Source organism: Glycomyces niveus (genome assembly GCF_017592475.1).
Taxonomy (GTDB): domain Bacteria; phylum Actinomycetota; class Actinomycetes; order Mycobacteriales; family Micromonosporaceae; genus Glycomyces; species Glycomyces niveus.
Genome location: NZ_JAGFNP010000004.1, coordinates 226,794 through 284,464, shown reverse-complemented (window position 1 = coordinate 284,464; position 57,671 = coordinate 226,794). Strand labels below are relative to the sequence as shown.

The 57,671-nt window shown below is 70.1% G+C and carries 40 protein-coding genes (2 of these 40 cut by a window edge); 28 read left to right on the top strand and 12 right to left on the bottom strand.

Annotated elements, in window-relative coordinates; all coding sequences use genetic code 11:
- Positions 1 to 1,147, bottom strand: partial view of an ROK family transcriptional regulator gene (locus J5V16_RS09685; protein WP_208495946.1) — the 5' portion only. It extends 167 nt beyond the left edge of the window; only the first 1,147 of its 1,314 coding nucleotides appear in the window; the start codon lies at positions 1,145 to 1,147; the stop codon falls past the left edge of the window.
- Positions 1,148 to 1,342: 195 nt separating this feature from the next.
- On the opposite strand from J5V16_RS09685, the gene J5V16_RS09680 reads away from it, so the two are divergent.
- Positions 1,343 to 2,842 (top strand): cellulase family glycosylhydrolase, encoded by a 1,500-nt coding sequence (locus tag J5V16_RS09680; RefSeq protein WP_208495945.1) that lies wholly within the window; start codon positions 1,343 to 1,345, stop codon positions 2,840 to 2,842.
- A 154-nt stretch (positions 2,843 to 2,996) separates the two neighbouring features.
- On the opposite strand, the gene J5V16_RS09675 is transcribed toward J5V16_RS09680, so the two are convergent.
- A complete protein-coding gene (locus J5V16_RS09675; protein WP_208495943.1) occupies positions 2,997 to 4,001 on the bottom strand; it encodes a hypothetical protein in 1,005 nt (334 codons plus the stop codon).
- A gap of 93 nt (positions 4,002 to 4,094) precedes the next feature.
- Positions 4,095 to 5,972 carry an ATP-binding cassette domain-containing protein gene (locus tag J5V16_RS25445; RefSeq protein ID WP_208495941.1) on the bottom strand — a complete coding sequence of 626 codons (1,878 nt, stop codon included), beginning with the start codon at positions 5,970 to 5,972 and terminating at the stop codon, positions 4,095 to 4,097.
- Between the two features lie 371 nt (positions 5,973 to 6,343).
- Here J5V16_RS25445 and J5V16_RS09665 point away from each other — a divergent pair, with 371 nt between their 5' ends.
- The 3 genes from J5V16_RS09665 to J5V16_RS09655 all read left to right on the top strand — a co-directional run bounded on the left by J5V16_RS09665 (position 6,344) and on the right by J5V16_RS09655 (position 9,168).
- Positions 6,344 to 7,015 carry a hypothetical protein gene (locus J5V16_RS09665; RefSeq protein ID WP_208495939.1) on the top strand — a complete coding sequence of 224 codons (672 nt, stop codon included), beginning with the start codon at positions 6,344 to 6,346 and terminating at the stop codon, positions 7,013 to 7,015.
- 184 nt (positions 7,016 to 7,199) lie between these two features.
- Positions 7,200 to 8,417: a PP2C family protein-serine/threonine phosphatase gene (locus J5V16_RS09660; RefSeq protein WP_208495938.1), complete on the top strand. Its 1,218-nt coding sequence runs from the start codon at positions 7,200 to 7,202 to the stop codon at positions 8,415 to 8,417.
- Positions 8,418 to 8,592: 175 nt separating this feature from the next.
- A complete protein-coding gene (locus J5V16_RS09655) occupies positions 8,593 to 9,168 on the top strand; it encodes a DUF4352 domain-containing protein (protein ID WP_208495937.1) in 576 nt (191 codons plus the stop codon).
- A 49-nt stretch (positions 9,169 to 9,217) separates the two neighbouring features.
- On the opposite strand, the gene J5V16_RS09650 is transcribed toward J5V16_RS09655, so the two are convergent.
- The 6 genes from J5V16_RS09650 to J5V16_RS09625 all read right to left on the bottom strand — a co-directional run bounded on the left by J5V16_RS09650 (position 9,218) and on the right by J5V16_RS09625 (position 15,037).
- A complete protein-coding gene (locus J5V16_RS09650; RefSeq protein WP_208495935.1) occupies positions 9,218 to 11,932 on the bottom strand; it encodes a S8 family serine peptidase in 2,715 nt (904 codons plus the stop codon).
- 404 nt (positions 11,933 to 12,336) lie between these two features.
- A complete protein-coding gene (locus J5V16_RS09645) occupies positions 12,337 to 12,891 on the bottom strand; it encodes a hypothetical protein (RefSeq protein ID WP_208495932.1) in 555 nt (184 codons plus the stop codon).
- A gap of 11 nt (positions 12,892 to 12,902) precedes the next feature.
- Positions 12,903 to 13,658 carry a DNA/RNA non-specific endonuclease gene (locus J5V16_RS09640; protein ID WP_208495930.1) on the bottom strand — a complete coding sequence of 252 codons (756 nt, stop codon included), beginning with the start codon at positions 13,656 to 13,658 and terminating at the stop codon, positions 12,903 to 12,905.
- Between the two features lie 5 nt (positions 13,659 to 13,663).
- Positions 13,664 to 14,353 (bottom strand): WXG100 family type VII secretion target, encoded by a 690-nt coding sequence (locus J5V16_RS09635; protein ID WP_208495928.1) that lies wholly within the window; start codon positions 14,351 to 14,353, stop codon positions 13,664 to 13,666.
- On the bottom strand, positions 14,350 to 14,667 hold the full coding sequence (locus tag J5V16_RS09630) for a type VII secretion target (protein WP_208495926.1): 318 nt from the start codon (positions 14,665 to 14,667) through the stop codon (positions 14,350 to 14,352). Before J5V16_RS09630 ends, J5V16_RS09635 begins: the two co-directional genes overlap by 4 nt.
- 1 nt (position 14,668) lies before the next feature.
- Entirely contained in the window at positions 14,669 to 15,037 is a 369-nt protein-coding gene (locus tag J5V16_RS09625) for a YbaB/EbfC family nucleoid-associated protein (protein ID WP_208495924.1), read from the bottom strand.
- Positions 15,038 to 15,278: 241 nt separating this feature from the next.
- On the opposite strand from J5V16_RS09625, the gene J5V16_RS09620 reads away from it, so the two are divergent.
- The 7 genes from J5V16_RS09620 to J5V16_RS09590 all read left to right on the top strand — a co-directional run bounded on the left by J5V16_RS09620 (position 15,279) and on the right by J5V16_RS09590 (position 21,667).
- A complete protein-coding gene (locus tag J5V16_RS09620; RefSeq protein ID WP_208495922.1) occupies positions 15,279 to 15,779 on the top strand; it encodes a hypothetical protein in 501 nt (166 codons plus the stop codon).
- A gap of 236 nt (positions 15,780 to 16,015) precedes the next feature.
- Positions 16,016 to 16,429 (top strand): hypothetical protein, encoded by a 414-nt coding sequence (locus J5V16_RS09615; RefSeq protein ID WP_208495920.1) that lies wholly within the window; start codon positions 16,016 to 16,018, stop codon positions 16,427 to 16,429.
- 195 nt (positions 16,430 to 16,624) lie between these two features.
- On the top strand, positions 16,625 to 18,058 hold the full coding sequence (locus J5V16_RS09610; protein WP_208495918.1) for an MFS transporter: 1,434 nt from the start codon (positions 16,625 to 16,627) through the stop codon (positions 18,056 to 18,058).
- A 180-nt stretch (positions 18,059 to 18,238) separates the two neighbouring features.
- Positions 18,239 to 19,234, top strand: a complete 996-nt coding sequence (locus J5V16_RS09605) for an NADP-dependent oxidoreductase (RefSeq protein ID WP_208495916.1) — start codon at positions 18,239 to 18,241, stop codon at positions 19,232 to 19,234.
- Between the two features lie 45 nt (positions 19,235 to 19,279).
- On the top strand, positions 19,280 to 20,137 hold the full coding sequence (locus J5V16_RS09600; protein WP_408612398.1) for an alpha/beta fold hydrolase: 858 nt from the start codon (positions 19,280 to 19,282) through the stop codon (positions 20,135 to 20,137).
- 195 nt (positions 20,138 to 20,332) lie between these two features.
- Positions 20,333 to 20,935: a TetR/AcrR family transcriptional regulator gene (locus tag J5V16_RS09595; protein ID WP_208495912.1), complete on the top strand. Its 603-nt coding sequence runs from the start codon at positions 20,333 to 20,335 to the stop codon at positions 20,933 to 20,935.
- 141 nt (positions 20,936 to 21,076) lie between these two features.
- Complete coding sequence (locus J5V16_RS09590; protein ID WP_208495910.1) at positions 21,077 to 21,667, top strand: maleylpyruvate isomerase family mycothiol-dependent enzyme; 591 nt, start codon at positions 21,077 to 21,079, stop codon at positions 21,665 to 21,667.
- 132 nt (positions 21,668 to 21,799) lie between these two features.
- On the opposite strand, the gene J5V16_RS09585 is transcribed toward J5V16_RS09590, so the two are convergent.
- Positions 21,800 to 22,951, bottom strand: a complete 1,152-nt coding sequence (locus tag J5V16_RS09585) for a sensor histidine kinase (RefSeq protein WP_208495908.1) — start codon at positions 22,949 to 22,951, stop codon at positions 21,800 to 21,802.
- Positions 22,948 to 23,622, bottom strand: coding sequence for a response regulator (locus J5V16_RS09580; protein WP_208495906.1), 675 nt, complete (start codon positions 23,620 to 23,622; stop codon positions 22,948 to 22,950). The genes J5V16_RS09585 and J5V16_RS09580 overlap by 4 nt, the downstream gene beginning before the upstream one ends.
- A 227-nt stretch (positions 23,623 to 23,849) precedes the next feature.
- Between J5V16_RS09580 and J5V16_RS09575 the strand changes: the two genes are divergently transcribed.
- The 5 genes from J5V16_RS09575 to J5V16_RS09555 all read left to right on the top strand — a co-directional run bounded on the left by J5V16_RS09575 (position 23,850) and on the right by J5V16_RS09555 (position 37,548).
- Complete coding sequence (locus tag J5V16_RS09575) at positions 23,850 to 25,157, top strand: heparan-alpha-glucosaminide N-acetyltransferase domain-containing protein (protein ID WP_208495904.1); 1,308 nt, start codon at positions 23,850 to 23,852, stop codon at positions 25,155 to 25,157.
- A gap of 92 nt (positions 25,158 to 25,249) precedes the next feature.
- The gene (locus J5V16_RS09570; protein ID WP_208495902.1) at positions 25,250 to 25,789 is read left to right on the top strand and encodes a GNAT family N-acetyltransferase; all 540 of its coding nucleotides are present in this window, start codon (positions 25,250 to 25,252) and stop codon (positions 25,787 to 25,789) included.
- Positions 25,790 to 25,911: 122 nt separating this feature from the next.
- Entirely contained in the window at positions 25,912 to 27,231 is a 1,320-nt protein-coding gene (locus J5V16_RS09565) for a DUF418 domain-containing protein (RefSeq protein ID WP_208495900.1), read from the top strand.
- A 223-nt stretch (positions 27,232 to 27,454) separates the two neighbouring features.
- Positions 27,455 to 36,835, top strand: coding sequence for a ricin-type beta-trefoil lectin domain protein (locus tag J5V16_RS24985; RefSeq protein WP_208495898.1), 9,381 nt, complete (start codon positions 27,455 to 27,457; stop codon positions 36,833 to 36,835).
- A gap of 80 nt (positions 36,836 to 36,915) precedes the next feature.
- On the top strand, positions 36,916 to 37,548 hold the full coding sequence (locus tag J5V16_RS09555; RefSeq protein ID WP_208495896.1) for a DUF11 domain-containing protein: 633 nt from the start codon (positions 36,916 to 36,918) through the stop codon (positions 37,546 to 37,548).
- A 120-nt stretch (positions 37,549 to 37,668) separates the two neighbouring features.
- Here J5V16_RS09555 and J5V16_RS09550 read toward each other — a convergent pair whose 3' ends face one another.
- A complete protein-coding gene (locus J5V16_RS09550; protein ID WP_208495894.1) occupies positions 37,669 to 38,847 on the bottom strand; it encodes a S8 family peptidase in 1,179 nt (392 codons plus the stop codon).
- 433 nt (positions 38,848 to 39,280) lie between these two features.
- On the opposite strand from J5V16_RS09550, the gene J5V16_RS25440 reads away from it, so the two are divergent.
- The 12 genes from J5V16_RS25440 to J5V16_RS09490 form a co-directional block, all read left to right on the top strand.
- A complete protein-coding gene (locus J5V16_RS25440) occupies positions 39,281 to 39,898 on the top strand; it encodes a helix-turn-helix transcriptional regulator (protein ID WP_307792910.1) in 618 nt (205 codons plus the stop codon).
- 186 nt (positions 39,899 to 40,084) lie between these two features.
- The gene (locus J5V16_RS09540; protein ID WP_208495892.1) at positions 40,085 to 41,305 is read left to right on the top strand and encodes a glycosyltransferase; all 1,221 of its coding nucleotides are present in this window, start codon (positions 40,085 to 40,087) and stop codon (positions 41,303 to 41,305) included.
- A gap of 137 nt (positions 41,306 to 41,442) precedes the next feature.
- Positions 41,443 to 42,462: a LacI family DNA-binding transcriptional regulator gene (locus J5V16_RS09535; protein WP_208495890.1), complete on the top strand. Its 1,020-nt coding sequence runs from the start codon at positions 41,443 to 41,445 to the stop codon at positions 42,460 to 42,462.
- Positions 42,459 to 43,997 (top strand): sugar ABC transporter ATP-binding protein, encoded by a 1,539-nt coding sequence (locus tag J5V16_RS09530; RefSeq protein WP_208495888.1) that lies wholly within the window; start codon positions 42,459 to 42,461, stop codon positions 43,995 to 43,997. The genes J5V16_RS09535 and J5V16_RS09530 overlap by 4 nt, the downstream gene beginning before the upstream one ends.
- 166 nt (positions 43,998 to 44,163) lie before the next feature.
- Complete coding sequence (locus tag J5V16_RS09525) at positions 44,164 to 45,150, top strand: ABC transporter substrate-binding protein (protein WP_208495887.1); 987 nt, start codon at positions 44,164 to 44,166, stop codon at positions 45,148 to 45,150.
- 98 nt (positions 45,151 to 45,248) lie between these two features.
- Positions 45,249 to 46,814, top strand: coding sequence for a sugar ABC transporter ATP-binding protein (locus tag J5V16_RS09520; protein WP_208495886.1), 1,566 nt, complete (start codon positions 45,249 to 45,251; stop codon positions 46,812 to 46,814).
- Positions 46,811 to 47,878, top strand: coding sequence for an ABC transporter permease (locus J5V16_RS09515; RefSeq protein ID WP_208495885.1), 1,068 nt, complete (start codon positions 46,811 to 46,813; stop codon positions 47,876 to 47,878). Before J5V16_RS09520 ends, J5V16_RS09515 begins: the two co-directional genes overlap by 4 nt.
- A complete protein-coding gene (locus tag J5V16_RS09510) occupies positions 47,875 to 48,912 on the top strand; it encodes an ABC transporter permease subunit (RefSeq protein WP_208495883.1) in 1,038 nt (345 codons plus the stop codon). The genes J5V16_RS09515 and J5V16_RS09510 overlap by 4 nt, the downstream gene beginning before the upstream one ends.
- Before the next feature lie 95 nt (positions 48,913 to 49,007).
- Entirely contained in the window at positions 49,008 to 51,893 is a 2,886-nt protein-coding gene (locus tag J5V16_RS09505) for an immunoglobulin-like domain-containing protein (RefSeq protein WP_208495881.1), read from the top strand.
- 121 nt (positions 51,894 to 52,014) lie between these two features.
- On the top strand, positions 52,015 to 56,358 hold the full coding sequence (locus tag J5V16_RS09500) for a family 43 glycosylhydrolase (protein WP_208495879.1): 4,344 nt from the start codon (positions 52,015 to 52,017) through the stop codon (positions 56,356 to 56,358).
- A 157-nt stretch (positions 56,359 to 56,515) separates the two neighbouring features.
- Positions 56,516 to 57,121 carry a hypothetical protein gene (locus J5V16_RS09495; protein WP_208495877.1) on the top strand — a complete coding sequence of 202 codons (606 nt, stop codon included), beginning with the start codon at positions 56,516 to 56,518 and terminating at the stop codon, positions 57,119 to 57,121.
- A 61-nt stretch (positions 57,122 to 57,182) separates the two neighbouring features.
- Positions 57,183 to 57,671, top strand: partial view of a WxL protein peptidoglycan domain-containing protein gene (locus J5V16_RS09490; RefSeq protein WP_208495875.1) — the 5' portion only. The gene runs 564 nt beyond the window's last position; only the first 489 of its 1,053 coding nucleotides appear in the window; the start codon lies at positions 57,183 to 57,185; the stop codon falls past the right edge of the window.

Here is a 57,671-nt window from a genome sequence, read left to right as displayed (position 1 = left end):
CGTCGGGGCCGTTGACCGACGGCATCACCCGCACCGGGTGCGTCCGCCAGGTGACGGTGCGGCGGTCCACTTCCTCCTGGATCACGGTCTGGTAGATGGAGCCTGCTACCGCGAAGCTTGGACCGGCCAGGACGATCGCGTCCACATCGAACAGCATCGTCATGGTGACGGCGGCGGCACCGAGGTAGCGGGCCGACCGCTCGATGAGGCGACGGGCGGCCGGATCGCCGGCGTTGGCTGCAGCCGCGATCCGCGCGAACTCGGTGAGGAAGTCGGCGGTGTCGGGGTCGGGCGCCAGTCGCTCGGCCAGCGCGGGCGTGGCCGCGGCCTGCCGGACCAGGGCTGACGGGCCGGCGTAGTTCTCCAGGCAGCCGACGTTGCCGCACGGGCACTGGTCGCCGTTGACGTCGATCGACATATGGCCGAGTTCGACGCTGTTGGAGGAGCTGCCCCGGTACACCTCGCCGGCGACCACGATCCCGCCGCCGATCCCGCTGGCCATGTAGATGCAGCCGTAGGTGCTTCGTCGGTCGACCGCGCCCAACCAGTATTCGCCGATCGCGGCGGCCGCGGCATCGTTGTCGAGCAGCACGGGCAGGTCGAGGCTCTGCGCGAGTCGCTCCGCGACCGGGTATTCGAGCCATGGCTCGGAAGGCTGCGGGCTCAACAGCACCCCCGCGCGGCGGTCCTGCGGGCCGTAGCTGACCAGCCCGACCCCCAGCACCCGGTCGCGGTCGACGGCAGCCGTGGCCAGCAGGGCGTCCACCTGCGAGGCGATCATCGGCAGCGCCTGGTCCGGCGGCATCGACGCCACACCGTGGAACGAAGTCCGGGCCACCGGCCGTCCGGCCAAGTCGACGATGACGACGACGCAGGCGTTGCGCTCCATCTGGACTCCCACGCTGTACCGGGCCCGGGGATCGAGCTGTACCAGCGTGCGCGGCTTGCCGCCGGTCGGCGCACCTCGCCCGACCTCGACGACCAATCCGTCGTCGATGAGCTCCCGCACGAGCTCGGAGATCGTGGCTCCGGTGAAACCCGTCGCTGCGGCGAGCTCCACCCGGCTGATCGTGCGGGCCGCGCGGATGGCGTCCAGGATCAGGCCCCTGGTCCTGGATTTGTTCGTCCACGTCGGGCTGAGCGCCACGTGCGCCTCCTTCGATGTCCTTTGTCAGGCTGCCTTACTCACCCGCCTGCTTGCCCGTTCGTCCATTTCGCCCGATCGGCCGCACGATGATCACCAAGCATAGGTCCATCTAAATTCTTGACTTTCTTAGGGTGCCTAACTAAGGTGAGAACGGAAGCGCTCCCATACCTCCCTCACGAAAATCAAGGAGCTTAGATGCGACATCGTCAAACACTGTTGGTCGCCGGCGCCGCCGGCGCACTGGTACTGGGCGGCTTGGCAACCACCCTTCCCGCCTCGGCGGCCACTTCGGGCTGCGAGGTCACCTATACCGTGCAGAGCGAGTGGCCGGGCGGGTTCCGCGCCGACTTGGAAGTCACCAACCTCGGCGACGCGATGTCCGACTGGACATTGACCTTCGACTTCCCGAATGCCGGCCAGCAGGTCACCCAGGGCTGGAGCGCCGTCTGGACCCAATCCGGCGCCGGCGTCTCCGCCGCCAGCATGAGCTGGAACGGGTCACTGGACACCGACGCCTCCACCTCGCTCGGGTTCGTCGGCACCTGGCGCGACGCCAACCCCGAACCGGCGTCCTTCGCGCTCAACGGCACGCCCTGCACCGGCTCGACGACACCTACCGGGGGCCCGACCACCACCCCCAGCGAGGACCCGACCACCACCCCGCCGGACGGTCCGGCGCCGCAACTCAGCGTCTCCGGCAACCAGATCGTCACCGAGGAGGGCGAGCCGTACCGGCTGCTGGGTGTGGACCGGTCCTCCGCTGAGTTCGCGTGCGTGCAGGGCAAGGGCCTGTTCGACTCCGGCCCGGTCGACCAGGCCTCCGTCGACGCCATGAAGTCCTGGAACATCCACGCCGTGCGCCTCCCGCTCAACGAGGAGTGCTGGCTCGGCCTCAACGGCTCACCCAGCGGCGCCGCCTACCAGGAAGGCATCAAGGACTACGTCGACCTCCTGGTCGCCAACGGCATCAACGTCATCCTCGACCTGCACTGGACCTGGGGCGCCTACACCACAGGACCGGACTGGCATTGCACCGATGTGCACGCCACCTGCCAGAAGCCGATGCCCGACGCGCAGTACGCCCCGCAGTTCTGGGCCGGCGTCGCCGACACCTTCAAGGGCAACGACGCCGTCGTCTTCGACCTGTTCAACGAACCGTATCCGGATATGGCCAGCAACTGGGACAAGACGTTGGGCTGGCAGTGCCTGCGCGACGGCGGCACCTGCGCCGGCATCGGGTACGAGGTGGCCGGCATGCAGGACCTCGTCGACGCGGTCCGCGACACCGGCGCCACGAACATTCTCATGGTCGGCGGACTCGAGTGGACCAACGACATGCGGGAATGGCTGGCCTACATGCCGAACGACCCGCTGGACAACATCGCCGCGTCCTGGCATTCGTACAGCTTCAACCGGTGCGTGACCGAGTCCTGTTGGGACGCCGAGATCGCCCCGCTGATGCAGGAGGTGCCGGTCGTGCTCGGCGAGTTCGGCCAGGACGACTGCGGGTTCGACTACATGCAGGGGCTGGTGGACTGGGCCGACGCGAACGGCATGAACTACCTGGCGTGGACCTGGAACCCGTGGGGCTGCACCGGTGGCGCGGTCCTCATCAAGGACTGGTCCGGCACTCCGGAGCCCGGTGTCGGCGAAGGCTACCGGAACCACCTGCTCACCCAGAGCCCCTACCTGTGACCCGATGAGACGCTTGGGCCGTGTTTGCGGCTGAGAAGGCCTCCTGTTGAGTTCCGTTGTGCTACAGCGGAACTCAACAGGAGAGCTGCGATTCCGCCATCTCACCTGAGTTGTTCGGCTGGGGCACAACATCAACCAAAGGGGGCGGGGTCGTTCAGGCATCTCCGGCGACTTCGATGTAGGTGATCGCGGTCCGGTACGGGGCGCGTCTCCACTCGCCGGCGATGCGGTCAGTCCGAATCAGGTCCCAGGCTTCCGCCAGCGCAGCGGCGGCCTCCGTCGGCCGATGCTGCTTCCAAAGCGCCGACCCTAGTTCGTAGGTGGCCTCGTGGAACAGCAGGTAGAGGTCCTCGCTGTGCTCGTATGCGCGGCGGTGGCGGAGACGGTCCAGGCATTCGCGCAAGACCGTCTCCGCCTTGCGAGGCTGCGCCGTCGCGAGATAGCACTTGGCAAGCTGCAACCGTTCATGCGAGAGCATGAACAGTTCGTCCTCCCGCAAGTCCGCGCCGTAGCGCACCTTGTCCGCCGCGAGCACTTCCTCCAGCATGGGCAGCGCCTTCACGACCTCGCCGTGACGGTCGAAGAGTCGGAGTGCTGCAGCACGCGTGAAAGCGATCTGGAGGGCGGGGTCGAGCCCGACCCGCTTGCCTTCGTTCACCACCCGCACGCAGTTCTTGACCGCCGAGAAGTACTGGCCCCCATCGAGGAACAGGTCGGCAAGATTCATGATCGCCAAGATGTACCGGTGCCCGGGCTCGGCCTGGCTCTGCAACATCTTGTGTTCTTCGATGGCCCGCTGGAGTTTCCGGGAAGTGCGCTTCGAGGAGCCGGAGTAGGTCGACCACTGGACCGTCCGCAACCGCTCCACCAAGGCGTGATCAGGGCCGTGCGTCTCGCAGACCTGGTGGACGGTGACGCCTATGGTCTCTTTCACCGTCACCGAGTTCGGCCGCGCGAGTTCATGGATTTCAAGGAATCGGGCCCGGGCCTCGCCGAACAGCGGGTCGAGCCGCGAGACGCCCGCATGCAGGTCCCGTACCGCCGCCTTGGCCGCCTTGAACCGCTGCCCCGGCCGCATGGACGCCCCGCGGTCCTCATCCTCGGCCAGGAACGCCTGCAGCCGCTGCTGCCGCGCCCTGTACTCATCCCGGTCCCGCATCGCTATCCCTCCAGCATGTCTCGACGTCGGGAACGGTACCCACGATGCCCCGGGAGGGGTCCCTGCATATACCGGCTGCTGTCCCGTCGGCAGTCACTCGGTCGCGTACGAGCGGGCTTGGAGGCCCCACAGCTCCGCGTACGCCCCGCCAGCGGCGACGAGGTCGGTGTGCGGCCCGAGTTCGATCAGTTTGCCCTCCTCGAGTACCGCGATCTGGTCGGCGTGCACGACCCCTTGGAGCCGATGAGAGATCAGCACCGTCGCGGCCCGTCCCGCGCGGGCGCGCAGCGTGTCGAACAGGGCGGCTTCGGCGCGTGCGTCGAGCGCAGCCGAAGGTTCGTCGGCGACCAGAAGGCCGTCGTAGTCGCGGTACAGGCCGCGAGCGGACGAGAGCCGCTGCCATTGCCCGCCGGAAAGGTCCGTGCCGCTGCGGTACTCCGCGTCGAGGAGCTGGTTCCAGCCGTGCTCGAACCCTTCGATCAGGTCGAGCGCTCCTGCGTCCCGAGCGGCCGCCACCAGGCGGTCCCGATCGGCGGGCGCGTGCGAGCGGCCCAGGCGCACTGAGAGTTCCGCGGTGAACGGCCACCGCTGGACCTGCTGCGCGATCACGGCCACGTGGCAGCGCCACCGGGCCGGGTCGATCAGTGCGATATCGACGCCGTCCCAGAGGATCTGCCCGCTCGTGGGCGTGTACAGGCCCGATAGGAGCTTGGCGACGGTCGTCTTCCCCGAGCCGTTCTCGCCCACGAGCGCGGTCGTCTCGCCGCGCCGGATCGCCAGCGAGACACCGGTGACGGCGTCGGCGTCCTTTCCCGGGTAGCGGAACGACACGTCGACGAGTTCGATCACTTCCGGGACCGGGAGCGGATCCTGCTCCGTTGCCGAAAGTGCGGTGAGATGCGGTTGCGCGGCGATGCGTTCGGCGGCGATCGCGTCGAACTCGTGCCGATCGGCGGCGTACAGGCCGTCCTCGTAGACGGTGTTGACCGCGATCAGGAGATTCGACATGGCGACCGACCCTTGCCCGAGTGCGACCACGGCGGCCGCTGCGACCGCGAGCGGCACTGTACCGGTCGCGAGCAGCCACAGCAGGACCCCGTAGACGGCCGCGACCGCTGCCCCTGAGATGACCTGCCCGACCGCGCGAGTGACCGTCTGCGAGCGGATGACCTCGAAGTCCGCCTGCGTCTCCGCGTCGACCATGGCCTGATGCTGTCCGCGCAGCCACGGACCGGCTTCGTGGTAGCGCAGGTCGTCGGCGGTCCATCGATTGTCCATGAGGAACTCGACCATCCACAGCCGACGCCGGCGCGACACCCGGGAGCGGTTGGACACGTACATCAGCCGCGCCGACCGGACCGCCGCCCAACCTGTCGGCAGCGCGGCCGCGAACAGCATCGGGATCAGGACCGGTTCGATCACCGCGAGCGCGACCGCCACCGCGGCGACGGTGACGGCGGCGGTCACCAGGTCGACGACATCGCCGACCAGGTCGACCACCGCCCGTGAACCGCGGTCCTTGGCGGCCTTGAGCCGGTCGGCGAACGCGTCGTCGTCGAACGCCGCACGCGGCACGTCCGTGATCAGCTGGTAGAACTCGCGCTCGGTCCGGTTGAGCACCAGCGGGTTCAGGCGCTGCTGCGCGAACCCGGCGCCGATGCCGAGCCCCGCGCGGGCGGCGGTCGCAGCCGCGAGGAGCACCAGCGACGGTGACGCCGCCAGCACCCGCTCCCACGTGGGCGGGGCCGCGAACAGCGTCCCGGTCACATCCGAGACCGCGAGCAGCGCGGTCGTCGTCGCGACACCGGCCACGACATTGAGCCCGACCGCGGTGGCCGTCCACGCCGGCGACGCCGCCCAGGCGGTCGCGAACGCCTGCCGAAGCAGACTCGGGAGCTTGCGCGCCATCCGCCAGAACGACGCCGTCTCGGCATCTTCCGCATGCCGGTACCAGGCGATGTCCTCGAGCACCGGCAGATCCCGCTCGCCTGTCGCTGATGCCTTCCGCTGCCGTGGAATTCGGATCCGCCACCACTTCCGCGCCATGTGCCGCGTCCTCCTGTTGTTCGGCCCCAAGCGGGCAGCATGGCAGGCCGGACCGACAATCGGGGACGTCAATTCCGGTACAGGGCAGCGGAAACGCCTGTCGGGTTACCGACACGATGAAGTCGCGCTGCTCACCGGAGAACGGGAGGTCCGGGAGAACGACCTGGCCGCACTCATCCAAACCAATAGGACGCGTATAGCTGGAACTGCGGTTTTAGTGAGTTTCCGGGAAATTCGCGCCGGTTCGACCTAGCCTCAGGAGGTCGTTTTCCTACTTCGGAGGGTCTGCAGAGCAGATGACCATCATCACCAAGAAGCAGCAGCGGGCGAGGACTGCCCGCCGTGTGACGGCCGCCGTGGCCGCGGGCGCGGTCGTGGGCCTGGCCGTCACGGGAGTCGCCGTGGCAGCCAAGCGCACCGAACGGGTCCTGCCCAAACTGCCGGCGCCAGGCGCGACCATCGACGCCGAGCTGATGTCGAAGGGCATCGAACTGTCCGTCGCGGGCGAGCGGATCCGCACCGGCCCCCTCCAGGGCCGCGCCGTCTTCGAGATCGAGGAGCACGCGGGCGGCCGGGCCGCGGTGCGCACCAGGATCAAGGAGTTCCGCCTCGCGGCCTCCGACAACCGCGGCGAAGTCACCGTCACGGTCGAGCCGCGCCCGATCGCCGGGCAGGAGCCCTCGGTGCTGGAGCGCGCCGCCGCCGAGTCGCTCCGCTTCCAGCACACGCTGCGGATGGCATGCGTCATCACCATCGCCGACCCGCGGGCGTTCGGGCTGCGCGGCGATGTCGACAAGCCGCTGAAGCTGAAAGCAACGATCCCGGTCGAGCTTTCCGGGAAGCCGCTCGGTTTCCCCGACGACCGCGCCCGATACGGGCTCAAGCACAAGACCGCTCTTTCGGTAGTCAAGGGAACGCACCGCGAAGCGTCCCTGCTGCGGTTCCCGCTGAAGATCCAGCAGTTCTAGCAGCAGCGGTGGTGCTGCCGAGCGCAAGACCAGCAGCACCACCGCCGTCCCTCTCCCGCCGAGGCGCGCTCCACCGTGCAGGGTTTCCGGTGCGACTGCGCACGTCAGCGGGGTAGCGTGACGGTAGAGGTTCAAGTTCATGGATATGACGCACGAGGTGCCACCGCAGCCGGGGAAGGCTGCCATGGATTACGCCGCATTGTTCGCGGCGACGCCGAGCCCGTACCTGGTGCTGGGTTCGGACCTGGTGATCGTGGAGGTCAACCAGGCGTACCTGGCGGCCACCAACCGTACCCGCGAGGACCTGATCGGGCGGCACATCTTCGACGCCTTCCCTTCGAACCCGGACGACCCCGAGGCCGACGGCGTGCAGAACCTGAACGCATCGCTGCATCGCGTCCTCATCTCACGGGAGCCCGACACGATGGCCCTGCAGAAGTACGACATCCCCGTCATGGGCCGACCCGGTGCGTTCGAGGAGCGCTGGTGGTCGCCGATCAACACACCGCTCCTGGCCCCGGATGGGACGGTCCAGTGGATCATCCACCGAGTGGAGGACGTCACCGCGTTCATCCGGGCCCACTCTCCCGACAGGCGGACCTCGGTCGAGCGGGAGGCCCTGGAGGCCGAGCTGTACGCGCGGGCCCGCGAGCTGCAACGCGTCAATGAGGAGCTGCGCCTGGCCAACAAACGCGAGCGCCAGGTCGCCCTCACCCTCCAAGAGGCCATGCTGCAATCACCGGACCTGCGCCACCACACCGACGTCGCGGTGCGATACCTGCCCGCCACGGGGCCGCTGAACGTGGGCGGGGACTGGTACGACGTGGTCGACCTCAGCGACGGCTGCTTCGCGGCAGCCGTCGGCGACGTCGTGGGCCACGGCCTCGAGGCCGCCGCCGTCATGGGCATGCTGCGCAGCGCGCTCAGTGCCGCCATTCGCGCCGTGGAGCGGCCCGCCCAGGCGCTCGAGGTGGTGGGCCTGTACTCCCGCTCGGTCGACGAGGCATTGAACAGCACCGCCGTCAAGGTGATGGTCGATCCCCGCAGCAACCTGATCACCTACAGCAATGCCGGGCATCTGCCACCGGTCCTGCTGCGTCCGAACGGTGAATGCGAGCTGCTGAACCAGGCCGTCGACCCCCCGCTGGGCGCCCTCCCCCTGCACGTCCCCCGCTCACAAGCCGGGCACGCCTATGCCCCCGGCGACACGCTCGTGCTCTACAGCGACGGGTTGATCGAACGGCGCGGCGAGGACATCGACGTCGGCATCGAGCGCCTCATCACCTTGCTGGGGCGTCACGGCACCGACGCTCCCGAGCGCCTGGCCGACGCCGTGCTGGCCGAACTCGGCGTGGAAGGCGGCGCACCCGACGACATCGCCTTGGTCATCATCCGGCTATGACCGCTCAGCGCAGCGGCTTGGAGTACCGCTCGAGCATGACCCCCACCGTTGGCGTCAAGACCGACTGACGACGCGCCTCAGCGGTCTCATGCACCCGGTCGCATCGGGACCGGTCCCGACTCGGGCGATCTACGATTCCCGTCTTCCGCCGAACCGAGGCCAAAGAGGGGCCGCCATGCGATACCACGTCCTGTCGATCCCGCTGGTCGCATTGCTGCTCGCGGCATGCGGCTCCAAGGGTGCGGAAACGCCTTCGGAGCCTTCGGCCTCTCTCTCGGCGTCCGCTGAGGCCACCGAGGCCACCGAGGCCGAGAGCACGGCGCCCCCCGAGCCTGCCTCCGTGTTGCCGGTCGGGATGGACTCAGCCCTCGGCATTTCGTACTCCGATGCGGGTGGGGGAGCGGACTTGGAGTTCAACTTCGCGGTGACCGAGGTCGAAGCCGTCACCGAGGGCAGGTCCGATTTCGTGGTGTTCACCGTCGGCGTCGAGGTCGTCAAGGGCGAGATGACGTTCATGTTCGGCTTTTGGGCCGAGCCGGCGCTGGCACCGGCCCTGATCGACTCCGACGGCATCGAGTACCAGACCTCCATCCAGCCGGTCGGCACCATGCTCGATGGCACTGTTCCCGAAGGAGAGTCCATAGCGGGGCACATCGCGTTCGAAGCCCCGCCGAACGTCGCCGACTCAGGCACCTTCCAGCTTGAGATCCCCTCTCCTGAAGGTTCGGACCTCCTCCACTGGACCTACTGAAAGGGGCCCGCGCCGCGGTGCGGCGCGAGCCCCATGCCCGTCATTCAGGTCAGGCGTCGGCCTCCAGTTCGAAATCGGCGCCGATGACGGCGTCGGCCTCCACTTCCGCTTCGGCGGTGCCTGTGGTCCAGCCGTCAAGGGCCGCTTCCAGGTTCGCCGATCCGGCGGCGGTGAAGAGGACGTAGGCGCCGTCCGCTCCGGTCACGGCGGCGTTGCCGGTGGCGGGGTCGGTGACCACCGCGCCTTCGATCGGGTCGCCGGTGGCGGCGTCGGTGACGTTGCCGCGCACGAGGCCGCCTTCGAGCTCGCCGCAGCCGATGCGGACGTTGTCGACCATCCACCAGTAGGCCCACGTGTCGTGGTCGTCGAAGTGGAACTTCAGCTGCACGGCGGTCTGGTCGGCCCAGGCGGCGAGGTCGACCGCTTCGACCGTGGCCTCCAGGTCCTCATTGGTGTACCAGACCTGCTCCCAGGTCTCGCCGCCGTCGACGGAGAGGAGCACCTCCGCTTCGGAGCCGATGCCGTCGTCCACGAAGAAGCTCGCGAACGACAGGGTCGGGTCGTCGGCGGCGCTCAGGTCGAACACCGGCGTGACGAGGTCGGTGTCGACATGGTGCTCCGGGTCGGCCGCGTCGGAGTTCGCCTCCGCGAAGCCGCCCGAGCCCGGCGTCATGTTGCCGTACCCGAACGGGTCGTCGAAGACCCAGCCGGTGGTCTCGCCGCGGTCCACGACCTCCCAGTCCGCGGGGAGCCCCAGCGAATCGAAGGTCTCGTCGAGCACGTCGGATCCGTAGCCGGGCGCCAGGCACCCGGGCAGGACGGGCACTTCGACCAGGCCCGCTTCGGCCGGATCGACCTGGATCACTTCGTACCCGGGGTAGGCGGTCTCGACGGTGAGCGGCCAGTCGCCCTCGGCCGGGACCTCCATGCTGAACGCGCCGGTGTACGGGTCGGTGCGGGCGACGACCTCGTCGCCCGCGGTCGACACGGACGCGTCGAGCGCCCATCCGTGCCCGCCGCCGTCCACGACCGTGCCCTCGACGACCTGCGTCGCCTCCTTCTGGAGCTCGGCGTCGAAGACGGCCTCACCGTTGTTCTTGATGCGCACGGAGCCGGTGACGGTGCCGTAGAGGAACTTCGAGACCGTCACGTGGTAGCGCCCGGCCGGGATGCGCGCGAACTCGTAGGCGCCGTCGGCGCCGGTCGTGGCCTCGCGGACGACCGCGCCCTCGAACACGAGCCGGGCGCCCGCGACCGGCTCGCCGTCCTGGTCCGTGACCGCGCCGGAGAGCGCCCCGAACTTGCCCGCGGGGGCTTCGTCGACGGCGTCCTCGACGTTGACGCGGCCGTGCCCGTAGACGTTGTTGGCCTCCTTGTCGCCGGTGCACTGGTCGTCCGCCGTGTCGACGGCCGTGCCGGTCAGCGTCTCGTAGACCGCCTCGTAATCGCCTTCGAGCGTCGGCGAGGCCGACATGAGCAGGGCGATCGTGCCCACCACGTGCGGTGCGGCCATCGAGGTCCCGTCGCCGAGGCCGTACTCGTCGCCCGGGAGCGCCGAGCGCACGGCCACGCCCGGGGCCGAGAGGTCCGGCTTCAGGACGCCGTTGAGGCCGTGGCCGCGTGAGGAGAACTCGGCGATCTCGTGGTTCTCGTCGTAAGCGCCCACGGCGATCACGTTCTCGTACACCCCGGGGGTGCTCATGGTCAGGCACGCCGGGCCGTTGTTGCCCGCGGCGAAGACCGGGATGATGCCCGAGGCGTGCCACAGGTCGACGACCTCGGCGTAGATCGGGTCGTAGCCCGGGATCGTCGAGCCCCAGGAGTTGTTGACCACGTGCGGGGCCTTCAGCGGGTCGGGGTTGCGGCCCTCGGAGTCGGTGGGCGCGGCGAGCCACTGCCCGGCCAGGATCAGCGTCTCGATGTCGGGGCAGCAGCCGTTGACGGCGATCCACTCCGCGCCGGGCGCGACGCCGATCCCTTCGGAGCCGACCATGGTGCCCATCGTGTGGGTGCCGTGGCCGTCGTCGTCGCACGGCGCGTCGCCCGGGCAGACGTCCTGGATGTCGTAGAAGTTGTAGTCGTGCGTGAAGGTCCCGTCGCCGTTGTTGCCGCGGTACTGGCCCACGAGCGCCGGGTGGTCGTACTGCACGCCGGAGTCGATGCTGGCCACGACGATGCCCTCGCCGGTGAAGCCCTGCTCCCAGACATCGGGCGCGCCCACGTCCTCGACGCCCCATTCGACGGCGGCCTGCTGGACCGCGTCCCACGTCTGGAAGTCGTTCTCGGGCTTGTCGTCCGGAGCGATCGGCTCGATCATCGAGTAGTCGGGGGCGGCCACGACCGCCTCGACCTCGTCGAACGCGACCAGTTCGGCGAGCAGGTCGGCGTCGCCCACCACCTTGACGGTGGAAGCGCCCCAATAGGACTCGTATTCGACGCCGGACTTCTCGAGGGCCGCGATCACGTCGGCCTGCGATTGCTCCGCGTACTCCTTGGCGGCCTCGACGGCCGCGGTTCCCTTGGCCTCCTTGGTGTCCGCTGCGAGCGCGGTGCTGTAGTCGGGCGACCCGGCGAAGAGGAGCCACAGCTCCGCGTCGCCCTTGTCGTCGATCTGCTCGAGCAGTTCGGGGGCGACCTTCTCCTCGATGAGGATCTCGGTCTCGGATGTTTGGGCCGCGGCGCCGGAGGCGACCGCGGCCGGGACGAGCGCGCCGGCGAAGGCGGCGGCGAGGATGCGGCGTGAACGCCGCTGTGCAAATGTCACGAACTCTCCTTGTTGGGGGTGGCCCCGCGGCGCCGGCCGCGAGACCGGGGGTGGTCTCCGAGAGGAATGAAATTGGTGACTATGGACAGATTCGCTGGGGTAGCTCCACATTGGCGACCCTGAAATCGGTACGCCCCGAAGGACCGGGACGGTTGCATGCGTCACGATTTAGGCACACCGAGATCCGGCGGCGGTCCGCTCGAGGGCATGAGAAAACCCTGGGCCGCAACGCGGTCCAGGGTCGGTAAGGCCAGGTGAGGGCTGTCAGAGCCCGCTGATGTCGCTTCCGGCGTGGAGCCGGAAACTCGGTGCGGTGTCGTGTTCGGCTAGATCGATGCGGCGGCGGGCACCAGCCCCAGGCCCCGCCGCATCGGGGCGACGTCTCGCGGTGGCGAAGGCGGTGGCTACTCCGGTGCGGGAGTGAAGGTGTGCTGCTCTGTCTCCGAAAGGAAGTAGAGGTGCCTGGAGGTGATCTGGCCGCGGAGGAGGCCCAGCAGGAAGCTCGTGACCGGGCCCGAGTGGAATTCCCAGCTGCCGTCGCGCGCGACGTCGAGTGCGAGTCGCCACGAGGCGGGGTCCTGGCCGGGTTTCGCGACCCAGTACATGTAGTAGCCCAGGGTCGAGTAACCCCAGAGGACCGGCTCGACGCCCGGCTCGTTGAACACGGCCGGTTTCGAGATGAACTCGGGCGGGCCGTCGAGCTCGGTCTCCCAGATCTCGGCGAGACCGGCGCGGCGCTCCCGGTGGACGCCGATCTGGTCGTAGTCGGAGTCCGGGTGCCCTGGTGCCAGTAGTACGACGTCGGTGCCGATGTCACCCGGTCCGAATGCGTTGACCAGCGCCCGGAAGTCGGCGGGGATGTTCGCGCCGATCGCGGCACTCGCGGCTTCCCAGTTGAAGGGAGGGCCGCTGTACGCGGGCGCGCCCAGGAGGTCGCGGAGGTCGTCGATGTCGGTCATGCCCTGCCTTCCTAGGGTTTCTTGTTGTCGATGGTCACGACGTCGACCTTATTACCCTTGGGGTGCTCCAGTTGGATCGGATTCCCGTTGGAGTCGGTCAGGGTGATGGTGACGCTCTCCGGGATGTAGTTCGGGGTGCCGTCTGCGTTGTCCGGCGGGTAGTTCGGCGTGACGGAGTACGTGACGTCTTCGTTCGGGTTGGCCTTCATGTAGTCCCGGACCTGGTTTTCGACACCGAGCATGGTCGGCGAGTTCACCGGCCGGTAGAGGGGTGTGAAGTTCCGCGCGTCGAAGTTCGAGCCGCCGAACTGCGCGCCGAGGAGGTGGCCCTTGTTCATCTTGCCGACCATCCCGGGAGGGATGTCCTTGGCCCTGGTCGGGTCGGTTTCCTGCCGCATGTCTTCGCGCACTTGCCAGTTCATGGTGATGCTCATGCCGGTGGCGCGCCCGTGCTTGTCGAGGTCGCCGTACTGGGGCTGGTGTTTCGGGTCCTGCTGCGACCAGTCGTTGTCGTTGTCGTTGGTCTTGCGGTCGCGTGGTGTGGTGCTGCCGGTGCGCACCTCCCGCACCCGGCCGGCGTGGAACTGCCCGCCGGAGTATTCGAGGATGCCGGTGACGGTGCGCTGTCCGCCGGTGGCGGTCGGGTCGACGACCTGGAAGTCGCCCTGATTCGGGTTGCTGGGGTTGGAGCCGGAGTTGGAGTGGCGGACGAGCAGGGCGGCCGAGAGCACGAGAAGCCCGAGGGTCTGTCGTATGAAGCGTCGCATGTGGATCAGACCCCCAGGAGCGCTTTGAGCGCCATCAGCGAGTCGAAGAGGTCGGTGATCACCCCGTGGATCCGGCCCGTCCACTTCAGGATGAGCGCGGGGATCTTCGCGAGGACCAGCGGCGGGAACACGAGCTCGATGAGGATGCTGATGGCCTGCCCGACGGCTTCGGCGATCATGTCCCGCACGAGTTCCCGGGTGACCGCAACGAGAGTCCCCGCCCCTTGCGTCGCCGCGGCCATCGCCGCAGCGGCTCCGGCCAGCGCGGCGGTCCCGGCGACGTTCGCGTCCATGGTCGTGAGGTAGCCGTCCTTCGCATCGCCGACCCACTCGCTCGAGAGCTCGCGTGCGAACCCGTCGAGCTCGGTTGCGAGCGTGTTGAACCGCTCTGCCATGTTCGACCAGGTCTGCGCGTGCGCGGCGACGAGATCCGGTTTGCCGGTGAGCTTGTCGAGCACTTCCGTGAGGGGTTCGAAATGCTCGATCAGGAACGACGCCGCGGTGGAGAAGAGATAGCCGACCGGGTCGAGGGCGGCTCCCGCCACTTCGAGACCGGCGCCGACGATGGAGAGGCTGCCCTGGACCCAGTTGCCTTCGGAGAACTGTTGGGCGAGGTCGTAGCCGGTCTCCATGGCGGAGATGCCTTTGAAGGGCTGTGTCGGGTCGGGTGCCGGGGAGGCGACGAGATCGCTCATTCCAGGCTCTCCCCGAGTGCTTCGAAGTCCAGTGCCGCGTCGTCGTCGGCACTCTCGTAGCTGTTGGCGGTTCCCGTGATCGCTCCGGACAGGAGCTCCATGTTCTCCTGCCCGTAACGGACCATCTCGTCGAAAGCCTGGTGGCGGTCTTCCAGAATGGCTGGGATCCACTCGCACAGCAGCCCGTATGCCTCGTCGTCTTGGGAGATCGCCTGGGAGGCCGACAGGATCGAATCGAATTCGGAGGTGAAACCAGAGAAGCGGGCGGCCAGTTGGCGCAGCTGGTCGGGGTCGACCTGGAACCCTTCACCCATCTCAGTTCTCCTCGGAGCGGCCGGAACCGGCGTTCTCGACGAGAGCTCTCGTGGTCGGCGAGTCGGCCCCGAAGTGGCGCGAGGCGACTTCCTGGGTCTTCTGTGCGGCCAGGGCCTTCGCGGCTGTGAGGGCTTCCTTGATCTGGCGGGCGGTGACGTCTGGGGCTTGGCGCTGCACCCGAGTGGAGAGGGTGAGGTCTTTGAGGTTCCCCGAGGAGTCGACGATGACGGTGACGACCCCGTTCGGATCGGTATACGTGGCCTCGACCGCTGCGAGCTCGGTGTTGGCCGCCTGCAGGTTTTCGGCGTGGGCCACCATCCGGTCCCGCCACTCGTCCAGCTGCCGCCGCGCGTCCTCGATGTCCGGCATGGGATTCGCCTCCGTCCCCTTCGTGTTCGCTCAACCGAGAGTAAGTGACTGATGCTCGCATTTGAGTACTGGCTCGCGCACCAGAAGCGCTGCGGCAGACTGGAATGCAGGATCAGGGCTCGAGGAGCGGCCGATCCAGAACGCGCTCGTCAGGCCGTTCCGCGTGGGCCGGGACCCCTCCCGGGCCCGCCGGGCTACAAAGACGGCACCGGCACCGTGCCGTTCAGCCCGAGGAGTTCTGATGAGCCGCAACTTGATCGCCCTTCCCGCCGCAGTCGTCGCCGTCCTGGCTGTGACCGGCTGCGGCAGCGGCGAACCCGCTGAGGAGGCTTCGACCTCCGAACCGGTCGCGACCACCGAAGCGCCCAGCCCCACGGAGGAGCCCTCGCCGACTGAGGAGCTTTCGCCGACCGAGGAGGCCCGACCGATCGACGACACCCCGCTTGAAGCGGCCGATGGCACCGACCTCGACGCCTGCTTCGACGGCACTTGTGAAGTGGTCGTGGAGGCCGGGACGGGCATCGGGTTCGACGACAAGTTCGACGTCGGCACCGTGCAGGTCACCGCGATCACCGATGACGGCGTCACGTTGGTCCTCAGAGACGGCATGAGCAGCACGTCCTTCGGCGTCGGGGGCGGCGGCGCCTCGGGCGGGGCCGATGGGACCGAGCTGCTCGCATACACCCTCATGTCGGTCTCCGGGGACACCGCGATCATCGCGTTCTACCCTGAGGCGCGCTAGCGCAGCGGATCTGTGGTGGTGAGACGGCCGCGTAAGGAGCGCGAGCGCGGCGCGACCACGGTCGTCGACATACGCGAGTCGCGGGCGTGTCCGGGAAAATCCGGCATTGCAGGCAACCCTAGGCCCGGGCCGCTGCGTATTTGGTTGAGCGCTCGGTCCAAATCCATTGGGGCCGAACGCGTTCGCCGCCTTCGCCCGACTTGGATCGCGGCACGACCATCAGAAAGGCATCCTCCATGCGCAACCGCTTCGCGGCGCTCCTCGTCGCACTCGCCATCCCCCTCTTCGCCGTCCTAGGGCTCGCCACGCCGGCGCTCGCCGCGTACGAGCAGGACTGGACGACCAACGTCACCTGGTACGAAGACAGCTCCAGGGAGTGCGTCGAGAACCGCTATGTGTCCGGCTGCGTCCAGCCGTACGGCGACTACATCTGGCTCAAGAACAACGGCTCGGCCAACTACGTCGTGAAGATCACCTGGTGGGACCTCGACGGCGACCGCGAGGGCTACTGCACCAACAACTTCGCCCCATCGGCCGGGTGGACGGTGTGCAACAAGGACTTCCCGGAGGGCCACCGGATCGCCTGGTACGTCGTGTACCACGCCGACGGCCAGTGGTGGTCCGGCTCGACCCAGACCACGACGGTCTAGTCACGGTGGGCGGGGCCGCGCAGCGGCCCCGCCCAGCACACCCGGCTCAGGTCGTCCGCAATCTGGGGCAGGCGGGTGCGGCCATGCCTGCTTGACCTTCTCGACTCAGCACCACCGATGAATTCCGGGCGTACGGTCGGTCATAGGTGGTGAGACGGTTCGATGGGAACCGGATCTGTCGAGAGGACCACCGCGATGACCGAGTCGACCCCGCAGCGGCCCGTGACGGGACGGGACGTGCCCGAGGACGGGTTCCGGACGTTCCTCCAGGTGCTGGTGAACACCGCGATCGCCAATGTGACGACCAGTTTCCTGTGGTTCGCGCTGACGTTCTGGATCTACGTCGAGACGCGCAATGTGATCGCCACGGGCGTCATCGGCGCGTCGTACATGCTCTTCCTGTCGCTGTTCGGCATGTTCTTCGGGACCCTGGTCGACCGGTTCCGCAAGAAGGCCGTGATGGTGTGGGCGACCCTCGCCGCGCTCGCGGTCTTCGTCCTCGACGCGGCGTTCTTCTTCGCGATCGGCGAGGACGGCATCAAGGACCTCGGGCTCCCCTGGTTCTGGGTCTTCGCCGTCGTGATGCTGGCCGGCTCGGTCGTGGAGCAGCTGCGGGGCATCGCGCTGTCGACCACCGTCACGCTGCTGGTGCCCGAGGAGCGCCACGCGAACGCCAACGGCATGGTCGGCACCGTCCAAGGCGTCGCGATGCTGGTGACGAGCGTGTTCAGCGGTCTGTCGGTCGGATTCCTGGGCATGGGGTGGACGCTCGTGATCGGCATCGGCGCGCTCGCGCTGACCCTCGTCCACCTGGTGCCGCTGCGCATTCCCGAGGAGCGGCCCTCCGGATCGGAGACGAGCGAGGCTTGGGTGGACGTCCGCGGCGGTTGGCTCGCGGTGCGGGCCGTGCCTGGCCTGCTCGCGCTCGTGCTGTTCACCACGCTCAACAACCTCTTCGGCGGAGTCGCCATGGCCGTTATGGACCCGTACGGCATCGACATGTTCGGTGTGGAGGGCTGGGGCATCTGGTTCGCGGTGGCCTCAACGGGATTCATCGCCGGCGGCGCGATCGTCGCGAAGCGGGGCATCGGCAAGAACCCGATCCGCACGATCCTGATCGTCGTCATCGTCCTCGGTGCGGCGGGCGCGATTTCCACCGTCCGGGAGTGGGCCTGGCTGTACATCGCCGGCGTCTGGCTGTTCATGGCGCTCATGCCCGCGGCCGAGGCCGCCGAGCAGACCGTCATCCAGCGCGTCGTCCCGTTCGAGAAGCAGGGCCGCGTCTTTGGATTCGCGGTCACCTTCGAGGCCGCCGCCGCGCCGGTCACCGCGCTGGTGATCGCCCCGGTCGCCGAACTGCTGGTCATCCCGTACATGGAGACGGATGCCGGTCAGCGGCAGTGGGAGTGGCTGCTCGGCACCGGCGACAGCCGGGGCATCGCCTTGATCCTCCTCATCGGCGGCGTCGCCACGGCCGCGTTCGGCTGCATCGCGCTGCTCACTCCGCAGTACCGCCAGCTCAGCGAGAGCTACCGGGCGGCGAAGGCCACCGTGCCCACCGCGACCGCCACGGCCACCGAAGCGGATGCGGCGGACGGGACCGGAGACCGCGAGCATCTGGAGGTCTAGCACGACAGCTGTTTTTCTTGCAGCTGCTCAGTGCCTTGAGGGGCGGCCGGCCCCTTCGACGTGTCCGGGAGTGATGTGGTCCTCAGCGACCTCGCTTGACAAAATTACTGAGTCGAGTCATTATTGAGTCAATTCAGATTGAGTCGGCGGGGCGCGGCCTCGGAGTAGGAGCAAGGTGTCATGAAGGCGTTCGTGGTCGGGGGGTACAAGGACCCGCTGGAGTTCGCGGCGGTGGCCGAGCCGGTCGTAGCCGAGCGGGAGGTGCTCGTCGAGGTGGAGGCCGCCGGGCTGAATCCGCTCGACGAGAAGATCCGCAGGGGCGAGTTTCGGCAGATCCTGCCGTACAAGCCGCCGTTCGTCCTCGGCCACGATCTTGCCGGCACCGTTGTCGCGGTCGGCTCGAAGGTCCGCGGGTTCCAGCCCGGTGACGAGGTGTACGCCCGGGCCGCCGATCACCGGATCGGCGCCTTCGCCGAACGGATCGCGGTTGCCGAGGCCGATCTGGCGCGCAAGCCCACCTCGGTCAGCATGGGCGAAGCGGCCTCGCTGCCGCTGGTCGCGCTGACGGCCTGGCAGGCCCTCGTCGAGCGGGGCCGTCTGCGGGCCGGGCAGCAGGTCCTCATCCACGCCGGGGCCGGAGGGGTCGGGTCGATCGCGATCCAGCTCGCCAAGCACCTCGGTGCCACCGTAGCCACCACTGCGAGCGCCCCGAACGCCGAGTTCGTGCGCGAGCTGGGCGCCGACGTCGTCGTCGACTACCGCACGCAGGATTTCGAGCAGGCGCTCGGCGGGGTCGATCTGGTGCTGGACAGCCTCGGCGGGGCCAACCTCGAGAAGTCCCTGCGCATCCTGCGCCCCGGCGGCAAGGCGATCGGGATCGCCGGACCGCCGGACGCGGCGTTCGCTCGCGAGATCGGTGCCGGGACGGCACTGCGCCTGGCGACGAGCGCGCTGAGCGCCGGCATCCGCCGCCGGGCTCGCAAGCTCGGCGTGACCTACGAGTTCCTGTTCATGCACGCCAGCGGCGACCAGCTCCGCGAGCTCACCGCCCTCATCGACTCGGGCGCGATACGCCCGATCGTGGGCAAGACCGTCCCCTTCGACCAGATCCCCGCGGCCCTCGGGGCCCTCGGGCACGGCGGCATCCGAGGCAAGACCGTCGCCGTAAAAGTCTGACCGGGCCAACCGGCCGTCAAAACGATCAATCACGCAGGAGTCATCATGAATATGCATACACCGGTCACGTCGTACGCCGAGGCGCCGACGAACACCATCACGGCAAGCAACGGGGTCGCCTTCGTCTACCGCGAACTCGGACCCAAGGGCGGCATCCCGGTCGTGCTCTTCGTCCACCTCGCAGCGACCCTCGACTACTGGGACCCGCTAATCGTCGACGCGATCGCGAAGGACCGCCACGTCATCGCCTTCGACCAGCGCGGGGTCGGCGCCACTGCCGGCGAGGTGCCCGACACGGTCGAGGCGATGGCCGAGGACGCCTACGCGTTCATCACCGCACTCGGCTTCGACCAGGTCGACGTCTTCTCGTTCTCCCTGGGCGGGATGGTCGCCCAGGCGCTCATCGCCGCCCACCCGGACCTGGTCCGCCGACTGGTGCTCACCGGAACGGGTCCCAAGGGCGGCAAGGACATCGACAAGGTCGCCGGTCCGACCTACCTCGACATCCTCAGAGCGACGCTGACGCGCTCGGACCCGCGGGAATTCCTGTTCTTCAACCGCGACAAGGTCGGCAAGGCCGCCGCGAAGGCGTACGTCGAGCGCACCACCGGTGCGCGCACCGAGAACCGCGATGCACCGATGAAGCTGCGAGGCTTCCAGACCCAGCTCAAGGCCATCAAGAAGTGGGGACGCAGCACTCCGCACGACCTCTCGAAGCTCACGCAGCCGACATTGATCGCCAACGGCGACAACGACCGCATGGTGCCCTCGGTCCTGTCCGAGGACATGCACCGCCGCATCCCCGGCTCCGAGCTGGTCATCTACCCGGACTCCGGGCACGGCGGCGTCTTCCAGTTCCACGAGCGGTTCGCGCCGCTCGCCGCCGCGTTCCTGAACCGGTGAACGCCGCCCGGACCGACTGAGACCGATCCACCTCAGGAAGCCGGAGGGCATGGGCGCCGGCGCCGCTCGGAGCATCCTCGCGAATCGTTGGGGTCGGAGCCGACGTGGGAGAATCGACCGGCGCACCGGCGCTCATACGACGACGGCCGAACCCGTGACCGCGTGCGGTCACACGATTTCACGAAGGATGCACCCATGCCAGCCGCCCCGAAACGGGTCGGGCGACGTGAGCGGAACAAGCAGGAGAAGCTCGACCGCATCATGGCAGCCGCCGGCGAACTCTTCGCCGAGCACGGCGTCGACGAGGTCACCACCCAGCAGATCGCCGAGAAGGCCGACATCGGCGCCGGCACCCTGTTCCTGTACGCCAAGAACAAGGGTGAGCTGCTGCTGCTCGTGCAGAACTCGACCTATGCGGACGCGCTCCGCGAGGGCACGGCCGCCGCCGAGACCACTCCCGACGCGCTCGAAGCGGTGATGGCGATCATCGGCCCGGTCGTCGCGTGCAACCGCAAACAGGTCGACAACGGCCGCACCTACCTGCGAGAGATGGTCTTCGGCGACCCGAGCGAACCCCACCACGGCGCCGCTCTCGACCTCACCGTCCAGACCGAGCAGGCCATCACGGCCGTGCTCCAACGCCATGAGCAGATTGACCTCAAGACCGCGGCGACGCTCGCGCACATCATCGCGGCGATCATGTTCATCAGCATGGCAGTCACGGTCAACATCGACCGATCCGTCGACGACATACTCCGCGAAATCCGCGAGCAGCTCCAGGTGCTGCTGCCCCGCTGACTTGAGACACCGAAGGGCGCCACTCGTTCGGTGCGGTGGCCTGTCGGATTCGGCGGGCGACGACGGCCCCGGCACCCCCGCATGGCCGCCTCGACCGCCCCGCTCCTCATCGCCACCGTCACGACCTTCGAGAGGTAACGAATGAGCACCACCCGTGAACTGCCGCTGGACGCGCGGGAGCGCCTCGACCTGTGCGACTTGCTGGACGACCTCGGTCCCGACGCTCCGACACTCTGCGAAGGCTGGACCACGCTCGACCTCGCCGCGCACCTCGTGCTGCGCGAGCACTTCTCCAAATGGACCGAGCCCAAGCTGACGGTGGAGAAGGCCAAGGGCCTTCCCGCCCTGACCGCCCGCCTCCGCGCGGGCGCCCCGCTCATACCGTGGCGGATCCCGGGCCTGCGCAACCTGCTCAACGGCACCGAATACCTCATCCACCACGAGGACATCCGCCGCGCCAACGGCCTCGCGCCCCGCACCGACCGCCCCGACCTCGACAAGATCGCCTGGGCCACCGCACGCCTCACCGCCTGGGGCACCGCCCGCAAGATCCGCCCCCACGGCCTCGAACTGCGCACGCCCGCAGGCGAAACCCGCCACTACGGTCCCGCAGGAGGAGCCGTCCTCACCGGCGCCCCGGTAGAACTGCTCCTCTACCTCAGCGGCCGTCGGGAAGCCGCCCTGGCCGAACTCACCGGCGACCCCGAAGCCGTCACCGCCCTGGACGACTGACGTGCGCCACGGCGCTCGATCCTCGTCCGTCCGTTTAGAGGAATCCGAGAAGTTTCACGGCGAGTACGACCCCGCCCAATGCATCCCGAGAAGCGGCGGCGACAACGAGTGCCCCGGTGGATGACGGCGCCGTCATCGACCTGCTAAGGCCATCGACTTCAAGGGCACGCGCAGCGCGACCCTCCAGCCTCCGAGGAGCGTCGGCCCCGCTTCGAAGGTTCCTCCCAGCAGTTCCGCGCGCTGTTTGAGGCCGATCAGGCCGTGCCTTGCGCTTGGCAGGGGGACTACAGGTCGTACCGGCTCCGCGTTGACCACCTCTGCTTGGACCGCGCCGTCGTCTTGGGCGACTTGGATGTGGACTGCCGCGCCGGGGGCGTGTTTGCGGGCGTTCGTCAGTGCTTCCTGGACGGTGCGGTAGATCGCGCGCTGAACCGGGGGGCTGAGTTCCGGCAGCGGGCCCGTCTCGAGGTGCGCCTCCATGCCGGCGTTGGCGACGAGTTCGCCGAGCTGGTCGAGCGTGGGCTGGGGTGCGAGGCCGTTCCCCGAGCCGCCTCCGGCGCGCAGGACGCCCACCATGTACCGCAGCTCGTCCAGGGTGCGCGCCGCGAGCGTGCGGATCGTGTCGGCGGCTTCGACCGAGACCGATTCCCGGGTGCTCACCTGGAGCGCTCCGGCCCGCACCGCGATCAGGCTCACCTGGTGGGAGACGACATCGTGCATCTCGCGGGCCAGGTGGGCGCGCTCCTGCGCGAGCACCTTCTGCGTCGCGAGCGCCTGCTCGTGTTCGCGGACCTCGCTGATCTCCTCCAGGCGGCGGGACAGCTCCTGCTTCGTCTGGAGCAGTTGGCCCAGGAACACCGCGGCTCCGGCAGGCGCCAGCGAGTACACGCCCCACACCGGCCAGGCCGATTCGGCCAGGATGTCGCCGCCTCCCCACCACGGGGCGATGGTCAAGCCCGCGTAGGCCAGGGCGCATCCGCTCAGCAGCCAGCGGTTCCGGGTCGCGGACGCGACCGTGAACAGCGCGATGAGCGATGCCGCGGACTGGCCCATGAGCAACGGCATCGGGAGCGTGGCGATGAAGACCGCCAGCGGGAACCGGCGGCGCACGGCCAGCGCGAGCACGCCGGCCACCAGGACGATGTCGTCCCACCAGTTCCCGGGCATGTAATTGAACGCCAGGTCGGCCCCGGCCACGGCGATGAGGGCGACGTCGAGGAGGACGGCGGGCCAGCGGGAGCCCGAGTGCCACCAGGCCGCGATGCGAGCCACGAGCGAGGTCATCGCCGCTCGCCCTTGTCGGGATCGGCGCTGTCGAGCAGGCCCGCGCGTTCGGCCATGAGTGCGGCCTGGACCCTGTTGGCGACCTGGAGTTTGGCGAGGATCGCCGAGACGTGGTCTTTGACGGTGCCGACGCCGAGGTAGAGGCGGGCGGCGATGTCGGCGTTGGACAGTCCGTCCGCGAGGTGCACGAGGACGGCCCGCTCCCGATCGGTCAGGGTGTCGATGAGGACGGTGTCGGCGGGCTGCCTGCGGGTCGACGCGAGGTAGCCGTCGACGACGGTCGAAGTGACTTTGGGGGAGAGGACCACGCCGTCGGCGGCGAGGGTGCGCACCTGCAGGGCCAGGTGATCGGGAGCGGTGTCCTTGAGCAGGAAACCGGCCGCGCCCCGGTGGAGGGCCGCGGCGACGTACTCGTCGTTGTCGAACGTGGTGAGCATGGCGACCACGGGCGGCGACGGCCTCGCGAGCATGCGGTCGAGCACGGTCAGACCATCCACATCGGGCATTCGAATGTCGAGCAGCACGATGTGGGGGTGCAGCCGTTCGGCTTCGGCCACCGCGCGGGCGCCGGTGACCGCGCCGACCACCTCGATGTCCGGGGCGGCGTTGAGGATGAGCTCGATACCGCTGCGGATCAGCGCCTCGTCGTCGACGATCAGAACCCGGATCACGGCCGCTCCTCCATTGTCGTTTCCACGGATCGATTCGTAGCACGCCCGGACCTCGTCGCGCTCGCGTCGCAGCCGTTCCGCGGCGTTTCCCGCCGGTCGGCGGGGGTCCTTCGGACGGTCGGCGGGCGAGCGGTCCCCGCCAGGAGGGAGCGGTTCCCGCCGTCTGCGGCAGCGCGCCGGACCTTCGCCGGATGGGAAGTGCGCCCGCGCCGCCGCAGGCTGTATCCATGACTGACACCGACACCGTACGGAGCGAGCGGACACTGCGGCTGATCCGCACCGGCCGCGAGACGCCGCCCGAACCGACACCGCAGCGAGGCGGCACGCTCGGCCGCGTGCTGGGGCTCGACCTGGCCCGGGCTCTCGCGATCTTCGGCATGTTCTACGCGCACGTGGGACCGATGCAGGAGTTCAAGAACCCCGTCGTCAACACGATCATGCAGATCCCGCACGGCCGCGCGTCGGCCCTGTTCGCGGTCCTGGCCGGCCTGTCGCTCGTCCTGCTCGCGGGAGGCCGCCGAACGCCGCCCGCGCTCGAACGACGGCAGCGGATCGTGAAGATCGTCATCCGGGCGGTCCTGCTGATCGCCCTCGGCACGGCGCTGACGCTCTGGCTGCGCACCGACATCGTCATCCTGGCGTTCTACGGCCTGTTCTTCCTGCTCGCGCTGCCGTTCACGCGCTGCGGCGTCAAGACGCTGGCGGTCCTCTCGGCCTCGTTCGCGGTCGTCGGCTCCGTGGTCTTCTACTGGATCTCCATGGCGCAGCCGGCCTTCGTCACCGCGCTGAACGCGCACGACCCGATCACCCGCATGGGCGCCGACGGCCTTGGCCGACTGCTGTTCACCGGCCTCTACCCGGCCGTCCCGTGGCTCGCGTACATCTTCGCGGGCATGGCGATCGCCAAGCTCGACCTGTCCGCCAAACGGGTGCGCATCGGCATGGCGTCGGTCGGCGCCGGCCTGGCGCTGGCCGGTTACGGACTCTCGTGGGTGCTGCAGAAGGTCCTGTTCGCCGGAGGCGGCATGGGCGGCAGCGGCTCCGGTTCCTCCGGTTCGGGTATGGCGTCCGCTTCGACGGGCTCGGGCTCGTCCGGGATGAGCGGTTCATCCGGCACGTGGTCCGATTCGATGAGCGGCTTCGATCCTTGGTCGCGGGACATGCTGCAGTTCCTGCTCTCGGCCTCGCCGCACTCGGGCACCGCGTTCGAGCTGCTGGGCAACATCGGCATCGCGATGCTGGTCATCGTCGGATCGGTCGCCCTGCTCGACCGCTCAGCCCTCGCCCGCAAGCTCCTGACGCCGATCACGGCGGCCGGTGCGATGTCCCTGACCCTGTACGTCGCCCACCTCTGGGCACTCAACCACGTCCCGTCGAACAGCGAGGGCGGCGCGGTCACCGCGGCACTGGCGGTGTGGGGCTGGTTCTGCGTGGGAGGCATCGTGTTCGCCTTCGTGTGGTCCCGGTTCTTCAAGCGCGGGCCGCTCGAATACGCGATGCAGTGGGCCACGAGCCCCGCCAAACTGATGCGCTGATCGACTGCGGCGCTGTCGCAACGGGGGGCCGCTGGGCCGGAGCACTCGCTCCGGCCCAGCGGCTTCCCTCCACTCGATACAAGGAGCACGACATGACCGTCACTCTCGCCCGTGCTCACGAGGCCGACCTCCCGGCCTTCCGAAAGGAACTGCAGCGGGCGTTCACCGAAGAGGCCGCAGCCTACGGCATCGGCGGCCAGGAGGTGCCGATCCCTCCCGATGAGGACGTGCGCGCCTCGTTCCGCGCGCCCGGAGCGGCGGTGTACCACGTGCTGCTGGAGGGGGAGAAGATCGGCGGCGCGGTGCTGCAGATCGACGAAGGGACGCAACACAACTCGCTCGATTTCTTCTACATCGCCCCGGAGCACCACGGCCTCGGGATCGGACTCAAGGCGTGGCGGGCGATCGAGGCCGCGTACCCGCAGACCGAGGTGTGGGAGACCGGGACGCCCTACTTCGAGCAGCGCAACATCCACTTCTACGTCAACAAATGCGGATTCCACATCGTCGAGTTCTTCAATGAACACCACCCCGACCCGCACGACCCGCATGGAGCGGCAGCCGACGAGGACCACCCCGAGGAGCCGGACGGCGAGGGGTTCTTCAGGTTCGAAAAGGTCATGCGGCCGTAAGACGGCGGGGAAGCCGGACCCGGCTTCCCCGCCGATCGGGGTCGCGGTTCCCGCCGATCGGCGAGTCGGAAACCGCGAACTGCCGGGTGGTTCGCGCCGTTCCTTCACCACAGAGTGGAGACATGACGCATTCGCAACCGCCGCAAGAGAAAGCGACTCCTCAGGAGCACGCACCGCCCTCGCCCCGGACCCCGGGCGAGCCCGACGACCCCGCCATGACCGCTCCCCCTTCGAAAGGCGACGCCTCGATGGGACGCCTCGTCGGGGTGGACCTGGCCCGCGCGCTGGCCGTGTTCGGCATGTACATCGTGCACGTCGGACCGATGCTCTCGACCACGAGCGGGGTCGGCAGCTGGGTCCGGTACATGGCCGACGGTCACTCGTCGGTCCTGTTCGCCACGCTCGCCGGCTTCTCGCTGATGCTCATCGCCGGCCGCAAGGCACCGAAGACCGGCCTCTCCGGGCGGAAAGCCAAGGCGCGCATAGCGATCCGCGCGATCGTCCTGCTGGCCTTCGGCACGCTCCTGGCGAAGTTCTTCGGCGACGTCATCATCATCGGCTTCTACGGGGTGTACTTCCTCGTCGCCATGCTGTTCCTCAAACTGAGCGGGAAGGCGCTCGCGATCACCGCGGCCGCGCTCGCGATCGTCGGGCCGCAGTTGGCGTTCGTCGTGCGCCCGCTGCTGAGCGGCTCGTTCCAGCAGACGGTGGACGCGTACGACCCGCTGGAGAAGCTCAGCGGCGTAGGCGTCATCGACCTGCTGTTCACCGGCTTCTACCCGACGATCCCCTGGATCGCGTTCGTGGTCGCCGGCATGGCCCTGGGACGCGTCGACCTGTCCGCCCCCGCCAACCAGCGGCGACTCGCCGCCCTCGGTGCCGGGCTCACGGCGGTGGCGTACGGCCTGTCGCTGCTGCTGGCGGGCAAGGGCGCGCTGCGCAGCATGGCCGAGGACGGGTCCTCCGGCTCGTGGTCGGGCTCGGGCTCGGGGTCCTGGTCGGGTTCTGGTTCCGGGTCCTGGTCGGGCTCGTCGAAGCCGCCGATGGACAGCGGGTCGTTCGAGTACCAGCCATCGGTCCGCGACCTGTTCGTGGCGGGGCCGCACAGCGGCACCACGTTCGACATCATCGGCAGCGTCGGCATCGCGATCCTGGTGATCGTGGGTGCGACGTTCGTGATGGACCGACTGCCGCGCCTGCGCCGCCTGATGAAGCCGGTCGTCGCGGTCGGCACGATGTCCCTGACGGCCTATGTCGGCCACTTCGTCGTCATGACCTGGTTCGCCCTGCCCGGCGGCGGCGTCCGCGGGTCCTGGATCCCGGTGCTCACGCTCATCCTCGGAGCGATCGTGTTCGCCGCGGTCTGGTCCCTGTTCTTCAAGCGCGGCCCGCTCGAGTACCTGCTCAACCTCACCACCAAACCGGTGAAATACCTCAAGTGAGACGGCGGAACGCACGACAAGCGCCTAAACCATCCTAAACGGACTGCGGGGCGCCGAATCGAAACAACGGTTCGGCGCCCTCAGTGTGGACACCCAGGACCTCACGGCCGGCAGCGAGCGATCCTCCCTTCTGGGCAATTCAGGTCGAAGCGCAGCCGGTGTCGGTACGTATTGTTATTCTTTCGCCACTTTGTGTCGTCAAATAGAGGCCGAGGTGGCGGCAGTGAACCCAACCGCTCAGGTGCGGCGCGCGCTGATGCTCGTGACAGCGATCGTCATCGCGGCGGTCGGCGTGCTCGCCGTCCCGGCTCCCGCGCGGGCGGGCACGTTCAGCTCCGACATCACCGGCGTCTTCCTCACGCCGACCGGCCACCCCGGCCTGTGCGTCACGGCCACCTCGTCGCAGGCCGCGTCCCCCCTGCGTCTTCGGCCCTGCGGTGCCGACGATGCGCTGCAGCAGTGGACGGTCACCACCGACGACCGGATCCTGCTCACCTCGAACCCCTCCCGCTGCGTCGGCAACCCGAACAACGCCAGCAGTCAGGACACCTCGCTCGCCCTCACCTCCTCGTGCTCGGCCGGTGCCAACAACGCGACCTGGCCGTATCGGCTGGCGGCCGGTTCCGGCGCTCCCGCCGGTGCGTTCATGAACTCGTACGCGGGCGTCTGCATGACCGTCAGGGACGCGAACTTCGCCGACGGCGAGTGGGTCGTGCGCCGCACCTGCGGCAGCGGCAACGATCACCAGCGGTTCTCCATCGGCTCCGCCGACATGCGGGTCAGCGCCGTGACCAACCCGACCGGCAACGCGGGTGCGATCGTGCAGGCGCAGTTCCGCATCGAGAACCTCGGCCCCCAGGCGGCTCTCCGCAACAGCCTCGCGGTCACCGCCGACACCGGACTCAGCATCGGGAGCGTGCAGCGGTTCGACGCCGCCAGCACCGGCTATGGCGCGTGCACGGTCGCTTCGGCCACCGCCGCGTCGTGCCCCGGAGGCGGCGCCTGGGCGTCAGGCGGCACCGCGACCGTGTCCGTCAATGCGACGATTCCTCAGGACGCCGCTGCCGGCACCGTCTACCAGGTCTGCGCGGTCAACACGCTCGCCCCGGCCAACGACCGCGACCAAGGGAACGACTCCGCCTGCGCCGAGGTCACCGTCAACCACCGAGTCTCCAACCTCGCGATGACCTCCGCCGTCACCGGCGGCCAGACCGCCGGCGCCGAAGTCGAACCCGGTGCCGCCGTGCAGGTCCCGTTCACCCTCACCAACCACGGCCCCGACACCGCCGGCGTCCCCAAGGTCACCTTCGAGGTGCCGGCCGACTTCACCGTCACCGGCCTCACCACACCCGCGTCCGGCTGGACCTGCGTTCGCGCCGCCCGCACCTGCACCGGCCCCGCCGACACCTTCGCGAACACCCTCACTGCGGTGTTCACCGTGGCCGGGACCATCGCTTCAGGACTCAGCGCCGGTGACCCCCTCGGCGACATCACCGCCACTGCCTCCGTCTCCGGCAAGTCGAGGGACACCGAGTCCGGGGACGACACGGCCACCACCACCCTCACCGCCGACCCGGACGTCACCGTGGACGTCGCCAAGACCGGCGCCGCCACCGCGGACCCCGGCGGCCCCATCGAGTACACCGTCACCGTCGACAACACCGGCGCGACCGGACTCGTCGGGGCCAGCGTCACCGACACCGTCCCCGCCGACGTCAGCGTCACTTCCTGGTCCTGCACCGCCACTGGGTCCGGCGCCTGCGGCACCGCCTCGGGAACCGGGAACGACATCGCCACCACCGTCGACGTTCCCGCCGGCGAACAGGCCGTCATCACCATCGGCGGCACCGTCGAAACCGCAGCCGCCGGGACCACCGTCACCAACGCCGCCACCGTGACGATGCCCTCCGGCATCGGCGGCGGCAGCGTCACCGGGTCCACGGACACCACCGTCACCGACTTCACCGACCTCGCCGCCACGTCCGAGCCGGTCACCCTCGCGCCCGGCACCTCCGGCACCGTCACCGCCACCGTTCGCAACGAAGACCTGACCAACGCGGCCGGCGCCGCCACCGTCACGCTCACGTTCCCCGACGGCGTCACCGTCTCAGGCCTCGACGCCCGCTGCACCGACAACGGCGACGGCACCGCAACCTGCACGATCCCCGCCGCGACCCTCACCGCAGGCGCCACCACCGACCTCGCCTTCACCGCCGCCCTCCCCGCCGACACCGCCACCGGCACCGTTCTCACCGGCAGCGCCGCGATCGACTACGCGCTCGACGACGACACGGGCGACAACACCGCCGATCTCACCGTGAACGCGGGCGACGCCGTCGTCGACTTCGACATCACCGCCTCCGACGCCGACACCGTCGTCCCCGGAGAGACCGGCACCGTCACCTTCACCCTCCGCAACAACGGACCCTCCACTACAGACACCGCTACGACCGCGACCCTCCGCGCCCCGCCCGCCGCCACCTGGGACGGCGGCCAACCCGCCGAGTGCACCGCCACGGCCGACCGCGAACTCACCTGCACCCTCCCCGCCGGAGCGGCGCCAGGCTCCGAGACCGAACTGACCCTCGCCTACACAGTGGACGCCGCAGCACAGGAAGGCACCGCCGCCGGCACCGGACTCGTCCACAACGGCCAAGACACGACCGCCGCCAACGACGCCGCCGAATGGCAGATCGCCATCGCCGCTCCCGCAGCCGACCTGAGCATTGACAAGACCGCCGCCTCCAGCAGCGTCACCCCCGGCGACCGGTTCGACTACACGCTCACCGTCCACAACGACGGCCCCTCCGCCGCCGTCGACGCCACCGTGACCGACGCGCTGCCGCCGCAGCTGACCTACGTCGCCGCCACCGGGACCGGCGCGACCTGCGAAGCCTCCGGCCAGACCGTCACCTGCGCCTACGCCTCGCTCGCGCCCGGCACCCGGACCATCACGCTCACCGCGCAGATCGACCCCGCCTACACCGGCAGCGGCACCGACCTGCCCAACAGCGCCACCGCCACCGCCGCCACCGCCGACCCCGACACGGCGAACAACACCTCGGGCACCGTCAACCCCGCCGTCGGCGCCGCCGCCGCGGACCTCGCCCTCACGAAGCAGACCACGACCGACACGCCCGTCGCCCCCGGCGAGACCTTCGCCTACCTCCTCGAAGCCGTCAACGACGGACCCTCGACCGCCACCGGCGCGGTCGTCACCGACGACCTGCCCGCCGCGCTCGCATTCGTCTCCTCCGAGTCCGGATGCACCGGCACCGCAGGCGAATACGGCGGCAGCGTCACCTGCGCCCCCGGGACGATCGCCGTCGGCGGCGAAGTCGAACTCCTGGTGGTGGTCCAGCTCGACCCCGCCTACGCGGGCACCGGATCCGACGCCGCCGTGACCAACACGGCCTCGATCAGCGCTGACACGCCCGACCCGGACGCCGGGAACAACGCGCCCGCCGCGGGGCTGCCCGGAGGCGCCCTCGCCGCCGCACGCACGGACCTCTCGGTCAGCACGATCGCCCGCACCGCCGATACGGTCGCGCCCGGCGAATCCATCGTCTACACGATCACCGTGGCGAACGACGGGCCCTCGACCGCCACGGGCATCGCAGTCTTTGACACGCTGCCCTCCGGGACGGTCTTCGCGTCCTCACCGGACGGGTGCACCGCCACCGGCCAGACCGTCACCTGCCCGCAGATCGCCTCGCTCGCACCGGGTTCGGCCGCCGCGTTCGAAGTGCTCGCGAACGTCGCGCCCGGTTACACCGGCGACGGCGCCGACCTTGCGAACGCGGCCACCGTGACCTCGCCGAACACCGTCGACCCGGACACGGCGAACAACACCAGCTCGGCGACGCTCGCCGCAGGCGGTGTGACCGCTCCGTCCGCAGACCTGGCCATCACCAAGTCCAGTGCGGGCGACGCCGGAGGCGTCGCCCCCGGCGAGACGTTCACCTACACGCTCACCGTCACCAACCACGGCCCGAGCGACGCCGCGGACGTCACCGTCACCGACGACCTTCCCGCCCCGGTCGCGTTCGTGTCGGCCGACGGCTGCACCGGCACCGGCGGCCTGTACGGCGGCACCGTGACCTGCGGGCCGCTCGCCGCCCTGCCCGCGACACAGGGGAGCAACACCGTCGAGTACGTCCTCACCGTGCGGCTCAACCCCATATACGAGGGCATCGGCACCGACGTGGTGAACGCCGCGTCCGTCACGGCCGACACCGCCGACCCCGACAGCGCCGACAACAGCACCGACCTGAGCGGCGTGCCGAGCCTCGCCGCCGGCAGCGCGGACCTCGCGGTGGACAAGACCGTGGTCGGCTCGCCCACGGTCGCCCCGGGCGAGACCTTCGACTACCGGATCAGCGTGAGCAACGCCGGTCCGTCGGTGTCCGTGAATCCGACGGTCACCGACACCCTCGGCGCGGGCATGTCGTGGGAGACCCATCCGAGCGGCTGCACCGTCGACGGACCGACGCTCACCTGCCCGCCGAGCGCCCTGGGGGCGCTCCAACTCCCCGTGCTCGGGACGGCCGGCTTCGACACCACCGTCAGAGTGGACCCCGGCTTCGAGACCGGCACCTTGACCAACACGGCGACCGTTGCGGCCGACACCGCCGACCCCGACAGCGCCGACAACAGCGTGACCGTCACCGGCGGCGTCACCGTGAGCGCGGCCTCCGCCGACCTCGACACCACGACCACGCTCGTCACCGCGGGCGAGGTCCCGCCGGGCGGCACCCTCGAATACGCGATCGCGGTGCACAACGCCGGACCCTCGGACGCCGCCGAAGTGACCACTGTGGATGAACTTCCGACCGGCCTGACTTTCGCAGGCGCGCCGAACGACGCCTGCACCGCGGACGGACAGACCGTGACTTGCGCCCCGAGCGCCACCGTCCCGGCCGGGGAGACCGTCAGCCGAGTCTTCCGGGCCACCGTCGACCCCGCCTACACCGGCACGGGATCCGACCTCGGCAACAGCGCGACCGCCACTTCCGCCTCCACCGCCGACCCGGACACTGCGGACAACACCTCCGCGGAGGTGTTCCCGAGCATCGGCGCGCCCTCGGCGGACCTGCGGATGACCAAGCAGATCAACACGACCGGTGCCGTCGTGCCCGGCGGCACCTTCCAGTACGCGCTCACCGTCGAGAACCAGGGCCCGTCCGTCGCCGCGAACGCGGTCCTGACCGACACGCTCGACGACGACCTCGCCTTCGTCTCGTCCACACCGGACGAATGCACGGCCTCCGGCCAGAACGTCACCTGCGCCCACGCGGAAGCGCTGCCGGTCGAATCGCACACCTGGGTGCTCACCGTGCGCCTCTCGCCGGACTACACCGGGGACGGCTCCGACATCGCCAACACCGCCGCGGTCGCCGCGGACACCGCCGATCCTCAGCCTGCGAACAACACCGGCACCGCCGCGGCCGGGACCCTCACGGTCGCCGCTCCGAGCGCGGACGTCGCCCTCGCCGCGGCCGCAGCCGGTACCGACGCGGTCGCCCCCGGCGAATCCTTCGACTACACGCTCACCGTCGCGAACGCCGGGCCTTCGACCGCCACCGGCGTCGCCGTCACCGACACTCTTCCCGCCGGCATCGCCTTCGTCTCCAGCGGCGACTGCACCGCCAACGGCCAGAACCTCGACTGCACCACAGTGGACTCGCTCGCGGTCGGGGCGCAGGCGGCCCTCACGATCACCGTGCGCGTCGACCCCGGCTACACCGGCACCGGCGACGACCTCGTGAACACGGCGACCGCGACACCGGCCACGGCCGATCCGGATCCTGTGAACAACACCGGGACGGCGACGGTCCCCGGCGGCGCCGTGGCAGCCCCGCGCGCAGACGTGAGCCTGACCAACGCCGTCGTCGGCACCGACCCGATCGTGCCCGGCGGCACCTTCGACTACACGCTCACCGTCGCGAACGCCGGGCCCTCGACCGCCACCGGCATCGCCGTCACCGACACGCTGCCCGCCGGCATCGCCTTCGTCTCCAGCGGCGACTGCACCGCCGGCACCAACTACGGCGCCACCGTCACCTGCGCCACAGTGGACTCGCTAGCGGTCGGCGCCGAAGCCGCGTACACCCTCACCGTCAAACTCGACCCGACCTACACCGGCACCGGCGACGACCTCGTGAACACGGCGACCGCGACACCGGCCACGGCCGATCCGGACACCGCGAACAACACCGGCACCGCCACCGTCCCCGGCGGCTCGGTCGCCGCCCCCGAGGCCGCCGTCTCGATCGCCAAGACCGGGGGCGGTCCCGTGGTCGCGGGCAGCGCCGGCGAATTCACGATCACCGTCGCCAACGCCGGGCCTTCGGCCGCCCAGGACGTGACCGTCACCGACACGCTCCCGACCGGCCTGGCCTTCGCGTCCGCCGCCGGCGTGACCTGCACCGCCGACGGCGGCGTCGTGACCTGCCCGCTCGGCACCGTGAACGCCGGCGATCAGGTCGCCTTCACCGTCGTCATCGGCGTGGACGCGGCCGCCGCCGACGGATCGGTGCTCACCGCGGCGGCCGAGGTCGCGACGAGCACCGCCAACTCCTCCGGCGACACGACCGCGAGCGCCGACTTCGCCGTCACGGCCGAAGCGGGCGTCTCGCTCGCGAAGACCCCGCCGGCCTCGATGACGGCGGGCGGGCAGGCCGTCTACGCCTTCACCGTCCAGAACCAGGGGCCGTCCGACGCGACCGGCGTCTCGCTCGTCGGCGCGCTCGACCCCTCGCTGACGTTCGTCTCCGCCGCGGGCGCCAGCTGTTCGGTCGCCGGATCGGACCTCACGTGCGAGGTCGGCACCGTCGCCGACGGCGCGACGGCGTCGGTCGAGGTGACCGTCCGGGTCGGCTCCGGCACGCCCGCGGGCACGCAGATCGGCCTCACCGCCACGCTCACCACCGCGACCGCCAACACGTCCCCGGACACGACGGCGGTCGCGACCGGCCCGCCGGTCAGCGCGAGCGCCGACCTGGCGGCGTCGATCACCAACGTGCGCACCACCCCCGTGGTTCCCGGGGAGGCGTTCGAGTACCGGTTGCGGGCCACGAACAACGGCCCTTCGGTCGCGGCGGGCTCGGTCGTCACCCACCAGCTCCCGCGGGCGCTCGCCTTCGTGTCCTCACCGGACGACTGCACCGGCGACCCGGGGGTCTATCGCGGCGCGGTCGTCACCTGCCGTGCGGACGGCACGCTCGAGGTCGGCGAGAGCGCCGAGTTCACGGTCATGGTGCGGCTCCACCCGGCGCTGCAGGGCAACGGCTCCCGCGTCTTGAGCCGGGCGACGGCGGCCTCCGACACGCCCGATCCGGTGAGCGCCAACAACACCCGGTCCGCGCGCCTGCCCACCGGGGCGGCCGCCGCGCCGCTCGCCGACCTGTCCATCGTCAAGACGCTGGACGCCACGGGTCCGGTCACGCCCGGCGACACCTTCACCTACTCGATCACGATCGCCAACGCCGGGCCTTCGGCCGCCGCGGGCGTGACGCTCACCGACACGCTGCCCGACCCGCTCACCTGGGTCCAGGCCGACTCGGGCGTCTCGGCCCCCTGCCAGGCCGAAGGCCAGACGATCACCTGCAATACGAGCGCGCTGATCCCTGTCGGCTTCAGCCGGACCCTCAACATGACCGTCACACTGGACCCCGCCTATACCGGCGACGGCTCCGATCTCATCAACAGCGCGTCCATCTCGTCGGCCACCGCCGACCCGCAGCAGGGCGACAACACCACGACCGCCGACGCCGTCGCGGTGGACGCGCCCAGCGGCGACCTCATGCTCACCCAGGGCTTCGCCGCCTTCCCTGGCAGCCAGATCGCGCCCGGCCAGACCACGGACAACCTGCTGAGCCTCAACAACTACGGGGTCTCGACGGCGACGAATGTGGTCGTCTCGCACCAACTGCCGCCCGAGCTCGCGTTCGTGTCCTCGTTCGACGGCTGCACCGGTGAGCCCGGGGTCTACGGCGGCACCATCACCTGCCCGACGATCGACCGGCTCGAACCCAACGAGTCCGTCTTCTTCATCGTCACCGTCAGGCTCAAGCCGGACTACGTCGGCGACGGCGGGGACATCGACAGCGACGCCAATGTCGACTCCGCCAACGACGACCCGGCCCCGCCGAACAACACCGCGCCGGCGGACATGGACGGCGGCGTCAGCGTGCCCCGTTCCGACCTGTCGATCACCAAGACCGCCCCGGACGCGATGATCGCTGGCCGGGAGGCGACGTGGACGATCGACGTGGGCAACAGCGGCCCCTCTACGGCCACCGGTGTCACGGTCACCGACGAACTCGATCCGAACACCGAGTTCGTGGCGGCGTCGCCGGACGTCTGCTCGGCCGCGGGCGGTCAGGTCACGTGTGACCTCGGCTCGCTCGACCCAGGGGTGACCTCCACCATCGACCTCACTGTTATGGTCGACGGCGAGGCCGACAGCGGCACCATGATCGCGAACACCGCGTCGGTCGCAGCCGACACCGACCCCGAAGGCGACACCGACACCGCGGTCGGCCCTCCGGTGCGGGTCGTCACCGACCTCGCCATCGCCAAGGAGCTCGACCCCGACACCGCCGGTCCGGTCACTCCCGGCACCGACTTCGGCTACCTGGTCACCATCGAGAACCTCGGCCAAGCCGAATCCGCCGAGAACGTGACCTTCACCGAGTCGCTGCCCGCGGCGCTCGACTTCGTCGAAGCGACGAACGCCGACACCGGCGAGCGGCTCGACTGCGAAGCCGAAGGCGACACGGTCGCGTGCGCCCTCGCCGAGTCCCTAGCACCAGGCGCTACGGCGACGGCCGCCGTGACCGTGCGCCTCGACCCCGCTTACCGGGGCGGGGGCGACGACGTCACCAACACGGTCGGCGTGTCCTCCGACGCGGTCGACCCCGACAGCGAGAACGACACCGCCTCGGCCACCGGCGTGCCCGGCGGTGTGGGAGACCCCGTCTACGACCGGGTGGTCACCGTGACCGAAGGCCGGCCGGCCCCGCCCGGGGGCACGACCACGGTCGACGTCGCCGTCGAGTCGACGGGACCCTCCACCATGGATGGTCCGACCACCGTGACGATCGGGATGCCCGAACACGTCGGCGCCGACGGCGCCGAGCTGCCGTCCGAATGCGCCGACGCCGGCCGCGACACCGTGGTCTGCACCATCGACACGGACCCGGCACCGCAGTCCGAAGCCGCTGCGACGCGCCAGACTGAGGCGGCGGTCGCCGAAGCGAGCCCGGTCGCGCGTTGGACCGGCTCGATCACGCTCGCCGTCGATGACGACGCCGCACCGTCGACGTACCTGGCCGGCGGTATCGCGGAACTGAACGCGGACCCGAACGACTCGGACGGGACGACTGACACCATCGTCTGGGGCGTCCGGACGGCGGCCGCCGCTGTGGACGGTGAACGCCCGGTAGGAGATGGGGATTCGAACGACAGGGGTTCGAACGACGGAGCCTTGGTGACGACCGGCGGCGACTCGCTCGCCATCGCCCTCACCGGAGTCGGCGCGATCGTGACCGGCCTGGTCATCTCTGCGGCGGTGACGCGCCGACGCGGCGCGCGACGGTAACGCCTGACTTCGGTCGTGTCGTCCGCTCCAGGGGCGCGCGGTGGGCTACAACAGAACCCGGAACCGAAGGGGGAGGGGCCATGCGGCACTGGTATCGAATGGCGGCGGGCGCGGTGGGACTCGCGGCGGTCCTGGGAGCCGCCCCGGCGCAGGCGGCCGACGACGGTCCGATCGCGATCACGATCGTGCGCGAAGGCGACCCGGGCGCCGACATCCGCGAGGGCGACCTCGTCGACTATGCGATCACGTTGGAGAACACCGGCGAAGCGGCCCTTGAGGGTCTGCAGGTCTCGCACCTGCTGCCGGCCGGTTTCGCGCTCCGCGACGCCCAGCCGTCCCCCGACCGCTTGAACGGGGCCGTCGGATGGACCGTCTCGCTGGGACCGGGGGAGCGGATCGCGATCGCCGACAGCGTCGAAGCGGGCACCGGCGACCAGATCGAACAGGGGCAGCTCGTCGTCGTCGAGCAGCCCGACCGGTCGGCCGCGTCGGGCGACGGTACGGGCTTCACCACCACGGTGTGCGTGGCGGCCGCCGACGGCGGCGAGATCCTCGGCTGCGCCAGCGACCAAGCGGCCCTGCTCGACCCGGAGCCGGCGACCGGTCCCGCCTGGTGGTGGTGGGCGGCGGCAGCGGTGGCCGCGGCGGCCCTAGCGGCGGGCGGCGTGCTGCTCGGACGGAGAATCCGCAAGACCCGCACGCGGAACGCGTGAGCGGGCGGGTTTCGGTCCGTCCGAAGGAGTGAGACGGGGAAGGCGGATCTGCACCGGTGTGCGGCGTCCAGTTCGAACGGTACGCTCCGCTCCGCTGGACGCCGCGCACTCGGTGACGCCTTACGTGGTGATGAAGAGCATCCGGTTCGGGCTGCCGGCCGGATCGATGACCTCATTGGCGGTGGCGTTGCCGTTCAATGCCGACGCCACGGTCGCCGGGCTCGCGGTCGGATTGGCCGCCAGGTAGATCGCCGCCGCTCCGGCCACGTGCGGCACCGCGATCGAGGTGCCGGACAGCCTGGTGGTGACGCCGAAGAGGAAATCCGACCGGACGTTGACCCCGGGCGCGAACATGTCGACGCAGGTGCCGAAGTTCGAGAACGAGGCGCGCACGTCGGTCGAGTCCGTGGCCGCCACGGTCAGCGCCCCGGTCACTCGCGCCGGCGAGTATCCGCAGGCGTCGACGTTGCTGTTGCCGGCGGCGACCGCGTAGGTGACCCCCGATGCGATGGACGCCGTCACCGCGGTGTCGACCGCTTGACTCGCGCTCGAGGTCAGGCTCATGGTGGCGACGGCGGGCTTCACGGCGTTCGCCGTGACCCACTCGACGCCGCCGATGATCGAGATGTTGTCGCTCGTGCCGGAGCAGTTGAACACCTGGACGGGCACCAGCTGCACCTGCTTGGCGATGCCGTAGAGCGTGCCCCCGACCGTGCCCGCGATGTGGGTGCCGTGGCCGTGGCAGTCCCGGGAGCTCCCGTCGGGGACGATGGTGCTGTACCCGGGATCCAGTCGGCCCGCGAAGTCCGCGTGGTCGAGCCAGATGCCGGTGTCGATGATGTAGGCGTGCACGCCCGCCCCGGTGTTGGGGTAGGTGAAGGACGCGTCGAGCGGCAGCGTGCGCTGGTCGACCCGGTCCTCGCCCCAGCCCGGCGGGTTGAGCTGCGTGGCGGCGAGCTCGACCCGCTTGTTCTGCTCGACGTAGTCCACGGCGGGATCGGCGGCGAGGCGCTCGGCGTCGGCCGCGTCCATGTGGACGGCGACGGCGTCGATGGAGTCGAAGCGGGTCTCGATTCGGCCTTCGTACCGGGACACGAGCGCGTCGAGCGCTTCGACCGTCTCGGCGGTGTCCTCGAAGGCGACGATGTACTCGCCTCGGATGGCGTTCGGATCGTCGGCGCCGATGACCTCGGCGGCGCGTGCTTGGACCGGCGAGGCGGCGAGCGCGATGCCCACCCCCACCACGGTCGCTGTGGCGATGAGATAGCGGATCGATTTTCCGGACTTGCGGCTGCCCATGGGCATCACCCTTCTGCAGGAACCAGTAATAGGCTCGGCTCGCAGGGACGCTGAGCCTTGTCAGACTCGTCCAACTCCAAGTCAAGCTACTCCCAGAGCAGAGAGGACAGTCCACAAAAGAGTGAATTTCAGATGGTTCCGACTCGATGGGGTGAGGGTCGGTCCTACGAGAAAGTGGATGGTCCGATATGGGGTGGCACCACCAGGACTTTCGGTATTGATTGAAAAAATTTCTGTGGTTACCGTCACTTTTGCCTGCCCCGCTCGTTACACCTCTTATGACCCCCGGGTGTGACCGGCGACCCCGCGGGTCCGCATGACGCGAATCGAACGCCGCCCGACTCGGCGGCGGTTCGGCGCCCTGCTTCCCGTCCCCCGCGGGCGGGAAGTTCCGTCCGCGGGAGATGCACCCACCATGAAAGGACCTCGTGACGTGAAAACCATTGTCGTCTACGTCAAGACGCCCGGAGCCGGCCAGCGCATCGCGGCCTCTGCGGCCGAGACGGACCTCAAGCCGAAGGTCAAGGTCGTCGACTGCGCTCCGGCGCTGTTCATGGAGCTCAGCCGGGGCGGCGTGGACGTCGTCCTGATCGATGCCGCCCTCGCCGTCCCCGACCCGGTCAAGTTCACCCGCTCCGTCCGCACCCGCTTCCCCTCCGCGGGTCTGCTGTTCACCGGTGCCGCCAACCCGCAGATGGCGGCCGCGCTCGCCGCCGCCGGAGCGCTCGGGGTCATGCGCGCGGTGAACGGGGGCGACGACCTGCTCGTGGCCTTCACGCACGCCGTTGTCCTGGCCCGCCAGCGGCTGAAGAACACCACCGCGCCGGCGAAACGCCAGCGCCCGCGTCCGGCGGCGGCGGTGCTGTCCGATCGCGAGTTCCAGATCCTCACCGGACTGACCGAGGGCAAGCGCAACGCCGAGATCGCCGGCGACCTCCTGGTCTCGGAGGACACGGTCAAGACGCATGCGAAGGGGCTGTACCGCAAGCTCGGCGCCCGCGACCGCGCCCACGCCGTGGCGATCGCCTTCCGCACCGGCCTGGTCGCCTGAGGCGCATCGGCCGTGAACCGTTGCCGCCCTAGCGGTGGCCTCTAAACGACAGGAGGGGTTTCCCTGCCACCTTCATTATCTATCACTCCGAGCGCGGAACCTCCTGTACCGGGGGCCGGATAGAGCGTCTGACCTGCTGCACAATGGGCGGACGGGGCCAAGCCGCTCGAACAGAGGAGCCATGGAATGCGCGTACTGCTCGCCTCCCGCGGGTCTCGCGGTGACATCGAACCGCTCGCCGGACTCGCCGCCCGCCTGGTCGCCAGAGACGCCGAGGTGGTGGTCGCCGCGCCGCCGGACCGCGAGATCGCCGACCTGGTCGCCCGCGCCGGCGCGCGGCACCTCCCGGTCGATGCGCCGATCCGCGAGATGGTCCAGTCCATCGCGAAGGGGACCGGCCCCAGCATGCAGCAGCACATCCGGGAGATCCTCGAGTCGCACGGCCCGGCCCTCACGGAGATCGCCGAGTCCGGATGCGACGCGATCGTCGCGACCGGCCTGTTCCCCGTGGTCGCCGCCGCCCAGGCGGTCGCCGAACGGTTCGGCATCCCGTTCGCCAGCGCCGCCCTCCAGCCGACGACCCTGCCCTCCCACGCGCAGCGGCCGTCTCCCATGCCCGGCTGGCCTCTTCCCGAAGGAGTGAGCGACAACCGCGAACTCTGGGAATGGGACAAGCGGAAGATGCAGGCGACCTTCGGCGAGCCGGTCAACGGGTACCGCACCGCGATCGGGGTGCCCCCGACCGAGGACGTGCGCACCCGCACCCTGACCGACCACCGCTGGCTCGCCACCGACCCGGTCCTGAGCCCGTGGGAGCCGACCGACCTCATCGAGGTCGAGCAGACCGGCGCCTGGATCCTCCCTGACGAGCGCCCGCTCCCCGCCGGTTTGGAGGCGTTCCTCGAGGCGGGAGAGCCGCCGGTCTACGCCGGGTTCGGCAGCATCCCGGTCCGCGACGCCGAGGAGGCGGCCCGCGCCGTCGTGGAATCGATCCGAGCGCATGGGCGCCGCGCGGTCCTCTCGCGCGGCTGGGCCCGCCTCGCGCCGATCGACGAAGGCGAAGACTGCTTCGTCGTCGACGAGGTGAACCAGCAGGCGCTGTTCGCGCGAGCCGCCGCGATCATCCACCACGGCGGGGCCGGCACGACCCACACCGCGACCCGCTCCGGGACGCCGCAAGTGGTCGTGCCGCAGGTCGTCGACCAGCCCTACTGGGCCGGCCGCGTCGCCGCGCTCGGCATCGGCGCCGTCCACGACGGGCCCGTCCCCGCCACCGAGACCCTTACGGCCGCACTGGGAACGGCCCTCGCGCCCCAGACGCGCCGGCGCGCCGCCGAAGTCGGCCCGATGATCCGCACCGACGGCGCGGCGGTGGCGGCGGACCTCGTCCTCGACATGTCCGTCTAGGCCGGCCGGCGCCTGAGGCTATCGCGGCCGGAGTCCGGATCGGTAGGCTGTGGAAGCCGCGCATCACCCCGCGCGGCTCACCCCGGCCTGCGGGCAGGATGGACCCCCGTTGGGAACGAGTCTTTTGGAGGGCGTGCGTGGCGAACACGGCTGACAAGCCGAACATTCGGCAGGTGGCGCAGATCGCCGGCGTCTCGCACATGACCGTGTCCCGGGTGCTCAACAACTACCCGCACATCAAGGAGGCCACGAGGCGCCGCGTCCTCGAGGTCATCGAAGAGCTCGACTACCGCCCCAACATGGCCGCGCGCGCCCTCGCGACGCAGAAGAGCCAGCGCATCGGCGTCCTCGTCGAGAGCACGGTCGGGTTCGGGCCGACCAGCACCCTGCGGGCGCTGCAGTCCACCGCGCGCGCCTCCGGCTACGCCGTCAGCTCGATCGCCCTCGGGGACGGCGACGAGCTCTCCCCGCAGCAGGCCCTCGACAACCTCACCACCCAGGGCATCGACGCGCTCTGCGTCGTCGCCCCCCGCTCGTCCTCCATCGCGGCCCTCCGCAAACTCTCCATCGGCATCCCCGTCCTGGTCGTCAAGCCGGACATGGACCCCTCCTTCCTCACCGTCTCGGTCGACCAGCAGCAGGGGGCCGCGCTCGCCGTCGACCACCTCGTCTCGCTGGGGCACCGCGACATCATCCACGTCTCCGGCCCCCTCGACTGGCTCGACGCGCGCGCCCGCGAGCGGGCGTTCCACGCGCGCGCCAAGGCCTGGGGGGTCCGGGAGCGGCCGATCGTGGTGGGCGACTGGACCGCCGACTTCGCCTACGACTTCGCCAAGGGCATCCGCGACCTGCCCGATTACACGGCGATCTTCGCCGCCAACGACGACATGGCGGTGGGGCTCGTGCACGGCCTGCACGATCGCGGTTTCGCCGTCCCCGACGAGATCAGCGTGGTCGGGTTCGACGACATCCCGTTGGCCTCGCACGTCCTCCCGCCGCTGACCACCGTGCGGCAGAACTTCCGGGCGCTGGGCGTCTCGGTCCTTGACATGCTGCGCGCGGCCATCGAGGATCGTGAGATCCCGCGGATGACGAAGATTCCCGCCGAACTGCTGGTGCGGTCCTCGACCGCACCTCCCCGGGGGAGGGGCCGATGAAGCTGGGGCGGCCCGTCGTGGAGATGACGGGCATAACCGTGGAGTTCTCCGGTGTGCGCGTGCTCGACCGCGTGGATCTCACGCTGCGCTCGGGCGAGATCCACGCGCTCATGGGCGAGAACGGCGCGGGCAAGTCGACGCTCATCGGCGCGCTGACCGGCACGCTCCCGATCCTCGCGGGCGAGGTGCGCATCTACGGCGAGGAGCGGACGCCCGCGGGCGTCGCGCGCAGCCGCGCCGAGGGCATCGCGACGGTCTTCCAGGAGACGCACCTGAGCCCGCACCTCACTGTGGCCGAGAACGTGATGATCGGCAACGAGGTGCGCGGGACGTTCGGCATCGACTGGAAGGCGAACCGCGCCCGCACCGCCGAGGTGCTCACCCGACTCGGGCTCGGCGACCTGGACCCGGGCCGGTCGCTGTCGTCGCTGTCGCCGGCGGTGAAGCAGCTCGTGGCCGTGGCGCGGGCGCTCGTGCTGGAGCCGCGGGTGCTCATCCTCGACGAGCCGACCTCCAGCCTCGACGCGGCCGAGGTGCAGACCCTCCTGCGGGTCGTGCGCGGCCTGCGCGACCGCGGCGTCGCCATCCTGTTCGTCTCGCACTTCCTGGAGCAGGTCTTCGAGATCGCCGACCGGATGACGGTGCTGCGCGAGGGCCGGTTCGTGGGGGAGTACCTCGCCGACGACCTCGATCATGCCGACCTCATCTCGAAGATGATCGGCGAGGACATCGCCGCGCTCAAGGCGCTGCGGTCGGAGCGGCTCGCGCACCACTACTCGGCCTCGGGCGATCCGACGCTGCGGGCTTCGGCCCTGGGCCGGCGCGGGACGCTGGACCCGACGGACCTGGAGCTCTCCCGCGGCGAGGTCGTGGGCTTCGCGGGGCTGCACGGTTCGGGCCGGACCGAGCTGGCCCGCCTCATGGGCGGCGCCGAGCGGGCCGACAGCGGCGAGCTGTGGGTCGACGGCGTCCGCGTGCACCTGCGCAGCCCGGGGGCCGCGCTGCGCTCGCGCATCGCCCTGTCGACGGAGAACCTCCGCGAGGAGGGGATCATCGGCGGGCTCACGGCGCGGGAGAACATCGTGCTCGCGCTCCAGGCGATGCGCGGGTGGTCGCGCCCGCTCTCGCGCGGGGAGCAGTCCGCGCTCATCGAGACGTACCTCGAGGCGCTGCACCTCTCGCCGCGCGACATCGACCGGCCGATCGAGGAGCTCTCGGGCGGCACGCAGCAGAAGATCCTGCTCGCGAGGCTGCTCGCGACGCGCCCGCACGTGCTCATCCTGGACGAGCCGACGCGCGGGATCGACATCGGCGCGAAGCTCGACATCCAGCGGCGCGTGGCCCAACTGGCGGGCGACGGGGTCGCGGTCGTGTTCATCTCCTCGCAGCTGGAGGAGGTCGTGCGGCTGAGCGACCGGATCGTGGTGCTCAAGGACCGGGAGAAGATCGGCGAGCTCAGCAACGGTCCCGGCGTCACCGTCGACACGATCGTGGAGATGATCGCGGCCGACCTCGACGGGGCGCCGGAGATGTAATCCGGTAACGGTTAGGACAACGCTCTTGTGTTCCGGATTTTGTTCCCGGTAACATAATTTTCGCCACGCAGCCCTGCCCCTCCGCTTCATCAGAACCGGCAGCGAGACCGCGTGGATTCGAACCCCGTCGGACGGACCCGCGTCCGACATCTCAAGGAGGAGAACCATGTCCGCAAAGCAGCGCATCGTCCAGGGGCTCGGTCTCGCGACCGCCGGCGCCCTGGCCCTCGGACTCACCGCCTGCGGCGGCGGCGAAGGCGGCGACGACGACGGCCTGACGACGATCGGCTTCGTCGCGGTCGGCCCCGAAGGCGCGTGGCGCGAGGCCAACGAGGCCAACATCCAGGACACCTTCACCGAGGACGCGGGCTACGAGCTCAAGTACGCCCCCGCGACCAACCTCGACCAGAAGTCGCAGATCGACGCCTTCACGTCGTTCGTCGACGAGGGCGTGGACGTCATCCTGCTCTCGGCCACCGAGGCCACCGGCTGGGAGGACTCGCTCAAGCGCGCGCAGGAGGCGGAGATCCCCGTGATCCTGCTCGACCGCGGCATCGAGCCCGACGACACCGACCTGTACGTCACCCGCATCGCCCCCGACAACATCGAGGTCTCCACCGCGGTCGCCGACTGGGCCGTCTCGGCGTTCCCCGACGGCGCGAACTACTTCGTGCTCGAAGGCCCCGCGGGCGTCTCCGTCGTCAATGAGCGCAACGAGGGCTTCGACGCCGTCGTCGGCGGTCAGCCGAGCCTGGTGAAGGTCGGCGCGCAGACCGCGAACTGGTCCACCGAAGAGGCCAAGGGCGTCGTCGAGACCGTCCTGAAGTCGAACAACAACGACGTCCAGTTCATCTTCGCCCAGAACGACGAGATGGGCCTCGGCGCCGTCCAGGCCGTGCAGGAAGCCGGCCTCACCCCCGGCGTCGACGTCAAGATCGCGACCATCGACGGCACCAAGAACGCCCTCACCGCGCTCGCCGCGGGCGAGCTGAGCTTCGTCGCCGAGTACAACCCGCTCTTCGGCGAGACCACCCTCGAGGTCGTCGAGCAGGTCCTCAACGGCGACGACGTCGAGTCCAGCATCGTCGTCCCGAGCGCGACCTTCGACTCGCCCGAGGCCGCCGAGACCGCGCTCCCCGACCGCAAGTTCTAGTCCCAGGACCGCAGTCAACCCCCGGTGCGGGGCCCTTCGGGGCCCCGCACCCAGACCACCCCGCGGCGCGTCCGCGGCGACAGGATGTGGAGCACGCGATGCCAGAATCGCTTCCGATCGTCGAGATGGTCGGCATCTCGATCTCGTTCCCGGGCGTGAAGGCGCTCGACGACGTGGGGTTCCGCCTCTTCCCCGGTGAGGTGCACTCCCTCATGGGCGAGAACGGCGCCGGGAAGTCGACGCTCATCAAGGCGCTCACGGGCGTGTACAAGATCGACGAGGGCGAGATCCGGATCGCGGGCGAACCGCGCCGCCTCGGCGGGACCGCCGACGCGCAGAGCGCGGGCATCTCCACGGTCTACCAGGAGGTCAACCTCTGCTCGAACCTCACCATCGGCGAGAACGTCATGCTGGGGCACGAGATCAAGGGCGCCGCCGGCATCAACTGGCGGGCCACGCACCGGGCCGCGCGCGAGACGCTCGAGAAGCTCGGTCTCGGCCACCTCGACCCCAAGCAGTCGCTCGCGACCCTGCCTCTGGCCGTGCAGCAGCTCGTCGCGATCAGCCGCTCGATGGTCGCCAAGTCGAAGGTGCTCATCCTCGACGAGCCGACCTCCAGCCTCGACGCCAACGAGGTCGAGCAGCTCTTCACCGTCATCCGGCGGCTGCGGGACCAGGGCGTGGCGATCCTCTTCGTCTCGCACTTCCTCGACCAGGTGTACGCGATCAGCGACCGGCTCACGGTCCTGCGCAACGGCCGTTTCGAAGGCGAGTACCGCACCGAGGAGCTCGACCGGGCCCGGCTCATCGCGACGATGATCGGCAAGGACATCGCGACGCTCAAGTCCCTCGACGCGAAGGCCTCCCGCCGCGTGCGCTCGGACGAGCCGCCGCTCTACTCCGCCAAAGGCATCGGCCGCAAAGGCGCGATCAGCGAGGTCGACATCGACCTCCACCGCGGCGAGGTCGTCGGCCTCGCCGGCCTCCTCGGCTCGGGCCGCACCGAACTGGCCCGCCTCATCTACGGCGCCGACCGCCCCGACTCCGGCGAGGTCACCCTCGACGGCGAGAAGGCCGAGATCACGACGCCCGCGAAGGCGCTCGCCCGGCACATCGCCCTCTCCAGCGAGAACCGCCGCGACGAGGGCATCATCCGCGACCTCAGCGTCCGCGAGAACCTCGTGCTCGCCGTGCAGGCCCGCCGCGGCTGGGCCCGCCCGCTCCCGCGGCGCGAGCAGGACGCCCTCGTCGAGAAGTACATCGCGGCGCTCGGCGTGCGCCCCGCCGACCCCGAGCGGCCCATCCGCCTGCTCTCGGGCGGCAACCAGCAGAAGGTCCTCCTGGGCCGCTGGCTCGCGACCGAACCCGAGCTGCTCATCCTCGACGAGCCGACCCGCGGCATCGACGTCGGCGCGAAGGCCGAGATCCAGGAGTACGTCGCGGCGCTCGCCGACGACGGCCTCGCGGTCGTCTTCATCTCCTCGGAGCTCGAGGAGGTCGTCCGGCAGTCCGACCGCATCATCGTCCTCAAGGACCGCAGGAAGATCGCCGAAATCGAAGGCGGGCACGGGGTGTCCGCCGATTCCATCGTCACGATCATCGCCGAGGACGCCCTCGGCGACGAGCGCGCGGACGCCGTCGTCCGCGAGGAGGTCACATCATGAGCGCGAACGCGCGCGGCCCGGTCGAGGCGCTGAAGGGCCTCGTCCGCCGCCAGTACTTCTGGGGCATCGTGGCCGTCGCGCTGCTGCTCCTCGTCAACCTGGTCAAGGACCCCGGCTACCTGGCCGTCTCGATCGGCCCCTCCGGCAACCTCGCCGGCAACGTCATCGACATCCTGCGGGCCGCGGCGCCGGTCATCCTCATCGCCGTCGGCATGTGCCTGGTCGTCGCCACCGGCGGCATCGACCTCTCGGTCGGGTCCGTCATGGTCGTCGCGGGCGCCGTCTCGATGGAGTTCCTCAAGGACGCGCCCGACACCGTAGGCTCGACCTTCACGGCCCTCGCCCTCGTCATCGCCGTCAGCGCCGCCCTCGGCGCGGTCAACGGCGTGCTCGTCTCGGTGGTCGGCCTGCAGCCGTTCATCTCGACGCTCGTCATCATGCTCGCGGGCCGCGGCCTCGCGAAGGTGATCACGGGCGGGCAGAACACGGCCGCGACGAACGAGACGTTCCGGTGGATCGCCAACGGCTACGTGTTCGGCCTCCCCGTCGTGTTCCTCCTCGCCCTGCTCGTGGCAGTCGGGGTGGGACTCCTCGTGCGGCGCAGCGCGCTCGGCCTCATGCTCGAGGCGATCGGCATGGACGCCAAGGCGGCCCGGCTCGCCGGCGTCAACCGCCGCGCGCTCCTGTTCACCGTCTACATCTTCGGCGGCGTCCTCGCCGGGTTCGCGGGGGTGTTCGCGACCGCGAGCGTCATGACCGTGGACGTCTCGCGCACCGGCTACCAGCTCGAACTCGACGCGATCCTCGCCGTGGTCATCGGCGGCACCTCGCTGGCGGGCGGCAAGTTCAACATCACCGGCGCGGTCGTCGGCGCGATCCTCATCGCGACGCTCGACAAGACCGTCGTGTTCCTCGGCGTCTCGTCCTCCGCGACGCCGGCCTTCAAGGCCATCGTCATCGTCGCGCTCTGCCTCCTCCAGTCGGAGCGGGTGCGGCGCGTGTTCCGCCAGCGCCGGGCCGCGGGCACCGCCCGCCCGGCCGAGCGAGAGGTCGTCGCAGCATGAGCACGCTCACCAGCCCTTCGGCCGAGGCGGCTCCCACGGGGATCCGCGCGCTCGCCAAGCGCGTCACGCCGCAGCTCGACACGCTGCCCACGGCGGCGGCGGTCGTCATCTTCGTCGGGATGATCGTCTACGGCGAGGCCGCGTACGGCCGCATCGTGCAGTTCAACACCTTGTCGAACCTGCTCATCAACAACGCGCACCTGGTCATCCTGGCCGTGGGCCTGACGTTCGTGATCGTCACCGGCGGCATCGACCTCTCGGTCGGCGCGGTCATCGCCATCAGCAGCGTCGCGGGCGTCATGCTCATCAACGCCGGTTGGAACCCGTGGCTGGCGATGCTCCTCATGGTGCTCATCGGCACCGCGTTCGGCACGGTCTCGGGCATCCTGATCCAGTACTTCCACGTCCAGCCGTTCATCGCGACGCTGGCGATGATGTTCCTCGGGCGCGGCCTGGCGTCGATGCTCAGCACCGAGCCGGAGCGGGTCCCCGACGACTCGCCGCTGCGCTCGCTCGGCGAGCAGCTGAAGATCTACGACGGCCCCAAGGTCAACGACATCGTGCTCACCCCGGGCGTGCTCATCGCGGCCGCGGTGGTCGCGGCGGCGTTCTTCATGCTCCACCGCACCCGCACGGGCCGCACGGTGTACGCCATCGGCGGGTCCGAGCAGTCGGCGGCGCTCATGGGCCTGCCGGTGGCCAAGACCAAGATGAGCGTCTACATCATCAGCGGCTCGCTCGCGGGCCTGGCGGCCGTCGTCTACACGGCGCGGCTGGGCAGCGCCCAGAACATCACGGGCATCGGCTGGGAGCTGGACGCGATCGCGGCCACGGTCATCGGCGGCACGCTCCTGACCGGCGGGGCGGGCTTCGTGCTCGGCTCGGTGGTCGGCGCGCTCGTGCTCGGCCTCATGAACGTCCTCATCACGCGCGACGGCGGCATCCCGCCGGAGGCGACGACCATCATCACCGGGGGCATCCTCCTCGTGTTCGTCCTGCTGCAGCGCGCCGTGCTCGCCCGGCGGCGCGAGTAGCGACACCGTCCGACCCGGCGTGCCGCCGCCCATCTCGGCGGCGCGCCGGAATCCCTACCGCACCTTCCCTTCTCAATGACGAGAGAGGTTCCCTCATGCATTCCTTCCTCCGGCCCGCGGCGCTCGGCGTCGCCGCCGCCCTCGCGCTGGGCGCGGTCGTCACGGCCTCCCCGGCCGCGGCCGCCGCACCGGCCCCCCTCCTGCACTACTCGTTCGATGAGGCGCCGGCCGACGGCGTCACGATCGCGGACGACTCGGGCAACGGCAACGACGGCGTGCTGCGCCAGTCGGGCGCTTCCTTCGCGGACGGCGTGCTCTCGCTCCCCGGCGGTTCCGCCTCCGGTTCGGCCGCGTACGTGGAGATCCCGACGGACGACCTCGAGGGCCTGACCGATGCCACCGTCTCGATGTGGGTGTCCGACCGCTCCGGCGCGGGCAACGTCGCCGCCGCGTTCGTCGGCGCGCCCGTCGCCTCGGGAGCCTCCTTCTCCAGCGGCTACTGGCTGCTCAACCCCTCCAACCTGAGCGGCTACGTGAAGTCGGTCGTCACCAACACTGTGGACGCCTCGGCCCCGTGGGGCACCGAGGTCGGCGCGGGCGCGACGGGCACGCCCACGGCCGGTGTGCGGACGCCCGCCGGCATGGCGCTGTACACCACGGTCATCGACGGCACGAACGACAAGCTCACCTTGTACGTCAACGGCGTCAAGACGACTGAGCACGCCATCGCGCGCGACCTCGCGAGCTTCGGCGACCTCGTCGCCTACCTCGGCCGCTCGACCTACCGGGACGCGTACTTCGCCGGCGACTTCGACGACCTCGCGGTGTACGGCTCGGCGCTCAGCGACGCCGACGCGCAGGCGCTGTACGCCGAAGGCGCGCTCGACCGCGCCGTCGCCTCGGTCGCCGTGGGCGGCACGGCCGACGCCGACTTCGCCTTGCCGACCACCGCGTACGGCGCTCAGATCACCTGGGCCTCAGACGATGCCGCGATTACGGTCGACGGCGGCGCCGCCGCCGTCCATCGCCCTGCGCCCGGTTCGGGCGATGCGGTCGTCACCCTCACCGCCACCTTCACGGCCGCGGGCGCGACGCGGACGGTCTCCTACACGGTGATCGTCCCCGAAGACCTCACCGACGACGCGAAGGCGCAGGCCGACCTCGACGCGATCAGCATCGCGAACGCGGCTGACGTGCGCACCAACGTGTCCGTGCCGACCAGCGGCGCCGAAGGCGCCGTGATCGAGTGGACCCTCCCCGCCGGGGCACCGGCCTCCCTGCGCGCAGGCGCCGCGTCGGGCACGCAGACGATCGTCGTCGAACGCCCCGCCGCGGGCGAAGCCCCTGTGGAGGTCGTCGCGACCGCGACCGCGCGCGTCGGTGACGCCGTGCGCGCCAAGGACTTCACCCTCGTCGTCCAGCCCCTGGCCGCGGCCGCCGAGGAGGAGGCCTACGTGTGGGCGTTCTTCACCGGCGAGGGCGACGGCGCCGAGCGCGTCAGCCTCGCGGCCTCGCGCGGCAACGACGCCCTGAGCTGGAACACGCTCAACGACGGGCAGCCGCTCTTCACCTCCGACCAGGGCACGCAGGGCCTGCGCGACCCGTTCATCCTCCGCTCGGCCGAAGGCGACAGGTTCTACATGCTCGCGACCGACCTCAAAGTGGCCGGCCTCGCGGGCGGCTTCGACGCGGCGCAGCGCACCGGCTCCCTCTACATCGAAGTGTGGGAGTCGAACGACCTGGTCAACTGGTCGGCGCAGCGCCACGTGAAGGTCTCCAGCGACTACGCGGGCAACACCTGGGCGCCCGAGGCGTTCTGGGACGAGGAGCTCGACACGTACGTCGTGTACTGGGCCTCGAACCTGTACGACACCACCGATCCCGCGGCGCGCACGGCCGTGACCTACAACCGGATGATGTACGCGACGACCGACGACTTCGTCCACTTCTCTGAGGCCAAGCCGTGGGTCGACGTCAAGCGCGGCACCGGCCGCGGCACCATCGACGCGACCATCGCGCAGGTCGACGACACGTACTACCGGTTCATCAAGGACGAGGCGTCCATGACGATCCGCCAGGAGCGCTCCGACGACCTGCTCGACACGGTCGCCGGCGCCCTCCCCGGCGCGACCGGCCCCGCCGACGAGTGGACCCTCGTCAAGGACCGGGTCGCCACCGGCCTACCGAACGGCGAGCCCGGCGGGACGTTCACGCAGGGCGAGGGCCCGAGCGTCTTCCCCGCCAACCAGGGCGACGTCAACGGCTACGAGTGGTACCTCTTCATCGACCAGCCCTCCTACCACGCGGGCCCGAACTACTACATTCCATTCGCGACGGAGAACATCGCCGACGGGAACGCCTGGGAGCCGGTCGGGGCGACGCTCCGCGAGAACCTGCCGCAGAACGCCGACGGCGGCAAACCCCGCCACGGCACCGTCATCCCGGTCACCCGCGCCGAGTACGAGGCCGTCCTCGCGGCCTTCGCGCCCGACATCGCGGTCGCGGCCGCCGACCCGATCAGCGTGACGACCGAGTCCGGCACCGCGCCCGTCCTGCCCGGCGCGCACCTCCGCAAAGCCGACGGATCCCAAGAGGACGTCGCGGTCGACTGGGAAGCGATCGACCCCGCCCTGTACGCCCGGCCGGGCAGCTTCACCGTCTCCGGTGTGGCGCAGGACGACTCGCGCGTCACGGTGACCGCCACGGTCACCGTCACCGCCCCGATCGCGGTGACCGTCTCGACCAGGTGCCTCGCCGGCAAGGCGACGCTGGTCGTGCGGGCCGTGAACGAGGGGGACACCGCGCTCGACATCGCGCTCTCGTCCTCATACGGCGACAAGGCGATCACCGCACTGCAACCGGGCGCGGCCGCCTCGGTCGCGTTCAGCACGCGGCAGGCCGCCGTCCCCGCCGGGCAGGTCACCGCGACCGCCGACGGGTCCACCGTCACCGCCGCGTACGCCGCCGCAGACTGCGGCTGAGCCCTACGGCTCGGCCTCCTCCCAGGAGGCCGAGCCGTACCCCTCTTGCCACGGAGGGTCACCCCCGCTACTATCTGATACCGGTAACAAAGTTGTTGCCCGTCCCCTCGAAGGAGAGCGCATGGTCGCCCTGACCCGCGCGAGCCGCCCAGCTCGCCGCGTCCTCATTGCAGCGACGGCCGCCGCCGTCGCACTGGCCGGGGCCAGCCCGGTCCAGGCCGCGCCCGAAGACCATCTCGTCGCGCACTACGCCCTCAATGAAACGACCGGCACCGTCGCCGCCGACAGCTCCGGCCACGGCCGCGACGCCCAGATCGTCGGGGGCGCGACGCTCACCGGCGGCGAAGGCCTCCGCCTCGACGGCGCCGACGACCACGTCAAGCTGCCGAACAACCTCATCGCCGGACTCGCCTCGATCACCGTGAGCACCGAAGTGCTCGTGCGCGCCGAGCAGGGCACGCCGTACTTCATCTACGGCCTCGGCAACCCCGCGACCTCCAACTCCGGCACCGGGTACCTGTTCTCGACCGGCAACGCCTACCGCACCGCCATCACCACCGGCAACTGGTCGGGGGAGCAGAACACCACCAGCGGCGCGAACCTCGCACGCGGCGTGTGGAAGACCATCACCTACACGCTCGACGACGCCACCGACACCGCGACCCTCTACCTCGACGGCGTCCAGGTCGCCCAGAAGACCGGCGTCACCGTCACCCCCGCGCAGATCGGCGGCGGCACGACCACCGCGAACTACATCGGCCGCTCGAACTACGCCGCCGACAAGCACCTCGCCGGCAGCGTCCGCGACTTCCGCGTCTACGACGTGGCGCTCTCGGCGTCCGAGGTCGCGGCGCTCCATCCCTCCGACGAGACGAAGGTGCAGCGCGACGTCGCGGCACTCTCCCTCGGCGACCTCTCGAACGTGACGTCCGACCTCGCGCTGCCGACGGCGGGGTCGAACGGCTCCCAGACCACCTGGGCCACCAGCGACGCCGCCGTCATCTCCAGCACGGGCCGCGTGACACGACCCGCGAGCGGCACGGCCCAGGTCACGCTCACCGCGACGGCCACCAAGGGCTCCTCGACGGCGACGCGCGACTTCACCGCCACGGTGCCCGCGACGGGTGAAGCCGATCTCCGAGCAGACCTCGATGCCATCACCATCCCGAACGCCGACGACATCCGGGGCAACATCACGCTTCCCGAGACCGGTCCCGTACACGGGAGTGCGATCACCTGGACCGCCTCGCCCACCGGCGTCGTGTCCACCGCGGCCGAAGGCGAGATCGCGCCGGGCGTCGTCACGCGCGGCGCCACCGACCAGGACGTCGTTCTGACCGCGACCGCGGGCGGGCTGACCCGCGAGTTCCCGGTCACCGTGCGCGCCGCGCACGAGCAGGAGGAGTACGAGGGCTACGCGTTCGCGTACTTCACCGGGAACAGCGTCGCGGGCGAGAACATCCACTTCGCCGCGAGCGAGGGGAACAACGCGCTCGCCTGGAACGAACTCAACGGCGGGCTCCCCGTCCTGTCCTCGCAATACGGCGAGCAGGGCCTGCGCGACCCCTTCATCATCCGCTCGCCCGAGGGCGACAAGTTCTACCTCATCGCGACCGACCTCTCGATCGGCTCCGGCACTTCATGGGACACCTCCCAGCGCCAGGGCAGCCGGTACCTCGAAGTGTGGGAGTCGCACGACCTCGTGAACTGGTCGGCGCAGCGGCACGTGCTCGTCTCGCCCGAGACGGCGGGCAACACGTGGGCACCTGAGGCGTACTACGACGAGGGGCTCGGCGCGTACGTCGTGTTCTGGGCCTCGAAGCTCTACGCGGCGAACGACCCGGGGCACACCGGCAACACCTACAACCGCATGCTGTACGCGACCACCCGCGACTTCGTCACCTTCAGCGAGCCGCAGATCTGGCAGGACGGCAAGTCGCGCATCGACTCCACGGTCACGCTGCACGACGGCGTCTACTACCGCTTCACCAAGGACGAGGGCGCCGGCACGACCGGATGCTCCGACATCATCCAGGAGTCCTCGACCTCCCTGCGCGCCCCGCTCACCGAGTGGACCATGATCGACTCCTGCATCGGCCGCGACGCCGGCACGAGCGCGGTCGAAGGACCCTCGATCTTCCAGTCCAACCCCGGCGACGTCAACGGCGGCGGCAAGCACTACCTCTTCGTCGACGAGTACGGCGGGCGCGGCTACATCCCGCTCACCACCGACGACATCGCCACGGGCGGCTGGAAGGTCGCCTCCGACTACGACCTCCCGGCCAGCCCGCGCCACGGCACGGTCATCCCCGTGACGGCCGCCGAACTGGCGGGCCTGTACGAGGGCCGCGCGCCGATCTCCTCCAACGAGGACGGCGAGGTCGTCCGCTACGACTTCGCCGACGGCTCCGGGACCACCCTCACCGACGTGTCCGGCAACGGACGCCACGCGAAGATCAACGGCGCGACCTGGGCCGACGGAGCCCTGACGTTCGACGGCACCGACGACTACGTCGACCTGCCCGACGACCTCATGGGCGGCCTCACCGACATCTCGGTCGACGCCGACGTCTGGGTCGACCAGAACCAGTCCGGCAGCTACTTCATCTGGGGGCTCGGCAACACCGACGCCGCCGGCGCCGGCCGCGGGTACCTCTTCACCACCGGCAACGGCTCGTACCGCACCAGCATCACCGCCGGCGCGTACACCTCGGAGCAGACGGTCAGCTCGGGCTCGGCGCTGCCGCGCGGACGCTGGGCGCACCTGACCTACACGCTTCAAGGCGACACGGCCCGCCTCTACCTCGACGGCATCCTCGTCTCCACCAAGGACGACGTGACGATCGACCCCGGCGACATCTCCGGCGGCGAGACCTGGGCCAACTACCTCGGCCGCTCGCTCTACGAACAGGACTCCCGCTTCAAAGGCAAGTTCAAGTCCTTCGCGGTCTACGACCGCGCGTTGACCCCCGCCGAAGTCCTCGCCGCGGCGGGCGCCACCGGCGCGGTCACCGACGTGTCGCTCGGCGACCCCGCGGCGCTGGCGACCGCGCCGCTCATCGACGCGGAGGCCCGCACGGTCGTCCTCCCCGTCGTGCCGGGCACCGACGTCTCGGCGCTGCGGCCGACGTTCACCACCGCAGCCGGCGCCGTCGCCTCGCCCGCATCAGGTTCCACAGTGGATCTCTCCGCGCCCGTCGAGTACACGGTGACCTACGGCGGCCAGACCACGACGTGGACGTTCTCGGCCCAGGTCGTGAACAGCCCCGTCCTGCCCGGCCTCTACGCCGACCCGAACATCGCCGTCTTCGGCGACACCTACTACCTCTACGCGACCACCGACGGCTACCCCGGCTGGGGCGGCAAGGACTTCTACGTCTGGTCCTCGAAGGACCTCGTCGACTGGACCCGCTCCGAAGAGCCCATCCTCACCCTGGACGGCGCGAACGGCGACGTCCCCTGGGCGAGCGGCAACGCGTGGGCGCCGACGATCATCGAGCGGGACGGTAAGTACTACTTCTACTTCAGCGGCCACAACACCGCCTTGAACCGCAAGACGATCGGCGTCGCGGTCGCCGACAGCCCCGAAGGCCCGTTCACGGCGCAGCCGCAGGCGATGATCCTCAACAACGAGGCCGTCACCTCGGGCCAGGCGATCGACCCCGCGGCCTTCCGCGACCCGGTCTCCGGGAAGTACTACCTCGCGTGGGGCAACGGCGGACCCTCGAACGGCCCGGTCATCGCCGAGCTCAACGACGACATGGTCTCCGTCAAGGCCGGCACCTTCAAGCGGATCTCGGGCCTCACCGACTTCCGCGAGGGCGTCTTCCTCAATTACCGCGACGGCCTGTACCACCTGACGTACTCCATCGACGACACCGGATCGGAGAACTACCGCGTCGGCTACGCGACGGCGACGAGCCTCGACGGGCCGTGGACCTACCGCGGCGTGATCCTTCAGAAGGACACCTCGCTCGGCATCAAGGGGACGGGCCACAGCTCGATCATCAACGTGCCCGGCACGGACGACTGGTACATCGCCTACCACCGGTTCGCGCTCTCCGGCGGCGACGGCACCCACCGCGAGACGACGATCGACCGGCTCGAGATCGGCGCGGACGGACTCTTCCAGCCCGTCACCCCGACCCTCTCGAGCGTCCCGCCCCAGACCGTCCCCGAACCGGGGCCGGCGGTCGCGGTGACCTCCGGTTCGCGCTGCGCGGCGGGCAAGGTCGTGCTGACGGTGACCGTCGCGAACCACAGCGGCGGCCCGGTGTCCCTCGTCATCTCGACGCCCTACGGAAACAAGACGATCGCGTCCCTCGCGGCCGGGGGCAGCGCATCCACCGCGTTCACCACCCGCGCCGCGCGGATCGCGGCGGGCGAAGTCACCGTGACCGCGACGGACGCCGCGAACGCGGCCTCCGAGACCACGGTCGCCTATGCCGCCGCGAACTGCGGCTGATGTTTGCGGGCGGCGGCCACCCGGCTCAGCCGCCTCCCGCCCCTTCCGGCCTCTCGGCCGGTGAGTCTGCCGCGCGGCACGATCCGTGCCGCGCGGCCCGGGGGGCGAACGCCGCCCCGTTGCGAATTGAGAAAGGTCTCCAATAATGAAGCGTGGCATGGTGAAACGCGTGTCGGTGGCTGCGGCCGGCGGCGCGATGCTGGCGGGGGTCGCAGGTGCGGCCTTCGCGCAGGAGCAGGTCGGTTCCGGCTCCGATGTGGATGTGAACGTCACGATCGAGGACATCGACGAAGGCGTGCTGGCCATGAGCGTGGCGGGTACGACCGCGACGCTGGTCGAGGACGGGTCCACGGGCACCGTCCGCCAGTTCACGGGCGACCTGCCGACCGTGACGGTCACTGACACGCGCTCGGCCGACGAGATCCCGGACGGCGCGTTCTGGTGGGTCGAGGGCACGGCGTCGAGCTTCACCGGCGACGCCGGCCAGGAGCCGATCGGCGCCGAGAACCTGGGCTGGTCGCCGTCCCTCGCCGACGACGGCTCGGGCGCCGTCGCGGTCGGACCGGACGTCTCCCCGGCGCTGGACGCCGACGGGGCCCCCAACAACGTGGGCCTCCAAGGACAGGAACTCTTGGCGATGGCGCTCACGAGCGAAGAGGCGATCGGATCGTGGGAGGCCGGTGCGACCCTGACGCTCCAGGTCCCGGCCGACGTCGAGCCCGGCTCGTACTCCTCGACCCTCACGCTCTCCCTGTTCGAATGAGGACGGTAGGGCGGGCGCCAGCCGGCACCCGCCCCGCCGCCCGCTCCCGGAAAGGCCGACGATGGCGCTCACCTTCACTTCCCGTGCGGCGCAAGGCCTCCTCGCCGCAGGCGTGGCGCTCCTCGCCGTCGCGGCCCCCGGCGCACCCGCCGCCGCCCAGACCGACGCGGACACCGTGACCTGGTCCGTGCGCCCGGCCGACGCCTCCGGCGAGGACGGCCGCGCCTGGGTCGAGCAGGAACTGGACCCGGGCGCCACCGCCGTCGAGCACATGGCGGTCCGCAACCTCTCCGACCAGGAGGTGACCTTCCGCCTCTCGGCGGCGGACGGCTACTTCGGCGACAACGGCCGGTTCGGCATGCTCCCCTCCGACCAGGAGTCGGTCGACGCCGGACTCTGGATCGAAGTCCAGGACTCCGTCACCGTCGGCCCGGACGAGACGGCGATCGTGCCCTTCACGACCACCGTGCCGCAGAACGCGACCCCCGGCGACCACGCCGCGGGCATCGCGGCCTCGGTCCTGTCCGAACAGGTCGCCGAAGACGGCACC

Excerpts from the sequence above, each read along its gene's own strand:
- J5V16_RS09625 (WP_208495924.1), bottom strand. The coding sequence starts at position 15,037 with ATGCCGGACATCGAGGACGCGCGGCGGCAGCTGGACGAGTGGCGGGAC.
- J5V16_RS09675 (WP_208495943.1), bottom strand. The coding sequence starts at position 4,001 with ATGCGGGACCGGGATGAGTACAGGGCGCGGCAGCAGCGGCTGCAGGCG.
- J5V16_RS09540 (WP_208495892.1), top strand. The coding sequence starts at position 40,085 with ATGCGCGTACTGCTCGCCTCCCGCGGGTCTCGCGGTGACATCGAACCG.
- J5V16_RS09525 (WP_208495887.1), top strand. The coding sequence starts at position 44,164 with ATGTCCGCAAAGCAGCGCATCGTCCAGGGGCTCGGTCTCGCGACCGCC.
- J5V16_RS09565 (WP_208495900.1), top strand. The coding sequence starts at position 25,912 with ATGACGCATTCGCAACCGCCGCAAGAGAAAGCGACTCCTCAGGAGCAC.
- J5V16_RS09640 (WP_208495930.1), bottom strand. The coding sequence starts at position 13,658 with ATGCGACGCTTCATACGACAGACCCTCGGGCTTCTCGTGCTCTCGGCC.
- J5V16_RS09500 (WP_208495879.1), top strand. The coding sequence starts at position 52,015 with ATGGTCGCCCTGACCCGCGCGAGCCGCCCAGCTCGCCGCGTCCTCATT.
- J5V16_RS09570 (WP_208495902.1), top strand. The coding sequence starts at position 25,250 with ATGACCGTCACTCTCGCCCGTGCTCACGAGGCCGACCTCCCGGCCTTC.
- J5V16_RS09520 (WP_208495886.1), top strand. The coding sequence starts at position 45,249 with ATGCCAGAATCGCTTCCGATCGTCGAGATGGTCGGCATCTCGATCTCG.
- J5V16_RS09615 (WP_208495920.1), top strand. The coding sequence starts at position 16,016 with ATGCGCAACCGCTTCGCGGCGCTCCTCGTCGCACTCGCCATCCCCCTC.
- J5V16_RS09590 (WP_208495910.1), top strand. The coding sequence starts at position 21,077 with ATGAGCACCACCCGTGAACTGCCGCTGGACGCGCGGGAGCGCCTCGAC.
- J5V16_RS09635 (WP_208495928.1), bottom strand. The coding sequence starts at position 14,353 with ATGAGCGATCTCGTCGCCTCCCCGGCACCCGACCCGACACAGCCCTTC.
- J5V16_RS09595 (WP_208495912.1), top strand. The coding sequence starts at position 20,333 with ATGCCAGCCGCCCCGAAACGGGTCGGGCGACGTGAGCGGAACAAGCAG.
- J5V16_RS09600 (WP_408612398.1), top strand. The coding sequence starts at position 19,280 with ATGAATATGCATACACCGGTCACGTCGTACGCCGAGGCGCCGACGAAC.
- J5V16_RS09510 (WP_208495883.1), top strand. The coding sequence starts at position 47,875 with ATGAGCACGCTCACCAGCCCTTCGGCCGAGGCGGCTCCCACGGGGATC.
- J5V16_RS09575 (WP_208495904.1), top strand. The coding sequence starts at position 23,850 with ATGACTGACACCGACACCGTACGGAGCGAGCGGACACTGCGGCTGATC.
- J5V16_RS09660 (WP_208495938.1), top strand. The coding sequence starts at position 7,200 with ATGGATTACGCCGCATTGTTCGCGGCGACGCCGAGCCCGTACCTGGTG.
- J5V16_RS09665 (WP_208495939.1), top strand. The coding sequence starts at position 6,344 with ATGACCATCATCACCAAGAAGCAGCAGCGGGCGAGGACTGCCCGCCGT.
- J5V16_RS09605 (WP_208495916.1), top strand. The coding sequence starts at position 18,239 with ATGAAGGCGTTCGTGGTCGGGGGGTACAAGGACCCGCTGGAGTTCGCG.
- J5V16_RS09530 (WP_208495888.1), top strand. The coding sequence starts at position 42,459 with ATGAAGCTGGGGCGGCCCGTCGTGGAGATGACGGGCATAACCGTGGAG.
- J5V16_RS09655 (WP_208495937.1), top strand. The coding sequence starts at position 8,593 with ATGCGATACCACGTCCTGTCGATCCCGCTGGTCGCATTGCTGCTCGCG.
- J5V16_RS09630 (WP_208495926.1), bottom strand. The coding sequence starts at position 14,667 with ATGGGTGAAGGGTTCCAGGTCGACCCCGACCAGCTGCGCCAACTGGCC.
- J5V16_RS09555 (WP_208495896.1), top strand. The coding sequence starts at position 36,916 with ATGCGGCACTGGTATCGAATGGCGGCGGGCGCGGTGGGACTCGCGGCG.
- J5V16_RS09515 (WP_208495885.1), top strand. The coding sequence starts at position 46,811 with ATGAGCGCGAACGCGCGCGGCCCGGTCGAGGCGCTGAAGGGCCTCGTC.
- J5V16_RS09585 (WP_208495908.1), bottom strand. The coding sequence starts at position 22,951 with ATGACCTCGCTCGTGGCTCGCATCGCGGCCTGGTGGCACTCGGGCTCC.
- J5V16_RS09495 (WP_208495877.1), top strand. The coding sequence starts at position 56,516 with ATGGTGAAACGCGTGTCGGTGGCTGCGGCCGGCGGCGCGATGCTGGCG.
- J5V16_RS09680 (WP_208495945.1), top strand. The coding sequence starts at position 1,343 with ATGCGACATCGTCAAACACTGTTGGTCGCCGGCGCCGCCGGCGCACTG.
- J5V16_RS09505 (WP_208495881.1), top strand. The coding sequence starts at position 49,008 with ATGCATTCCTTCCTCCGGCCCGCGGCGCTCGGCGTCGCCGCCGCCCTC.
- J5V16_RS09550 (WP_208495894.1), bottom strand. The coding sequence starts at position 38,847 with ATGGGCAGCCGCAAGTCCGGAAAATCGATCCGCTATCTCATCGCCACA.
- J5V16_RS09645 (WP_208495932.1), bottom strand. The coding sequence starts at position 12,891 with ATGACCGACATCGACGACCTCCGCGACCTCCTGGGCGCGCCCGCGTAC.
- J5V16_RS09610 (WP_208495918.1), top strand. The coding sequence starts at position 16,625 with ATGACCGAGTCGACCCCGCAGCGGCCCGTGACGGGACGGGACGTGCCC.
- J5V16_RS09620 (WP_208495922.1), top strand. The coding sequence starts at position 15,279 with ATGAGCCGCAACTTGATCGCCCTTCCCGCCGCAGTCGTCGCCGTCCTG.